Below are 57,671 nucleotides of genomic sequence, written 5' to 3'. Positions count from 1 at the left end.
GAGCAATATGCGTACTTACGAGCAGGCTAGCTGAAAGTGTTAGTTGGTAGTAATCAGCCTTATTTGTTTCCGTATATTGGGTATTGGCAGCTAATCAATCTGTCTGACAAATACGTGATATCGGACAGCATGCAATACATCAAAAAAGGTTATGTAAATAGAAACTATATTTTGTTAAACGGCGAGCGCCATAGATTTAGCCTGGAGGTTATGGGCGTTAATGGAACGTCGCTGATTAACGAAGTAAAAGTCGGAAATAATGCCCGTAAAATAATTAGCACGATTAAGCTTAATTATAAAAAGGCACCTCATTTCAATGAGGTATTTCCAATGATTGAAGCACTATTACAAAATCAAGAAAAAAACTTAGCCAGATATTTGGGGCATTCAATTCAAGAGATCGCAAAATACCTTGGAATGAATACCAAGTTTGTCTATTTAAGTGATTTGCAAGGTGAGACAACCTTAAAGGCGCAAGATAGAACCATTGATATTTGTAAAAGGGCAAATGCTGAGAAATACGTTAATGCCATAGGTGGCCAAAGCCTTTATGACAAAGAGTCATTTAAAAAAGAAGGTATGGAATTATCTTTTTTAGAAGTGGCGGATGTTGAATATAAGCAATTTTATAATGACTTTGTCCCTCATTTATCAATCATCGATGTTTTGATGTTCAACTCTAAAGCTGAGGCGAATAAACTGCTAGGTCAGTTTGTTCTTAAATGAATGAGTTCTCAGGAAATAAAATTTGAAATCAAAGAATTATCCATTCTGGAAATCAGTGATTTTTTCAAAGTGCATGATAATGACTACTTCGAGAAACTCAGTGATCGAGTAAATATTAATGAATACAGCGAAAAATTACTAGAAAGCTCCATTCAGTTTACTCTATGGGATAACGTCAACTTGATCGGTCTTTCGCCTTGTTACTTCAATAATGCTGAAGAGAAAATTGGATATATTTCTTCTTTAACGATTAAAGAAGGATTTAGAGGTCGAAAATTAGGATCAAAGTTAATTACCAGGATTAGTGAATACGCAAAAGAGCATGATTTCAATGTAGTGATGGTCAAAATTCATTACTTGAATGAAATGAGTCATAAATTTTATAAAAAAAATGGGTTCACTGACTTCATTGCAGATAAAGAAAATGCCTTTCGATTATTAAGACTTGAAGTAGAGTGATTCAAGTTTTTCATCACACATTATTTTTAAAGCTCCACCTTTAAAGACTATAAAAAACAATATTTTAGGAATACATCCAATGAAAGTATCAGATTATGTGATTCAGTTTTTAGCAGACAATCATATCGATAAAGTCTTTAGCTATATCGGAAAAAACGCGCATTTATGTGATTCTATCGATAAGCATCCAGACATAGAGAATGTCTTTACGATTCATGAGCAGGGGGCAGGATTTGCCGCTGATGCATATGCACGTGTTACGGGAAAAAGTGGAGTGGCAACGGTTACAAGTGGCCCAGGTGCGACTAATTTGCTGACTTGTATAGCAGATTGCTATTTCGATTCAGTGCCCACCCTATTTATCATTGGGGATGTTCCCCCGAGTGAATGTAAAGGCGATAGAAATATCCGCCAGTTCGGATTTCAGGAAACCGATATGGTCGTTCTTTCTGAATCAATAACAAAATATGCCATTCAGATCACTGATTTAAAAGATATGAGATATGAGTTAGAAAAAGCATATTTTATTTCACAGGAAGGTCGAAAAGGTCCTGTGTTAGTCAGTATTCCAGAGAATTTACAGTTCTTAACTGACTTTAACCCAGAAGAGATTGAATCATTTTTTGGTAGCGATGAGCATAAAGAGCTACTAGAGAAAAATGCGGTTAATGCTAAATTAGCGGCTGATATAGAAAAGACAGTTAAGTTAATCAGTCAAGCAGAAAGACCGGTCGTTTTAGTAGGTGGTGGAGTCCGACTTGCTGGTGCAGAAGCTGAATTAATGAAGTTTCTTGAAGCGACTCAAATTCCGATGGTTTACTCCTTAATGGGTAAAGATTCTATTAGTAGTGAGTACAAATATAATTTGGGTTTCTTGGGTAATTTCGGAACACGTCACGCAAACTTAACAATCGCAAATTCTGATTTATTAATAGTGCTTGGATCTCGTTTAGATAACTTGCAAACAGGTAGAAAAATTGAAACGTTTGCGCGCGAAGCTCAGAAGGTTCAAGTCGATATAGATGCTAATGAATTAGGTATCAGGGTCGATATGGATTTATTGATAAAGGAAGATGTGCGTGAATTCCTCTATCAATTGAATCTCAGAAAGTATTCAAATGAAATCGACTTTTGGCATGAGAAGGTCCTAAGCTACAAAGCTCAATACCCAGCAGAATACAATAATGATAAAACTGATAGATTGGGTAACCAGATCGTTTACCAAATTTCTAAACATTTAGAAGATGATGATTGTATTTGTGTCGATGTAGGCGAGCACCAAATGCTGGTTGCGCAATCACTTAAACCTAAAGCAAAGCAACGTGTTTTGTTCTCTGGTGGTTTTGGCTCGATGGGGTTTGCACTTCCTGCGGCAATTGGCGCAACACTGGCGACAGGAAAAAGAGCGGTTGTCATTACTGGTGATGGTGGTTTCCAAATGAATATTCAGGAATTGGAAATCATAAAAAGACGAAAACTACCAATTAAGATATTCGTGATTAATAACGAAAGTTTACACATGGTTAAACTTCGTCAGGATGCTTATCTAGAAGGAAACTCTGTAGGTTCAATTAATGATTATAGTGTACCTAATTTTAAGAAAATCGGTAAGGCTTATGGCATCAAAAGTCATCAAGTGACTGACATGGAAAAAATTAAAAAGAGAATCGATAAAAGTTTACAAACTGATGAATGTGAAATAATCGATATTCGTGTGCAGGCGGACATTACAACCGTTGAGCCGAGATTAGACTTTAATCGTTCTTTTGAAGATATGAGGCCGTATTTATCCGAAGAAGAAATGAGTGATCAAATGGTCATAGAGCCAAGCAAAGTTAGCTAGTGAAAAACAAAAGGTGAATTTGTCGATATAATCGTCTATTCGCCTTAGGAAAAAATAGTGAGCGATCTAAAAACAAAAGGGCTAAAGGCATTTATCTGGGATTTACTTGGAAATCTGGGTACACATGCGTCTAGCCTGATCGTCACTATATTCCTTGCACGGCTACTGGAGCCAAGTGACTTCGGCTTGATTGCCATCATTATGGTTATTGTTTCCGTTGCAACCATCTTTTCAGATGTGGGTTTGGGTGGAGCTTTAATTCAGCGATCAAAACTACTACCCATACATTATTCATCCGTTTTCTTTTTCAATATTACAGCGGGATTTTTACTTACCTTACTGACGTATTTATCTGCTGGTCAGATAGCTACATTCTATAACAATCCAGAACTGCTACCTTTGATACAGGTGATGTCATCGCTGTTTATTATTAGTGCTTTCCATGCCGTGCAAAGCGTTATTTTAAGAAAAGAACTGAATTACGAATTACTCACAAAAGTTAACTTGATAGCTTCAGTACTGAGTGGTGTTATCGGTGTTCTGCTCGCGTTTTGGGGAGCAGGGGTATGGAGTTTAGTCGCTCAACTAATATCAAGAGAAGTGTTAATCAATATCCTCATTTGGAGTAGAAGTAGCTGGGTTCCTACTTTAGCTTTCTCTTTCAAAGCATTAAAGCAGCTGTGGGGGTATGGAATGAATATGTTCCTCGCAGGGCTTTTGGATACCATCTATGAGAGAGCAGATTACCTGATTATAGGAAAGCTGTTTGCTCCTGCAACCTTAGGTTTCTTTCATCAGGCGAAGCAGTTGAATATGCTAGTGGTAAAGTACTCTGCGGGTAGTTTGATGTCAGTGCTATTTCCTGTTTTGAGTAAAATTCAAAATGATCTGGAACAATTCAGAAGAGTCGTTATTAAATCTACCGGAATAATCAGCTTTGTTACTTTTCTGATTTTAGGTGGCTTGTTCTTGGTGGCAGATGAGTTAATTGTTTTGTTATTGGGCGCCAAATGGGAAGCATCTATCTTCTATTTTAAAATACTGGCTCTCAGTGGTTTTGCCTATCCTATCAGCGCACTCATGGTGAATGTACTTAGTAGTCGCGGTAAATCCAGAGCTTTTCTAAAGCTGGAAATTTATAAAAAAATAATTCAATCAATCACATTCTATGTGTTGTTTGCTTTTGGTATTAAGGCGTTTCTATATAGCTTAATCGTTACTTCAGCTTTGGGAACCTCACTGAATATTTATTTTGCTGCACGCGAATTAGGTTTGTCATTCTTATCTATTGTCCGACCTATTTTGATTCAAACGTTTATCGTTTTTCCTGCTGTTGCTATTACACTGTTCATCAGTTCGCAGTTAGCACTCTCAGACTTTCCTAGTATGCTATTGAAAGGAATAATTTTTGTTGCTTTATATCTGTTATTCAACGGAGTTTTAAAAGTTAAGGCTTTCAAAGATGTTCTAGAACAATTTGATTCTTTACTCACTATATTTAACATTAGAAAAAAAGAAAAACTCACATGATAAATAAAACAGAAAAAGAGATTAGTCAAAACTGGCAAGGGGATGGCATCAAGGTCAGCATTACCTGTGTTGCCTTTAATCATGAGTACTGTATCAGCGAAGCACTGGATAGTTTTCTAATGCAGGAGACAGATTTCCCCTTCGAAATTATCATTAATGATGATGCTTCCACGGATAGAACGGCAGAGATTTTAAAAGAGTATGAAACTGCATTCCCCAACATTGTAAAACCTGTGTATCAAACAGAAAATCAGTTTTCACAGGGCGTAAATACCATGGCAATTCTGTTTCCCAAAATTAAGGGAGAGTATGTTGCATTCTGTGATGGCGATGATTACTGGATAGATAAAGATAAACTAATGATTCAAGTAGAAGAAATGGAAAAGCACCCTGATGTAGATATGTGTTTCCACTCTACTTATAAATTAATCGATAATGTCAGAGAAGACGTTGCCTCTAGACATGCCGATAAAACAAAAGTATTTACACCTCAGGAAGTCATTCTAGGTGGTGGCGTTTTCTGTCCCACAGCATCATTGTTATTTACCAATCGTTTAATTTCTTCTTTACCAAACTGGTTTGAAACGGCAATCCCGGGTGATTTTGTTTCTCAAATAATGGGTGCAGCCAGAGGTGGGGCATTATATTTAGACCGCAGTATGGCGGTATATAGAGTAGGGGTTGAAAGCAGCTGGACAGTTTCTGAAACACTTAAAAGTTCAAAGCGCAGACAGAGTGTTTTGAATAGATTTAAAGAGCAATTAGATTTTATCAATCAATATTTAGACTTCAAGTTTAAGGATGAAATTGGGAAAGTCATACACGATGCTAATCTTGACTTTATTAAAACAAGGACTATCGACGTATCAGTAAGAGAAAGCGTGTATCAACAAAATAAAGAGTCTTTTTCAGTTAAGACAAAAGCATTGTGGTACTTATTGTTTAGAAATCAGCAGTTGCTCAATTCCTTGAAGTTTCTGGTTACACTAAAAGATAAAGTTTTCTTACGGGCTTAATTAAAATCGAAATACTCTTTACAAAAAAAGCGACCATAAAGAGTCGCTTTTTTTATTGCTTGATATATTTTTTATTCGTGTAATTTAAGTCTTTTGCCAATAGTGTAAGACAAGATCAATATTGTTATTTACTCTGTAATGCATAAAAACGTCATAAGTCATGTTGAAGAAAAATACATAATTACTGTAGCTAATCATTTAAACTAACAGGCTTAAAGGACTAGAATAAAAGGATTCTTAATGGATATTGTTTATATTCGTGATTTACGTTTGGATGCTGTGATAGGTATTTATGATTGGGAAAGACGAATACAGCAACAAATTAATGTGAATATCGAAATGGGCTGGGATAATCGCAATGCGGCTCAATCTGATGATATTAAAGACACATTAAACTATAAAGAAGCCGCAAAACTAGTGAAAGACCTTGTTGATAAAAGTGAATTTCAACTAGTAGAGGCGCTTGCAGAACACATTGCTGAATTATTGTTGGATAAAATGAATATTCCCTGGATAAAAGTATCTCTTGGTAAACCCATGGCAGTCACAGATTCTGCAGAAGTGGGTGTTATAATAGAAAGAACTCGAACAACAGGTTAATTCCTTTTGTGTCAGTTAAATTTTTTTAAATGTTAGACCTGATTAAGGTAATGTAAATGGTTGCTGTATATATCGATATTGGGAGCAATATTGATCGAGAAAAGAATATCCAGTCCTGTGTCGATGAATTACAAAGAAAATTTCCTGATATGGTATTTTCCAAGGCGTACGAGAGCGCATCCTTTGGTTTTAAAGGCGATGCTTTTATCAATATATCTGCCGGATTCGAAACAGATTTAAGCTACGCTGATTTAAAAGATTTTCTAAAAAGTATAGAGAATCAACACGCTCGGAAAAGAAGTAAAACCAAATTCATATCCCGTACTTTAGATGTTGATGTACTTCTCTATGGTGATGAAATTTTACGCCCAGATAACGATGTCCCGCGTGCTGAAATACTCAAATTCCCTTTTGTGTTATTCCCTTTGGCAGAGATAGCGGCTGAAACCGTGCATCCAGAACAAAAGAAAACCATTGCTCAACTAGCAAAAGAGTCAGATTTAGATAAAAATAGTCTCACTGAAGTGCCTGATTTTCCAAAACTCAAGATTCAATAAAACCCTCAACAGAAAAGCTGATTCATCATGTCCAAAACAAATCGTAAAAAGACACTCGCCGTTAATGTAGACAATATTCTTATTGGTGGAGATGCGCCAGTAGTAGTGCAGTCAATGACGAATACGGATACAGCTGATGTCGTCCGAACGGTTAAACAGGTTGCTGAATTAGCCAAAGCAGGTTCTGAACTTGTGCGTATTACGGTAAATACCATGGAAGCCGCTGAAGCCGTTCCGGAAATCAGAGAGCGTCTAGACAAAATGGGTTGTGATGTTCCATTGATTGGTGATTTTCATTTTAATGGACACAAACTGCTAAGTGCGGTGCCTGAATGTGCCAAAGCCTTAGCTAAGTACCGTATCAATCCCGGAAATGTGGGTAAAGGTAAACGCGGCGATGAGCAATTCGCACAGATGATTGAGTTCGCGGTTAAATACGATAAAGCGGTGCGTATTGGTGTGAACTGGGGATCATTAGATCAGAAATTATTAGCAAGAATGCTGGACGAAAATCATCAGCTAGATAAACCAAAAGAGCTTTCAGAAGTACAGCATGATGCCTTGATAGAATCAGCATTGAGCAGTGCCGCCAAAGCCGAAGAATATGGTTTACCCGCTAACAAAATTGTTATTTCATGCAAGCTCAGTAGCGCGCAAGAACTTATCAAAGTGTACGAAGAGCTTTCTGACAAGTGTGAATATCCGTTGCACTTGGGCTTAACAGAAGCGGGAATGGGTAGCAAAGGTATTGTCGCATCTACCGCAGCGCTATCTATATTATTACAACAAGGCATAGGGGATACGATACGTATTTCACTAACACCAAAACCGGGTGAAGCGCGCGAAAAAGAGGTGATTGTCGGTCAGCAAATTTTACAGTCACTTGGTCTGCGCTCATTCACGCCTCAAGTTGTTGCGTGCCCGGGTTGTGGTCGCACAACAAGCGATTATTTTCAGCATTTAGCGCAGGATATTCAAACCTATCTACTCGATCAAATGCCAATCTGGAGAGACCAATACCCGGGGGTTGAAGAAATGTCAGTCGCAGTCATGGGGTGTGTGGTTAACGGTCCAGGTGAGAGTAAACAGGCAAATATAGGCATCAGTTTACCCGGTAGTGGTGAAAAGCCAGTCGCTCCCGTTTATGAAGATGGAGAGAAAACGGTGACTTTGAAAGGCGATAGCATTGCAGAGGAATTTCAGCAGATAGTTGAAACCTATGTTCAAAGTCATTACTCCTGATTGCTTCATACTGTTCAAATCAAAGCCTTTAATTCAATTACTTTTAATTCATAGAAAAATATCGTGCTAAATAATATTCGTGTTGTGCTCGTACGCACTTTTCATCCTGGTAATATCGGCTCAGCGGCGCGTGCGATGAAGACAATGGGCTTAAGTGAGCTTTACTTAGTTGCCCCAAAAGATTTCGAAACGCAACAAGCCAGAGATGAAGCGACAAAGATGTCGACAAGTGCTGACGATATTGTGCAAAGCGCAACACAAGTCGATAATTTATTTGATGCAATAAAAGACTGCACGGTTGTTGTTGCGAGTACGGCAAGAACACGCGGTTATGATCTGCCCGTTTTGAATCCTGAAGAAACGGCAGAAAAGCTCTATACAGCCTCAGCCACGAATAAGGTGGCTTTAGTCTTTGGTCCGGAAAGAATGGGACTGGTCAATGAGGATCTTTCCCTGTGTAAATATCGTGCGACTATTCCGACGAATCCTGATTACAGCTCTTTGAATATTGCGGCTGCTGTTCAGACTTTTTGTTACGAAATTTTCAAGCAACACCTGGCTGTTTCAGGGGATGGGGCGCTAAATTCAGACGATAGAAATAAAGCGCCAAAACAATACCCTAATACGCAACAGATGGATTTGTTTTACACGCATCTCGATGAAACATTAACTGAAACGGGATTCATTTTTAAGAAGCACCCCGGTGAAATAATGCAGAAGTTACAGACCTTGTTTAATCGTGCTGAGATGGATGAGACAGAATTGAATATCATGCGTGGCATTCTTGCTTCTATTCAAAAAGAACTTAAAGACTAAAAGCGTTATTCAATAACAAAGTAATATCATTAGAAAAAAGTGCTCCAAAGTAGGGGGGTGACTTGATAATTTCCCAATTACGCTAATAAATAAAACCTTGAATAGACAGCTCTAAATCCTTTAATTAAACTAGCTACCTTGACCATTTAAAGCGCTAGGGGGTTCAGATGAGCTCGGGTTTGATTCGTTCCGTAACCACAGATGATGCAGCTGCAATCTGTGAAATTTATAACTACTATATCGAGAACACCTGTATCTCTTTTGAATACGACCCTGTCTCTGTTGAAGAGATGACTCGTCGCATTAGCACTACTACCGAGTCTTATCCGTGGATAGTCTATGAGCAGCAAGGCAAGATCATTGGCTATGCCTATGCCAATAAATACGCTGTGAGAGAAGCCTATAAGGGCACTTTAGAGGTGACGATTTATACGGAAAATGGAAACGGTGAAAAGGGTCTTGGCACAAAGCTCTATCAGCACCTGTTTGATCTCATCGATAACACCACTTCAGCGCATACCTTGATGTCAATTATCGCTTTGCCAAACGAAGCTAGCGTGAAACTTCATGAAAAATTAGGTTTTGAAAAGGCGGGCCGCTTTAAAGAAGTAGGTTTTAAATTTGATCAATGGGTCGATGTTGGCCATTGGCAGAAGATGCTCTAGTTCATATAACTACATAAACATCCAGTTCTGCACTAGCTCTATTTACCTTGAAAAAAGCCCTCAAAGTAGGGGGGTGACTTAGTAACGTTTAAAGCTAAACCGAAAACGAAAACGTTATTAAAGTGGCGTGATTAATAATTAATTGTGCCGTGTTTCTCGTCGAGCTAGCTACTCATTTATCAGCTTACGAATAACCTCAACCGCACGATCTACTTCGACAGCATGTGGAAGATATTCTCTGATCTTTCCTGTTTTATCCAAAACGAAAATATAGGCTGTGTGATCAACAAGGTAGCTAGCCGCAGTTGTGCCCTCTGCTTTTCGATATTTAACATCATACCGCGCAGCGATTTCATCAATTTTTTCTTTAGTACCCGTTATTCCCACTATTTGAGGGTGAAAGTACTTTGTATAGTCCGCTAGTTTTTGCAGTGTATCGCGATCTGGGTCTACGCTGATAAGTATCCCTTGAACATGTTTAAGCTCATCTTCGTTGAGCTTTTTAAATGCTGCCCCTACCCGAGATAGCGAGGTTGGGCAAACGTCTGGGCAAAATGTATAACCAAAATACAGAAGAGTAACCTTGCCCTTGTAGTCGCTTAAGCTGACATCACCGTTAATACTTTGTAGCGTGAAATCACCGCCAGGTGGATCGATGTATTCACCAGATTTTGGCTTTGGTGCTTCAAAAAAGCTATTCCCAATAACTAAGCCTAATACAAGCGCGATAATAGAAAGTGGGATAAGGGCTTTTGACATAATTGTGTTTCTCTGGATTTAGTTGATTTAAAATCAGTAGCTTAGAAGAGGTGAATTAATTAACGGCTATTTTCTTCACTTCTGTTTTTACTGTTTTACTCGAACCGTCTTTAAAGGTCAGCTTAATATCGACCATTTCGCCGGGTTGAAGGTCTTTTTTCAAGCCAATCAACATAATGTGGTAACCACCTGGTTTCAGTGCTGCAGATCCATTTGCCTCAACGGATATTTTTTCAACCTGTCCCATTTTCATCATGCCATCAATCATTTTGTGTTCATGTAGCTCCGCATGTTCACTGGCAGTGGTATCTGCAGATACTAGATCTTGTAATGAAGGCGATGAATTTTCCATCGTCATAAACATTGCCGTTACTTTTTGACCGGGAGGCATGGCTCTTATGTAAGGGTCAACAATTGTTATTGAATCTGCAGCTGACATCTCGGCTTTTGCTTCTGTCTTTTTCTCTGACTTTGTCTCTGTTTTAACCTCTTTTTTGGTCTCTACCTCTGCTTCAGGTTTGCTGTTGTCACAGGCATTGAGAACAAAAGAACACAAAAGAATTAACGTCAATTGATAGGTTCTAGACATAAGAAATACCGATATAAGTTTATAAATGAACACGTAGTATATAACTGTGAATACGCATTTTCATAGGGTAGTTATGATTAAAAATTGTAGAGAGAAGTCAGCACGATCCATAAAATATTTTAAGGCTGCGGAAGTCTAAGAAATCCTTATATTTCTTAGCTATTTAGGAGTAAGTTAGTCTTAAGTTACAACTCGGTCACGAGTTTTTTGCTGTAGAATAATGGTGTAAAATACGCCTATCATAAATAATAAAATCGTAAAGAGGTAAAACTATGCCATCGTTTGATGTGGTTTCAGAAGTTGATATGCATGAGTTAAGAAATGCCGTCGATCAAGCCAATAAAGAAGTCAGTACTCGTTATGATTTCAAAGGGTGTGATTGCTCATTTGAATTAAACGATGAAGTCATTACATTAAAGGCTGAAGGTGAGTTCCAGATAAAACAGATGCGTGATGTATTGCGCTCGAAAATGGTCGCTAGAAAAGTAGATACCAGTGCTCTGGATATTCAGGATATCGAAGGTCAGTTAAAAAATACGCGCCAGAGAATTTTACTTAAACAAGGTTTAGATGGTGATGCTGGCCGTAAAGTGAGCAAATTGATTAAGGCTGGTAAATTTAAGGTCACCACTCAAATGCAGGACAAGCAAATGCGAGTTACCGGCAAAAAGCGCGATGACTTGCAACAGGTAATGGCAATGCTACGTGGTGAAGACATAGGTGTGCCTGTGCAATTTACAAACTTTAGAGACTAAGTCTGCAGCAGTATTAATCAGGGTTGATTAATGCTGATAACTGAGACTTGTTAAAGAGAATCCTGCCCAGATAGCGTGCGCCATCTTTACTGAGATGGCCACCATCAAAAGAAATTAACTTCATGTTATCAGTGAAAACAGGGCAACTTGCTTCTCGCCCACATACCCAAAAATGTACATCTACAAATGTCTGTACATCCAGTACCTTGGCCATTGCTGTATTAATGGCTTGTTGATGAATGTCTACTGCTAATCTCAAGTTCTGCTGTTGGTTCTTAGATAGGTCATGCAGTTGTTCTTTGTTAGGCTTTAAAAAGCTACGTCTACCGATTACATACAGTTTTTGTTCTGGAGAAAGTCCAAGGTTACTGATGGTTCTGGGTAAGGCCTTTACTGCCCACATTCTCCAGAGTGCTGAAAATATAATGATATCGGCTTCTGTTATTTGTGCTTTCGCACTTTCCAGGCTATCTGATTGATTACAGAGGCTTACATCATTTTCATGAATTTCTTTATAAGCTGATTTCCCAAGATATATCTGGCAACGGGTGGGAATATAGCGCGTTCTTATCTGACTGTTTTTTAATAGCTTGTTTTCAGCAATGGCGTTTAGAAAGTCCTGAGCGTGACTATCGCCGATTATCAGAATTCTGGTTCTTGAGTCTTTAGTATCGAAAGGCTTTTTCATTAAGCGCAGAAAGCGTTTTCTTACGTATTCACCATTCTCTTTGTGATTCGTTTGTTCGCTACTGTGCCCACTTTCTTCAAGCGCAATAACATTGGTATCAGAGCTAGTATCAGCCCAAACAGTATTAGCAAGAATAAAACTAAATACTGCTAAGAAAAGGCATGCTGCAAGTTTATTAATGGTTTTCATTCTCTGTGTTTTTTCGGTGTCTTTCATCTTCAAATCGTTACGTTGCTATGACATTTGATTGTCGAACAAGTGCAATTTGATTAAGTACGATGTTGATTAAATGCCATGCTGAATATTATAACGTGGCGGCATAGTAAAAGACGAAAGCATAGAAGCTTTAGAATGTTTGTAATCATTTGAAAGGCACGAACAAAAAAACGCCTCAAAGTAGGGGGGTGACCTAAGTAATATAAATAATAAGAGCGTGTCATAAAAAAAGGCGTTCAAATGAACGCCTTTTTTGAGTTGCTTATTTATTCATTAATTAAGCGAATAATTAATGGATAGAGTCGCTAACTAAAACATTTACTTTCTTTTTGGTACGTAAATATCCGTACAAGTACCTTCAGCAACTTCTGCAGCGAAGTTGAATGTTTCAGAAAGTGTTGGATGCGGATGAATAGTTAAACCAATATCTTCAGCATCAGCACCCATTTCAAGTGCCAATACAGCTTCAGCGATTAACTCACCAGCGTTTGTTCCAACGATACCTGCGCCGATGATCTGGCCAGTACCTTTATCAAACATTACCTTAGTCATACCTTCGCTACGGCCGTTACTTAATGAACGTCCACTTGCAGCCCATGGGAATGCACCTTTGGTGATTTCAATACCTTCTGCTTTACACTCTTCTTCTGTTTTACCCATCCATGCAATTTCAGGATTAGTGTAAGCAACAGATGGAATGGCACGAGCATCAAAGAATGCTTTGTGACCCGCAATAACTTCAGCGGCTGTTTTGCCTTCATGTGTTGCTTTATGAGCCAGCATTGGTTGCCCAACGATGTCACCAATCGCAAAGATGTGAGGCACATTAGTGCGCATTTGGTTATCAGTAGCGATAAAGCCATGATCATCCACTGCAACACCTGCTTTATCAGCGTCAATCAATTTACCGTTTGGTGAACGACCGATTGAAACAAGTACGCGATCGAATGTATCAGACTCAGGTACGTTCTTAGCTGTCTTTTCATCAAGTGCTTCAAACTTACATAACATACCAGCATCAGTTGGCTCAATAGAAGCAAGTTTAGTATTCGTGAAAATGTTTTCGTATTGCTTGGCAATGCGACGCTCTAATGGCTTAACAAGATCGCGATCAGTACCAGGCATTAGGCCCGGAGATAGTTCTACGATGGTTACTTGAGAGCCAAGTGCATCATAAACAGTTGCCATCTCTAAACCAATGATTCCGCCACCAACAACTAATAAACGCTCGGGTATATCTTCGAGTTCTAAAGCGCCTGTAGAGTCCATTACGCGTGGGTCATCCCATGGAATAAATGGCAATTTAGTTACACGAGAACCTGCTGCAATAATACAATTATCAAAAGTAACTTCGGTTTTAGTTCCGTCTTCTGCTACTACTTCAATCGCTTTATCAGTAGTGAATTTACCATAACCATGTACTACGGTAACTTTACGCATTTTAGCAAGTGTTTTTAATCCACCGGTAAGTTTAGAGACGATTTCATCTTTATTCTCACGTACTTTGTCGATTTCAATCTTTGGTTTTCCAAAGCTAACGCCGTGCTTTCCTGCTTCTTCTGCTTCACTAATAACTGAAGCAGTGTGTAATAATGCCTTTGAAGGAATACAGCCTACGTTTAAACAGACTCCTCCAATAATTTCATATTTCTCGATCATTATTACTTCAAGACCAAGGTCTGCTGCGCGAAAGGCTGCTGTGTAACCACCTGGGCCTGAGCCTAGGACTACTAGGGGTGCGTGCATATTAATACTTCCTTCTATTGTTTGCGGTAAACTTTATAATTAAAAAAGTCAATCATATAATCAATTATTATTTAGCCGTATACTTTAAACCATCATGCGACGAATGTCAGATAACATTTTACTTAAATGTGAAGTAAATCGTGCGCCATCTGCTCCGTCAATCACTCGATGATCATAAGAGAGTGATAATGGCAACATTAGGCGCGGTTTGAACTCAGTACCATCCCATTGTGGTTGCATGGATGACTTAGAAACACCGAGCACAGCAACTTCAGGTGCATTGACGATAGGCGTAAATTTAGTTCCGCCGATACCACCTAAACTAGAGATCGTAAAACAACCACCTTGCATATCAGAAGGTTTCAATTTCTTGTCGCGTGCCAATTGCGCATATTGACGAATTTCTTGTGATATTTCTACCAGTGACTTTTGATCAACCTCCCGAATAACAGGAACAACAAGCCCATCTGGCGTATCAACTGCCACACCAATATTGAAGTATTTTTTAAGAATCAGGTTTTCGCCAGTATTATCCAAAGAACTATTGAAACGAGGGTAGAGCTTAAGCGTTGTAACAACCGCTCTAATAATGAAAGCTAACGGCGTGATTTTAATGCCATCTTTTTCCATCTCCTTGCCCATTTGCTTACGGAAAGCTTCCATTTCTGTAATGTCGGCTTCATCGAACTGTGTAACATGAGGAACAGTCACCCAGCTACGATGTAAAAACTCACCAGTAAGCTTGTTTATCTTACTCAGAGATTGTGTTTCTATCTCGCCAAATTTTGAGTAATCAATTTCAGGCATAGGTGCTACGCCTAATGATGAACCAGCTGATTTGGTCGTTAAAGCCTTCTTAACAAAACCTTTTACATCGTCTTTATTAATACGTCCTTTACGACTTGTACCTGAAACCTCGCCTAAATCTACGCCAAGTTCACGTGCGAATTTACGCACAGACGGACTGGCATAAGCTTTGCTGAAGCGTTTTTCATCCAGGTGTACTGTTGGTGATAATTTATCAACGGAAGATTTACTTGGCTTAGCCTCAGCGGGAGCAGTAACATTGAGTTTCACTGCATCTTCTTTGGGTTCAGGGGCCGCTTCTGGTTTGGCGTCGCTTCCCCCACTATTAACTTCCATCATTAATAGTACAGAGCCTTCTGAGACTTTATCGCCAATATTTACTTTAACCTTTAGGACTTTACCCGAAGCGCTGCTGGGGATTTCCATAGAGGCTTTATCTGATTCAACCGTGATAAGTGAATCTTCTGCTTCTACCATATCTCCTTCTGTAACAAGTACTTCGATAACCTCAACTTCATCAAAATCACCAATATCTGGTACTACGATCTCTTCAATGCTGGTTGTTCCGGCTGAAGATGTCGAAGCTGCAGCGGGCTTTTCGCTTTTCGACTCAGGTGTTGCTGGTGCTTCGGTTGTCACTGGTTCAGAAGGTTTCTCAGGCGTATCTGTTGCCGAAGAGTCTTTTGATGAAGGTTCTGCTTTTTCAGAATCATCCACTTCTAACATCAACAGCACAGTGCCTTCGGAGATATTGTCTCCGAGTCCAACTTTTAACTTAAGAACTTTACCTGACGCGCTACTCGGGATTTCCATAGAGGCTTTGTCTGATTCAACCGTTACGATTGAATCTTCAGCTTCAATGAAGTCTCCCTCTGCGACCAATACTTCGATAACTTCAACGGCATCAAAATCGCCGATATCGGGTACTACGATTTCTTTAATACTCATGATCGTGGCCTCCCTTAAGCTTGTAGTGGGTTAAGTTTATCGGTATCAATACCGTACTTTTCAAGCGCATCAGCGACTTTCACCGCAGGTAATGTGCCATCATCAGCTAACGCTTTAAGCGCTGTAACTGTTATCTGGTAACGATCAACTTCGAAATGCTTACGTAGTTCAACACGCGTATCGCTTCGACCAAAACCGTCTGTACCTAAAACGGTATATGCACTTGGTATCCACTTTCTTACCTGTTCAGGATACTGCTTGATATAATCAGTCGCCGCTACTGCAGGACCACGATGACCCGTTAATTGCTTGGTGATATAAGGCACTTTCGCATCTTCTAATGGATGTAATCTATTCCAACGCTCAACTTCGTGTGCTTCACGAGCGAGTTCATTAAAGCTGGTGCAACTCCAGATGTCAGAATCCACACCCCAGTCTTCGAGTAATAAATCGGCTGCCGCAATGACTTCAAGCAAGATAGTTCCTGAGCCCATTAACTGGACTTTGTTCTTTTTCTTGCCACCATTTTTCAGCAAGTACATGCCTTTAACGATGCCTTTTTCTGCGCCTTTCGGTAAAGCAGGTTGTTTATAAGATTCATTCATTGCAGTGATGTAGTAGTAAACATCTTCCTGCTTGTTGTACATGCGATTCATACCGTCATGAATAATGACTGCCATTTCATAGGCGAAAGTAGGGTCATAACTGATACAGTTTGGAATCAATCCGGCTTGTACCATGCCATGTCCATCCTGATGTTGTAAGCCTTCGCCAGCGAGTGTTGTTCTACCTGCCGTTGCCCCAATAAGGAATCCGCGTGAGCGTGAATCACCAGCAGACCATGCAAGGTCGCCAATACGTTGGAAGCCGAACATAGAGTAGTAAATATAGAACGGAACCATATTAACGCTGTGCGTACTGTATGCCGTAGCAGCTGCGATCCATGATGAGAACGCGCCAGCTTCGGTGATACCTTCTTCAAGGATCTGACCGGTTTTGTCTTCCTTATAGAACATCACTTGTTCTATATCCTGCGGATCATATAGCTGACCGACAGATGAGAATATGCCGAGCTGTCTGAACATGCCTTCCATACCGAAGGTGCGCGCCTCATCAGGAACGATTGGTACCACGTATTTACCCATCTTCTTGTCACGGGTAATCATCGTTAATATACGCACAAATGCCATGGTAGTAGACATTTCGCGATCACCTGATCCATCAAGTAATGGCTGGAAGATATCGATAGGTGGAACTTCAAGTGGAGCCGCTGTACTTTTGCGCACAGGTAATGAGCCACCGAGTTGTTTGCGACGATCTAACAGGTATTTTTTCTCCGGACTGTCATCATCCAGTTGATAGTATTGTGCTGCAGCTGCATCTTCATCGCTTAAAGGAATATTGAAACGGTCCTTGAAAGCGATCATTTCATCTTCTGTTAATTTCTTTTGTGAGTGAGTACGATTCTGACCTTCACCTGCAGCACCCATACCGTAACCTTTTACCGTATGCGCAAGAATAACCGTAGGGCCGTCTTTGTGATTCACTGCAGAATCATAAGCGGTATAGACTTTATGTGGATCATGACCACCACGATTCAAACGCCAGATATCATCATCGGTCATGTTTTGAACCATTGCGCTCAACTCAGGGTAAGCACCAAAGAAGTTTTCACGAACGTAAGCACCATCTTTCGCTTTGTAGTTCTGGAATTCACCATCAACAACTTCAAGCATGCGCTTTTTCAAGATGCCGTCTTTATCTTTAGCCAGTAATGGATCCCAGTAGCTTCCCCATAATACTTTGATAACGTTCCAGCCTGCGCCACGGAAGACTGCTTCCAATTCCTGAACAATTTTACCGTTACCGCGAACAGGGCCATCAAGGCGTTGTAAGTTACAGTTAACAACCCACGTCAGATTCTCTAATTTTTCACGACCTGCCAACGAGATAGCACCCAGTGTTTCGGGTTCATCGGTTTCACCATCACCTAAAAATGCCCACACGCGTCTGTCTTTAGTATCAGCTAATTTACGGTGTTGCAGATACTTCATGAAACGCGCCTGGTAGATCGACTTAATTGGACCGAGTCCCATCGAAACAGTAGGGAACTGCCAGTAATCAGGCATTAACCATGGGTGAGGGTAAGAAGATAAGCCTTTGCCGCCAGCTTCTTGTCTGAAAGTATCGAGTGTTGCTTCGTCGAAGCGTCCTTCTAAATAAGAACGCGCGTAAATGCCAGGGGAAGCATGTCCCTGAAAATAGATTAAGTCGCCACCATGATCCGGAGTAGGTGCGCGCCAAAAATAATTGAAACCCACATCGTATAAAGTTGCGGATGAGGCAAAAGATGCTATATGTCCGCCAAGTTCACTCGCTTTGCGGTTTGCTCTTACAACCATTGCCGCAGCATTCCAGCGTATAAAGGAACGAATACGACTTTCCAGTCCAGCATCACCCGGGCAGGTTTTTTCTAAATGAGGAGGAATAGTATTTATATAAGCAGTACTTGCACTATAAGGGAGGTTTGCACCGTTAGTACGTGCAGTATCGATTAACTTTTCGATAATGAAGTGAGCGCGTTCAACGCCTTCGGCCTCAATTATCGCTTCGATAGATTCTGTCCAATCCAGCGTTTCCTGTGGATCAACATCATTTATATGGTCGTTACTCATTATTTCATCTCAGTGATTTTATTGTGCCACAAAGTGTAGCTTCTATTTATTTTTTGTCAATCCAAAATAAATCGGTTTAAATTTCAATCTGTTACAGAGATAGAATAATATATTAATCGTCTGGTGTTATTTTTAGGGCGATTGTTGTAAGCTCGCCTGATGGAAATAAATCTAAAAACACCACTGCTTAATACAAGTACATCAGAAACAGAAGAGACTGAAAATATTGAAGAATGTCTTCATCCACTAGGAGGAAGATTTCGCGGCTTTTTACCCGTAGTGATTGATATGGAAACGGGTGGTTTTAATCACCACACCGATGCTCTATTAGAAGTAGCTGCCGTTACACTCAGATTTGATGAACATGGCATGCTTGCACCACACCGTACTTATGGTTGGCATGTCAGCCCTTTTGAAGGTTCTAACCTTGAGCCAGCTTCTTTAGAAGTAAATGGTATAGACCCAAATCTACCGTTTCGTCAGGCTATTGCCGTCGATGAAAAGAAGTGTCTGGATGAGCTTTTTCTGATTGTTAGAAAAGAAATGAAGGCGAACAATTGCAAGCGTGCCATTTTAGTAGGCCACAACGCGGCGTTTGATCTTAATTTCTTGAATGCAGCGGTACAGCGAATTGCTAAAAAACGTAATCCGTTTCACCCGTTCAGTACGTTTGATACGGTGACATTAGCGGCAATGGCCTATAAACAGACGGTTTTAGCTCGCTCTGTTAAAGCAGCTGGATTTCCGTGGGATGCTAATGAAGCTCATTCGGCTGTGTATGATACTGAAAAGACAGCAGATTTATTTTGTAATATCATAAATCAATGGGAAGACAAAATAGGAACCAAGAAACTAGATGGTGCAGAAGACTAGCGTCTAAGGTCTACAAACGAGAATAACAAATATAAGAAATAACCACGCAAAAGCCAAAATGAAACTCAATGAAAAAAGACAGCGCTGTAACTAATCAATTCCTGTGCAAGCTTTCTGATCTTGAAGATCTATCCTGTAAAGGTTTTACCGTTGATGTAAAACAAAACTCATCACGAATATTTATAATAAGAAAAGGCGATGACGTTTTTGGCTATCTAAATGTATGTCCGCATGCCTTGGCTCCTTTGGAATGGAACCCCGATGATTTTCTTGATGAAAATAAAGAACATATAATTTGTTCTATGCACGCAGCGAAATTCACCATAGAAGAGGGAGTCTGTATAGAAGGGCCTTGCATAGGTGCCAGCCTAACTTCCGTTAACCTTGTGATTAAAGATGGTGTTATTTATCTTAGTTAACTCATTGAAATATAAATACTAAAAAAAGTCCCTTAAAGTAGGGGGGTGTCATTGATATTAGATTCGATTATTTTTCACGTTTCTTCATCTTAATAGTTCAATGAACTTTCAGGCCCTTGATTCTCTCTTAATTTAAAGTTTTTAACCTTTCGTTTATTGTTTACAAAAAGGAATAGCCAAGAGCATGTTGCAAATTAACGTTGTTTTAAATCAAAGTGTTTTTCGATATACAGCTGTCCTTGGTTTTATACTCTCACTACTGTTTGCATTTCCGGCTTACGCTAAAAAGCCAAACCAGTGTTTTGAAATTCAGAAATCATGTCCCGCATTTCAATCTTTTCGTAAGAAAACCAACCCTGGAAATGTGACTGTCACAGAAGGGAATAGCTATTCGATCATTCAAAAAAGTAAGAAAGGTACTCACTATCGGGTCAGAATAGAAGGTATCGATAGACAGGAACGCTGGATTGATAGCCGCTGTGGAATAAAAACAGATCAATGCGGTATTTCGAACAATAACAAAAATGCTCTAAAAACAATCGCATCAAAACCTGGCAAGACAAAAGCAAAATCAGGTCAGTACTTATTGGCATTGAGTTGGATGCCAACCTTCTGTGAGTCGAGATCTAGGAAAAAAGAATGCCGCAGTCTGGGTGAAAATAGATACGACGCAACGCATCTTTCGTTGCATGGCTTATGGCCTCAGCCACGTGCAAATGCTTATTGCGGTGTGAGTGATACCGACAAAGGTATCGATCGAAATAAACGCTGGCATCTTTTAGAGCCACTCAAACTCTCTCATGAAACGGTTAAAAAACTCGCATTTGTGATGCCCGGTTATGCGTCAAATCTACATCGTCATGAATGGATAAAACACGGTACTTGCTATGGCACTGACGCTGATACTTACTATCAGCATTCGATCGCTCTAACGCAAAAAATTAATGAGTCTGCTGTCGGTCGTTTATTATCTAAAAATATCGGTAGAAAGGTTTCCTTAAAGCAGATTCGTCAATCCTTTGATAATTCTTTTGGCAAAGGTGCGGGCAAAAAAGTCGATTTACGCTGTGACCGCAAAGGTCGAATCAGTGAATTATGGATAAACTTTACCGGTGTGGTTACGGATAAATCTGCAGATGATTTAGATGTTTCTAGATTAATGAAATCTGCCATTGATGCAGGCTCTACCTGTTTTAAAGGTTATGTAGACAGGGCAGGTTAGAGCTTGTTTAAGATATCTCACGCACATTTAGTAAGATAGCCTTAATCATTTAATCTCAAGCGTTTTAATCAAGATCCTAGCCAAGGGCTTTTACGATCTCGGTCTCATCAAACGGCCGCTTAAATACAGCATGCAAAGGTAAAATATCGTTCAGTTTGTCCACGTATTGACGTTCGTTTTTATCCACAAAAACTAAGACCTTGGTATCCGGAGCATAGCGTTGTAAGGAGTACAGCATGACATCAAGATTGCTGATATTGACACCTGCATAATTATTTCCATAACCGTAAAAGAATTCAGCGGCGATAAAATCAGGTGGTGTATTTTTTATTTTAGCCATCAACTTACGCATCGATTTAAAACACAGCTCTTCAATACCTAGCGTTTGATATAACGCAGTTAAGTGAGGGTGTGTTGGAGATTCAATCACACTGTAAATCGTTCGTTGAGGCATGCAGTTATTGTTGTCTCAATTAAATCATTTGTATATATCTCGAATAGCTAAAGCGATGGCTGGGTTCATCTTTTATAAAAACGAACAAATAAAAAAATGCCCCTAAGTAGGGGGGTGACTAAAAAGTCTTTTATTGATATAAGTCACGTTCAAAAACGAGAATCATTTGCATTTAAGTATTTGCTTATTTACACTTTAAATATCCCGTTTATTAGTGAAATCCAGTTTGAGCTAAACATGTTAAAAACCAGCCCTTTAATTAATCAACAAGAGTCTTCTCACGTTTATGTAAAGAAGATTGTGTCTGACTGTAAAACACAGGTTCGTCTTCTTGGGTTGGGTATTGGCATTGGTTCTAACCTACAGATATTACGTAATCGCGGTGGTGATATGGTACTGGCAAATAACAATAGCCGTATTAGTCTCGGTAGATCAATCGCAGAAAAAATTCTTGTTTCTAAGGAACATTAATTAGCGCCAGCTTTGGTAAAAAAAATGGCAAAAAAATGTTGTGGTAATGGTTGTGATCAAGAGCAAGTCTCTTGTGATAATCTGAAAGTCGCATTGGTAGGAAATCCCAATGCGGGTAAAACTACCTTATTCAATAAACTCACAGGTGCACGACAAAGTACGGGCAACTGGCCAGGGGTAACGGTTGAGCGCAAGCAGGGTTATTTCAAATATAACGGTGAAAGTATTCGCGTTATCGATTTACCCGGAACCTATTCACTGGATTATTCCGATGCCTCTGAAGATGAAGTCATTGCACGAAAGTTCTGCCTTGATTGTCCCGAACATATCTTCGTTAATATTCTTGATGCAAGCACTCTGGAAAGAGGCTTATACCTAACCCTGCAATTGCGTGAATTGGGTATCCCGACACTGGTCTATCTGAACATGATGGATGTGGCGAATAAACGTGGGATGACAATCAACGTTGAAGAATTAGCTCATCAACTAAAGTGCCCAATCATCCCGATATCTTTGAAAGGTAGTCAGACCTCAGCGCAGATACAAAAGCAACTGATTAAAACCAGTCAGGCTAACAAAAACCCTGAAGATTTTACCCTGCAATACGATGAGAATGTCGAGATTGCCTTGGCTGAATTACAACGCAAACATGAGTGTAATCGCCCACAAGCACTAAAAATATTACAGGAAAATCAGTCTGAATTGACAGCGAAGATGATCGCTGAGATTGAAACAAAAACAGGTGAAGAACTTGATTTTCTGCTGGCAGAAGTACGCTTCGAAAAAGCCACAGAATTAGCCAAAAAAGTCGTTACAGAACAAGGAAAAGTCAGCCGTACACGATCTGACAAAATTGATAAATACGTACTGGGTAACTGGCTCGGTGTGCCAATATTTTTAGCGATGATGTATTTGCTATTCACCTTCAGTATCAATCTTGGTGGAGCCTTCATCGATGTTTTCGACCTTACCGCACAAGCATTCTTTGTGGATGGCTTGGGCAGTTTGATGGCAAACATTGGCTTACCCCAATGGTTAATTACTATTGTGGCCAATGGCGTTGGTGGTGGTGTTCAGGTTGTTGCTACATTTATTCCTATTATCGGCGCTTTGTTTTTATTCCTTACGGTTCTTGAAGAGTCCGGTTATATGTCGCGTGCGGCATTTGTCATGGATCACTTTATGCGCAAACTGGGCATTTCTGGTAAAGCCTTTGTACCGTTGATTGTCGGATTCGGCTGTAACGTTCCCGGTATTATGGCGACACGTACTCTGGACGATGCGCGCGAACGCATCATCACCGTAATGATGTCTCCTTTTATGTCGTGCGGTGCGCGTCTTGCGGTGTATGCCTTATTCGCTGCGGCTTTCTTCCCCGTAGGCGGGCAGAATATTGTTTTCTTGTTGTATTTGATTGGTATCTTATTTGCCATTATGACGGGTTTCATTCTGCGTAAAACCCTATTGAAAGGCGAAGCGGAAGACTTCTTTATGGAGCTTCCCAATTACCAGATTCCTAGTGTAAATAGTGTTTTGATCAATAGCTGGGGCAAGCTCAAAGGGTTTATTTTTGGTGCGGGAAAAATCATCATCATCGTCGTAACCTGTATCAATGTAGCAAATTCATTGGGTACAGATTTGACCTTTGGTAATGAAAATTCCGAAAAGTCAGTGCTCAGTGCCACAGCCAGAACGGTGACACCCATCTTCAAACCGATGGGAATCGAAGAAGATAACTGGCCTGCAACCGTGGGAATTATTACTGGCCTGTTAGCTAAAGAAGTGGTGGTCGGAACTCTCGATGCGCTTTATTCTCAAATCGATAAGCCACAAATGGCAGATGCAAATAAGGTTGTAGATGGAAATACAGACGAAAATAAAGAAGACGCTTTTGATTTATCCAGCAGTTTAAAAGCCGCATTTTTAACGGTTCCAGAAAACTTAACAGGTGTCGCAGATAGCCTGCTGGATCCATTGGGCTTATCCATCGTCGATGATATTTCGGATAGCGAGAAAGCAGCCGCGACTCAAGAGGTTGATATTTCAACCTTTGGCGCAATGCACAAACGCTTCGATGGAAAAATTGGCGCCTTCGCCTATCTATTATTTATTCTGCTTTATTTTCCCTGTGTTGCAGCGACAGGTGCCATGATTCGTGAAACCTCAAAAGGTTGGGGAATGCTGGGTATCGCATGGACCACAGGTCTAGCCTACGCATCAGCAGTGATTTTCTATCAACTAGCAACGATCTCACAGCATCCAGCTCAATCAATTATCTGGGTGGTGTGTTTGTTAGCGATACTGACGGCAACAATTTACGCGTTTAAGGTCGTAGGTAACAAAGAGCCGGATAACCACAAGCCATTGAACTCCTCGGTGAGTTAACCATGAAACTCGGTGAAATCAGAAACTACATACAACAACGTCAGCAATCTTCGTTAAACGATGTCGCGATTCATTTCGATATCAGCAAAGAAGCTGCGAAGCTTGCGCTCGAATACTGGATTAAAAAAGGAAAGATCGCAGAGCAGGGCGCATCGTGCGGAAGTAGCTGTAATGGCTGTGGTGATGCAGATGAAAGTTATCAATGGGTAACAAATGAGAAGATCGTTCGCTGGTTGTAGCTATTTCTATTTTATAATTTTAAATGCACCCCCCTACTTATAGCGGCTTTTTTATATGACTTAAAAAAGCCGCTATAAGTAGGGGGGTGGCTATCGATGCTTTAAAGCACCGATAGCATTAAGCCTTTGGCTATTGCTCTCAGACAGGCTTCAAAGCTTTTGCAGCTTTGCTTAATCCAAGATACAAACTGACACACATCGCCAAAAGTACAAAGGTAAACGGCAAACCGGTTGAAACGGCCATGGCCTGCAATGCGCCTAGTGCTTCTTTACCACCCACTAATAATAGTGTGATCGCAACAAGCCCTTCGAAAGTACACCAGAAGATGCGTTGTCCTGCGGGTGCGTCGTCTTTACCGCCGGCAGTAATGGTGTCGATAACCAAAGATCCAGAATCGGAAGAGGTCACAAAGAATACCAGTACCAAGACAATACCGAGCAGTGAAAGTACGCTGCTAAACGGAAAGCCTTTAACCATTTCAAACAGTTTTAATTCTTGCGCGACTTTTGCCACAGGTGCAGAAGCGTCTGCGATAACTTGTGATATTGCTGCACCACCAAATGCACTCATCCATAAAACACACAGAAGAGTTGGCACAATGATTACTGCAAGTACAAATTCTCTAACCGTTCTGCCACGTGATACGCGAGCGATAAACATACCAACAAAAGGAGACCATGAAATCCACCACGCCCAGTAGAACGAAGTCCAGCCTTGAGAGAAGTTAGTATCTGCACGACCAAATGGCGTAGACAACGGGATTAATTGTTTAAGATATTCAAATCCGCCGGAAAAGAAGGACTTAAAAATATCGGCTGTCGGCCCAACGATAATGATGAAAAGTAACAGTAAAAGCGCTAGCCCCATATTAATTTCAGAAAGGATTTTGACACCGCCGTCCAAACCACGCAGTACCGAAATTAAGGCTATCGAGGTAATCACCGTTACCAGAACAAGAGCAGCGACGCCGCCAGTACCCCAGCCAAACAAGAAGTTGAAACCGGCAAGTGCCTGTGTGGTGCCAAAGCCTAATGAAGTGGTTAAGCCAAATAAGGTTGCAAATACGGCGGATATATCAATCAGATGACCCGGCCAGCCCCAGACTCTTTCTCCCAGTAATGGATAGAACGCAGAGCGTAAGGTCAGTGGTAAATTATGATTGAATGAGAAAAATGCCAGCGCTAATGCCACTGTGGCGTAAATCGCCCATGGGTGTAAACCCCAATGGAAAATGGTAGCCGCCATCGCTAAACTACGGGATGCATCAGCATCACCAGCTGCGCCGCCTAACGGAGCCCAGTCGGTTCTGACACCACCTTCACCTAATGTGACACCGCCCATGGAAGAGCTGAAATGAGACATCGGTTCGGATACCCCAAAGAACATCAAGCCAATACCCATGCCTGCGGCAAACAACATCGCAAACCAGCCTATATAGCCGTAATCTGGGGTAGCCTCTTGACCGCCTAACCTGACTTTACCCAGTGGCGATAACGCGAGGAAGAAGGCAAATATGACAAAAATATTTGCAGCACTTAAAAAGAACCAATCGAATGTACTGGTTACTGCTGGCCGCAACCACTTGAAAAATGTTGCGGCTTGTTCTTGAAACATCAAGGTTAGTAGTACGAATGCGACTACTGAAAGTCCTGAAATGATGAAAACGGGATTGTGAATATCCATTCCAAATGGTGTTACATTATCTTGTCCTATCTCATAATCAGTTTTAATTTTGGGCACGAGTTCCTCCGTAAATTGAATTAGGGTGGAGCCAAGTTATAGCGTTTTTTGAAAGTTGCTAAGGACACGACTCCGGCATCTATTTACCCACCAAAAAGCGATGGATTGTAAATAGTAAGCTTCAGGGTAACGCGTGCAGCCCGATAAAAGTAGGGGGAGGACCTACCTATTTTTATCTATTGATTATTAAGTTTTACCTATTACTCCGGAAAAACGGATTAGTTGAGTCAGGACACATTTTCGATTGACGTTAAAATCATGTGCATAAATGACTTCGCGGAAGAGCGCGGAGAAAAGAGTAGATATTCATTTTCTCCTTCCTGCATGATGATTACGGATAAATGTTCCATTGCGGTACGGGTCACAGAAAATGTATTGAAAGCAGGGGGTTGTAAGTCGATAGGGCAAACACGTTCTAATGCAGTTTTTACATTTTTGCCGCTTAGTTTTAGCATCACCCAGCTGTCTGATTGATCACTGAGATACGCTGCGTCTTTGGTTTTCTCCCGAATATGAGGGACCGCATTGCTGCTTGTATCATTAGCTTCATTAGCAGCTTTATTTTCAAAAAGCACAAAACACTGTTCTTGCTGTAGTCTTAAAATGCGTGTGTTATCAACGGTTGATGCCGTGAATTTACCAATCTCGGGTAAATTCACATCATAAGCGGCTTTGATGTTTTTTGCTAAAGCGTCTTTTTGATCGTCAGGCATCGCCATCGACACTAGAGAGTGCCCGAGTAATTCAGATACTTTGATTCCATCAGAGGCGCTTCCAAAGTTTTGATCAAACCCATTTAGAGGTGTTTGCGCAGTAAGTTTAAAATTAGACACGTAGACGTTCTCCATCTGGATCAACAAAGTGGGCAGAGACAATTTCAACATCGACGTCTTTGCCTAGAAGTGGATTACTCGCGGTCACGATTTCGCCCATGCGTTGATGTCCGCTTTTTATAAATCCGATGCCAATCGAATGGCCAAGAGAAGGAGAGAAGGCGACCGAACTCATCCAGCCTTCATCGTTCTCAGTGATGGCGCTTTTTCCTTTCTGGATGAAATGAGCACCTGCTGAAAGTTTCTCGCTTTTATCGACGGGTACAAACCCAACCAATCTATTGGCATCTTCTTTAATAAGATTCGGACGTTCAGACATCATATTACCGATGCTGTCTTTCTTCTTCGATACCATACGACCCATGCCAAGATTATGCGCGGTGGTTTGACCCGTAAGTTCATTACCCGCAGCGTGTCCTTTTTCGATACGCATTACGCTGAGTGCTTCGGTGCCATAAATGACAGCATCAAATTCTTCGCCAGCCTGCATCAATGTTTTCATCATGCTGTAACCGTAACGGGTAGGGACTGCGATTTCATAAGCGAGCTCGCCGGAGAATGAAATGCGGAATAAACGCGCCGCTGTTCCACCACACACTGTAATGTCGCCACACGCCATAAATGGAAACGCTTCATTACTGATATCAAATTCGGGATCAACAATTTTCTGTAACAGCTTGCGAGCATTAGGACCTGCCACAGAATATTGCGCATATTGTTCAGTGGCTGAGATCACGTGTACATCTAAATCTGGCCATAAGCACTGTCGGCAAAATTCCAGATGTCTGGATACGCCAACCGCATTGGCTGTGGTGGTGGTCATCAGATAATGATGTTCACCAAGACGCGCGGTAGTGCCGTCGTCCATGGCGAAGCCATCTTCTCTTAACATTAAACCGTAACGCACCATACCGACTTTGAGGGTAGAGAAGGTATTGCAGTAAACGCGATTTAAAAATTCTCCCGCATCACGACCCTGAATATCGATTTTACCTAAAGTACTCACATCGCAGATGCCCACAGAGTTTCGTGTTTGGGTAACTTCACGATCGACACTTTCGCGCCAGTGAGTTTCTCCATCTTTAGGAAACCATTGCGCGCGCATCCAAGCGCCGACTTCAACAAATTCTGCACCTTGTTCTTTGGCCCATCGATGACTGGGTGTGAGACGTGTCGGACGGAATTCTTTACCCCGGGATCGACCCGCATACGCCGCGATAGATACGGGTGTATAGGGCGGGCGGAATATTGTGGTGCCCACTTCAGGAATTGTTTTGCCTTCATTATCCGCCATTACAGCCATCGCAGGAATATTGGAGGTTTTGCCCTGATCTGTTGCCATGCCCAAAGTGGTGTAGCGTTTTACGTGCTCGACTGCGGTAAAGCCTTCTTGCTGTGCGAGTCTGATATCTTTGGTGGTAACGTCATTTTGAAAGTCTAACCAACTACGTGATTTGGTGTCTGTCTTTACAAACCAGAAAGCGGAGTTCGCGATAGACTCGGATTCTGCCTTAGGGCACCCCCCCACTTTGGAGGCATTTCCTAATTCTTTGGATAATGATTTGGCTAATTCGTGTCCGCTACTTAAAGCAGATGACAAGTCTAAATCACCGTTTGCGGCTCCAGCAATATGCATTTCTGGAGGGAGTCCTCCACTACCATCTCCACTCGGCACAAAAGCGAGAATATCTTTATTCCATTGCGGTCTACCACGATGATGACAACTCAATTGTACATTCGGGTTCCAGCCACCAGAAACGGCTAGGCAATCGGTATCGTAAGTTTTACCATTGGATAACTGGATGGATTGCAGTGCATGACGACCTTGGGTATCGATCACTTGAGCACCCATTTCGATGTTTGCACCAGAAATTTCAGCAACCGGTTGAATGTCGCGGCTATCGATTACTGCCTGGATATTTATTCCCTTTGCTGCGAGATCTTGCGCAGTTCGCCATCCATCATCATTATTGGTAAATATACTGACGTTTTGCCCTGCGGCAACATCGTATCGATTGGCATAGGTTCTTACTGCGCCCGCTTGCATGATGCCGGGACGATCATTATTGGGGAACGCAATCGGCCTTTCGGTAGATCCTGCACTTAAGATGGCGCGCTTGGAATAGATTTTCCAAAGCACTTGTCGAGGCTTGGTTTTATAGACAGGGTCTGTGGATGCCAGATGATCTGTTTTACGCTCAAGCGCGCTATATATGCCGTGATCGTAAGCACCGAGGACAGTGGTTCGTTTCATTAAACGTACATTATCCATCGAGGCTAATTCAGCCAAGGTTGTCTTCGCCCACTCTGCGCCATGCATTCCATTGACCTGATAGGTTTCGTTATTTAAACGACCACCCATGACAAAGTCTTCATCAGCCAGAATCACTCTGCTTCCTGCCTGACCAGCCGCTAATGCCGCAGCTAAACCACTAGGGCCTGCGCCGATGATTAAAATATCGCAGTGCAAAAAGCCTTTGTCGTATTTATCGGGATCTTCTTGTCCTGATAGTTCACCCAAACCGGCTGATTGGCGAATGATTGGCTCGTAGAGTTTTTCCCAAAATGCCTTTGGCCACATAAAGGTTTTGTAATAGAAACCAGCAGTAAGGAAGGGAGATAAGAAATCATTGATCGCCATTAAATCGTGCTTTAACGAACCACGATGGTTTTGGCTTCGCGCTTCTAACCCTTCAAAAAGTTCAGCGACGGTTGCGCGCACATTCGGTTCCTGATACGCACCTGTACGTAAATGCATCAATGCATTTGGCTCTTCCGAGCCTGCCGTGAAAATACCGCGGGGACGGTGGTATTTAAATGAACGAGCGACGAGTTTTTGATTATTAGCGAGTAATGCAGAAGCGAGTGTATCGCCCTGATAACCTTCAAACTGTTCACCATTGAAATTGAAATGGATGGTTTTATCACGATCAATGAAGCCGCTACTTTTGTCTTTATTTAATCTGTTTTTTTGGCTCATTTCTTACCGCCTTGAGAAGCTCGCGCGGTTTTATTAGCTAACGCAACATCTTTAGCTAATTCAACATTATAAATTTCATGGGTGATGGTATTGCGAGTCACAACTAACCATGATCGGTCACCTTGTTCGTGATACCAAAGTTCTTTGTGTTCGCCCGCATTGTTTTGTCTTAGGTGAACATAGTCGTGGTATTGCTGGAGTGCTTCTGCCGTTTTTGCGTCATTGGCATCTTCACCTTCGATTCTTTCTCCAACCCAGGCTGGTCGATTCATTAAACATGCATCACCCAGATAAACGAATTCAGATGCGTCTCGAGGGCCGAGAAGAGGGTGGTTGATAATCATAGGAGGGCACCTCTTGAATCAATAAGTAATGTCACCCCCCCACTTACAGCGAGTTTTTTAGATGAGCTTAGTGAGTTAATTGAGTTGTAATTTAGGATATTCATAATTAATGCGTATTCGGTTGCGCGCCTCGTCCGTTTTCATCAATAACATTACCGGTTTGGAATCTATCCAGACGGAAACCTTTGGCAACTTCATGGGGTGTATCGGTTGCAAGTAAATGGGCGTAACAAAAACCACTCGCGGGTGTCGCTTTGAAACCGCCGTAACACCAGCCACCGTTAAAATACAATCCCTTGATATGGGTGCGATCAATAAATGGCGAGCCGTCCATCGACATATCCATCACTCCGCCCCAGTTTCGTAACAGTTTTGCGCGACCAATTGCAGGTAAAATTGCCATGCCGATTTCACAAACATCTTCGACGACTGGCAGGTTGCCGCGTTGTGCGTAGGAGTTATACATATCGAGATCTCCTCCAAACACCAGACCGCCTTTGTCCGATTGGGAAATATAGAAATGTCCCGCGCCGAAAGTTATTACGCCATCTATAATCGGTTTTAATCCTTCACTGACAAATGCTTGTAATACATGACTTTCAATCGGTAAATTCATACCTGCTTGTGACATTACACGGCTAGAAGAACCCGCCACACAGGACGCTACTTTTTTAGCGCCGATGTCACCTTTGTTGGTTTTAACTCCAGTGCATTTTCCATCTTTAATCAGGAAGCCCGTGACTTCACAATTCTGGATAATATCGACGCCACGGCTATCAGCACCACGCGCATAACCCCAGGCCACCGCATCGTGTCGTACTGTGCCACCACGTTTTTGCAAGAGGCCGCCTTTGATAGGGAAACGTGCGTTGTCAAAATCGAGGAAAGGGTAGAGCTCACGCACACCCTCCTGATCCAGTAATTGCGCATCAGCACCCGACATAATCATCGAATTGCCTCGACGAACATACGCATCATTTTGTGAATCGCTATGGGATAGATTAAGAACACCGCGTTGCGAGACCATCGCGTTGTAGTTTAAATCTTGCTCGAGTCCTTCCCAGAGCTTCATCGATAATTCATAGAAAGGTTGGTTTTCCGGGTGTAAATAGTTGGAGCGAATAATGGTGGTATTACGTCCCACATTACCGCCACCAATCCAGCCTTTTTCCAAAACAGCCACATTGGTGATGTTGTAACGGCTTGCCAGATAATGTGCCGTGGCTAAACCATGACCGCCGCCACCAATGATAATAATATCGTATTCTTTTTTTGGTTCAGGCGTGCGCCAAACTGGCTTCCAACCTTTGTGGCCGGTGAGGGCTTCTTTGATAACTTTAAAACCCGAATATCGAAAACCCGTATATCGAAAACCAGAATTACGCATATTTAATTCTCTAGCAGTTAATACAATTAATGTTCATCAATAGTGGCAGGTTTATTGATACCTTGGTTTCTTAAAATAGACGTAATGTGTTTTAATTAAGACCTTTTCACGAAAGATATGACGGACTAAAATGGCTTAAAACTCCCAGATTTCCCCTAAAAATGCGGTCAATAGCCGTGCTATTACCCTTATTTTTATGAAAAATCTGGAAATTTACGCTCATTTTCCTCTCGCCATACTTTCGCTCAAAGGTCTTGGGTCAATGTCAGAAAAAAAGTTTAAATTATTCAGAGTGGGTTTTTTACTGATCGACGATTTTGCCTTGATGGCTTTCTCTTCGGCGATTGAACCATTGCGTGCGGCAAATACATTGCTTAAGCGGGCAAAGCAACAGGCGTTTTACAAAATTGATCTGTTTTCTATCGATGATGTTTCAACAAAAAGTTCGATGGATATTCAGGTAAATGCAACCGCAAAACTGGAAGATGCAGAGAATGTGGATATTCTGTTTGTGGTCGGTGGTGGTGAATTCAATGTCTTGAAGAAACCAGAGATTTATAAATTACTGAGAAAGTTAAGCAAGCAGGGAATGATCCTAGGCGGTGTTTCAGGTGGCCCAGTAACATTGGCTTTAGCGGGGGTTATGAATAACCGTCGGATGACCGCGCATTGGGAATACACCACCGCATTGCAGGAATTAATGCCAGACATACTTCTTGAAAACTCATTGTATGTTATCGATCGTGACCGCTATACCTGCGCCGGTGGTGTTGCGCCAGTAGATATGATGAATGCGATTCTCACCAAACATCATGGTGCAACATTTGCGCAAGAAGTCAGCGATTGGTTTATCCATACCGAAGTCAGACCTTCGGCAGGGCCGCAACGTTCAAGTTTGGCAGAACGATATCCATCAGCCACACAACCGGTAATTCTTGCGATTGAAGCGATGCAAAACCACATTGCTGACCCTCTGGATTTGGAACAGTTAGCGCGACTCTCAGAAATCAGTCCGCGTCAGTTAAACCGCTTATTCAAAGATAAACTGGGGCATAAAACCATGGATTTTTATCGGCAGCTACGCCTGCAAACCGCCAAAAATCTGCTTCAGCAATCTCCAATGAAAATTATAGAAATTGCTCAGGCGACAGGTTTTATTAGTGCCGCACATTTTTCATCATCGTTTAATAAACAATATGCACAGACCCCTTCGTCATTGCGAATGAAAGCTTAAAAGGTACATTTTTCTTTGAGCAGAACGTTAAAAAATTGACTTGGGCTTTTCTGTTTTAGGCGTATCCTTATACAATAATTTTAAACGATGATCTGCGAATGAGTCCTCAATTACCTATCCTGATACAAGCCGCGCGCTTTCTTGAAAATATGAGTTACGAGCAGTTGCCAAAAGACGTGGTCGAATTGGCGAAACGTGCCGTGCTTGATTACATCGGGGTTGCCATTCCTGGCAGCAGTCAGGCTGTTACCCAAAATTTAATGCACTGGGCAAGTGTTAGGAGCTGGGGCAAATCCGCTTCTATCATTGGTAGTGATCTCAAAATGGATATTGAACATGCTGCATTGATCAATGCGGCGGCAGGACATGCGCTTGATTTTGACGATACCAGCTGGGCAACGATCGGACATCCAACGACAGTCATACTAGCAGCATTGTTGGCGGTTGCAGAGGAGCGGGGTAGCTCAGGGAAAGAACTACTTCTTGCCTATATTGCTGGTGTAGAGGTCGCGCACAAAGTGGCCGATTTGATGATGCCGGAGGCATCTGAACGCGGTTGGCATACGACTGGGATTTTTTACACATTTGGAACAGCCGCAGCAACGTGCCAGTTAATGGGCTTAGATGAAGAAATGACTGTCCGTGCTTTAGCGCTTTCGCTGTCACGAGCCAGTGGCATACGTAGTAATTTTGGTACTCAATCAAAACCTTATCATGCGGGAATGGCAGCCAAAGCAGGTTTGGAAGCGGTCAGTCTGGCGCAGTCGGGCGTAACATCCTCCCCGATGGCACTTGAAGGACAGGATGGTTTTATACAATGCTTTGCTGGTGATACCTTAGCGAGTAAGGCGAGAAATGCTTCTAAGCCCATTATGTTTGGAGAGGGATGGGATATTTCTACCCGAGGCTACGCGTTCAAAAAATACCCAAATTGCAGTGGGAATCATCCTGCCTGTGATGTGTTGCTCGAATTACTCGAAGACAATCAGCTCGAAAACAAAAACATAGATTGGGAAGATATCAAATCCATTCATTGCGGTGTGAGCTTACTTGGCCCTAAAGAGTTGGTGTCTCATCAACCCAAGACACCCGTTGAAGCTCGATTTTCTTTAGAGTTCTCTGTTGCTGCTGCTTTGATCTATGGTCAAATTACATTGAGTGAATTTACCGAAGAGAAAATTCAAGATCCTAGAGTCCAGTCATTGATGCAATGTATCACCATGGAGGTTGACGAAGATCTTGCCAAGCTCGGATTTATTGGCACTGCACCAATAAAGATCTGGATCAACAAAAAAGATGGGGAACAGTTATTTCTAGAGAACGATCTGGCTAGAGGTAATCATGAAAAGCCGTTTACGGATGAAGAGTTTATCGAGAAATTCAGTAAATGCGTTCAGGGCAGAGTGGGGGAAACCCAACTCAATAAGTTGATCGACATGCTCTTTAATCTAGAACAGCTTGGGTCGATTACTGATCTATTCAAACTCTTAGAGCTGAATCAAAAAGGCTAACAACATTCAATTCCAGCAATAAAAAAAGCCTCTAAAGTAGGGGGGTGACCTTAAGAATTATGAATGAGTATTTATTCCGGGTAGGGATTCGCGTCAATTTCATTTAAAAGCCTGTTGAGTTCATCCTGCCAATCACTTTTTAACTTTTGCGCCAGTTTAGATAATGGTCTGAAGTTTGACGATAACACCGCGTATTCATAGCGAAGGTTTTCCTTCAACGGTCTGAAAACGACTTTTCCGTGTGAACTATTCATTTTCATTTCTGTTACCGCGGTTAAAGGATCGGTTATCGCAACACATTGGCCCGCACTGACAAACTGTAATGCGGGTAAAAATGTCTGACTATCTACAATTTGATTAAACGAGAGTCCTTGTTCATCAAATAGACGATTCACGCGTTCGGTGTTGATGTGTTGTTTCATCAGCCCGCCCATGGGGAGATTATCCAGATCAGAAATGCTGATTATTTTTTTGCGTGTCAGAATATGATCCTGAGGCAGGGCAACAAAGCAGTCTGCGGAAAACTTTTCTATGGAGTATTGGCCTGCTTCACCATTCAGATTTGCAGCATCAGCAAAACCAAAATCTATACTTTGAGTGGCTGCTAATTCATGAACCTGGTTTGAAGAATGGGCGAATAAGGTGACTTTAATGTGTGGGTTGTCTCCAATACTACGACTGATAAAGCGTGGGAAAAGGTAGGTTGCAGGTCCGGGCATGGCGGCGATCCTCAAACTTCCCATCTCTGCGTTCTGCATACTATGCAGGGTGCGTTCAATCGTTGAAACACGTTTCAAAATAGCCTGTGCTTCTTCCATAAAGTAAAAGGCTTCGGGAACAGCAACCAGTTGCCTTCCTTGTCGTTCAAATAATTTAAAGCCAATGGAGTCTTCAAGGTTTCTTATCGATAAACTTATCGCCGGTTGCGTCCTGTGGAGCAAAACGGCAGTTTTAGAAATAGAGCCAGTTTTCATGACTTCGGTAAACACTTTTAGCTGGGTTAGGTTCATATAATCATCGTAAGAAATTAATAGTAAGTATTTTCATATAAGTAAAACTTCATAAAAAGCAATATAAACAAATTAGTATTTATATTGCAAGCGACTACACTCTTATCATCGCAAACCTGAATTACGGTGGTTAAGCGTGATTTTTTTAATTTAACAGGAGTATAACGATGTCCATGAGTTCCAAGTTAGCAAGTGCGTTGCTTGCCACAATAGTTACAGCCGGACCAGCAATAGCGGCTGATCCCACATTCTTTCGTATAGGTACAGGTGGTGCTGGTGGCACTTACTTCCCTATCGGTGGAACCATTGCCAATGGTATTTCTGCTCCTCCTGGCTCACGCCCTTGTGAGAAAGGTGGTCAGTGTGGTGTTCCTGGTTTAATCGCTATCGCACAATCTACAACAGCTTCTGTATTCAATAATGCAGCTGTGGAAAACGGTGAGTTAGAAGCAGGTCTTGCTGCAGCTGATGTCACACGCGCCATGTTCAAAGGTGAAGGTAAATTTGAAGGTAAACCACACCCGAAGTTACGTATTGTGGCAAATCTGTATCCGGAAGATTTACATTTAGTTATGCCAAAAGGCAAAACGATTAAAGATTTGGGTGATTTAAAGGGTAAACGTGTCGGTATTGCTCAAGCAGGTTCTGGTACCCAGGTTGCAGTATTGCAGATGCTAGATAAGTGGGGCGTCAATCGCGATAATATGGAAGAGGCTGAGTTAAATAACTCACAATCTGCAGAACGTTTGGCTGACGGACAGATCGATGCGTACTTTTATGCGGCTGGTTGGCCGGTTGCTGCAATGATACAACTTGCTTCTACAAAGGGTATGAGCTTGCATTCATTTACTGATGAAGATTTAGCTAAAATCAATGAAGCTGTTCCAGCTTATATCCCTTCAATGATTCCAGGAGGGGTTTATGAGGGGGTAGATAAGGATGTTAAGACGCCAGCTGTAAGTGCCCTATTGGTTGTTTCTTCAGATTTATCAGAAGATATGGTTTACAAACTAACGTCTGCGTTATGGAACGATAATACGCGTAAACTGTTAGACAATGGTCATGCCAAGGGTAAACAAATCACGTTGGAAACAGCACTCGATGGTATCAGTGCGCTTGGTGTTCCTTTACATCCTGGTGCAGAAAAGTTCTATAAAGAAAAAGGCAAACTCTAAGCCTATTCGTTTTTTCAGTTAAAAAAATGATGTTGAAAAGTGACCAGGTATCTCGATAAATTCGAGATACCCCGGTTTACCCTACCCAATAACAATTGACCAAGTTGCAGCATTAATATGAATCAAAATACCAAACAAAATACAGATGACCTCACAGCAGAAGAGCTTGAAGCGATTGAGCGTAAATATGATGAGAGTAGCGCAACGCGTGCTGTAACCAATAGGGCAGGTTCTATTTTACGTGTAGTTGCATTAGTATTTGCTGCTTATCACTATATTACTGCTGGTTTTGGTTTGCCTGCAGATCACTGGCACATGGGCTGGCATTTGTCTGGCTTGTTTATACTGACCTATGCATTTTTCCCGGTTTTTAATACAAAGGGTTTATTCAAGCTAAAGTCCACACCTTTCAGAATCGGGAATATTCCTATTTATGATCTGATACTGATGATACTTGGGGTGTCAGCTGCGCTTTATCTTGGGTTTGCATGGCGTGGAGTGCCGTTTTTAGGGATAGAAGAACAAACGTTCAGAATGGGCAATCCAAATAAGTTCGATTTGTTCTTTGGTGTGATTATTATTTTGTTGGTGCTTGATATTGCGCGTCGTACGCTGGGTTGGGTGCTGCCATTTATCATTGCAGTGTTTATATCTTATGCTTTATTGGGGCCTTATTTCCCCGGTTTACTGCAACATCCAGGGGTTAAATTTAATACGTTTGTATCTTCCATGTATTTCCCGCAAGAGGGTATTTTTGGTGTCACACTCTGGGTTGTATCAACCATCGTGTTTCACTTTGTTTTATTTGGGGTTATTGCACAACGTACCGGATTAGGTCAGTTGTTTATCGATAACGCCACGATTCTCGCAGGACGATATACAGGTGGCCCTGCAAAAGTGTCTGTTATTTCTTCTGCTTTCTTTGGCACGATATCAGGTTCATCGGTTGCCAATACGGTTTCTACAGGGGCACTGACTATTCCTAATATGAAGCGTTTGGGTTATCCCGGACATTTCGCCGGTGGGGTAGAGGCTGCTGCATCTGCAGGTGGTCAAATCACACCACCTATTATGGGTGCAGCTGCATTTATTATGGCTGAGTTTTTAGAACTGCCGTATACCACAATTATTATTGCCGCTATTTTTCCTGCATTTTTACATTATGTCGGTGTATTTACCGTTGTCCATTTGATGGCGCGTAAGCTCGATCTCAAGGGCTTAACTAAAGAACAATTGCCTTTGTTAAAAGAAGTCTGGAGCAAGGGCTGGGCAAATATCATTCCGCTTATTGGTTTATTAGCTGTTTTATTTGCCGGGTATACCCCATTTATGTCAGCTTTCTGTGGAATTTCGTTGGCTATCGTTACAGGTATGTCGCGCATAAAACAACCGATAACAATGGTATATGCCGCGGCGTTCATCGCTTTTGTTGTCTGGAAGTTTTCCAATGAAGGCTTTAGCGGAACAATGTCTCTGATTTTAATCGCGGGTGCTCTAGTCGGAACACTGAATCCTGTAGAGCGTACAAAACTCCCTGAAATGTCGGAGTCTGTGCAACTGGGCGTTAAATATGCCTTAGCTGTAGGTGCTGCATCTGCTGCTGTGGGTATCGTAGTAGGTGTTATTAACACTACGGGTATCGGTTTTCGTATCGGGTTTATGGTAACGCAGGGGGCTGGTGCTTTAGCGTCTGATTTCCACTCAATAGTCAGTCTTGGTTCGCTAAACCTGTTTTCTGTAGAAGATTTACAGCTCTTTATCTCACTTGTTTTCATTGCGATTGCTTGTATTTTAATGGGAGCAGGTATCCCGACTACCGCGTTGTATATCATGCTGGTTTCTGTAGCTCAGCCTGCATTGGCACAGTTAGGTATACCGCCAATAGCGAGTCATCTATTTGTTCTTTATTACGGGGTAGTCGCTGAGATAACCCCACCGGTCTGTACCTCCGCTTATGCCGCAGCAGCCATTGCAAACTCTAATCCTTTCCGAACCGGTATTTCGGCATTCACACTCGGATTGGGTAAAATCATTGCGCCCATGGCTTTTGTCTACGCACCTGTATTATTGATTGTTTCCTCTGCTGGTTTTGATTTGTGGACATTTACATACTCTGCCGTGAGTTGTGTGATGGGGGTCATCTGTTTGTCTGCAGCTGTGGTTGGGTTCTGGTTAGCACCAATGGGAGTGATTGCACGTATTCTGGCTGCTATTGCCGGGTTGGTGTTTGTGGCGCCATCTTTAAGCGCGGATCTTGCTGCGCTCATTATCGTTTCTCCTGTGATCATCACGCAGGTTTTAAGTAAGCGAAGCGCAGTGTTGGTTTGATGATTGCCATGAATAAAGAACCTGTCACTATTATCGGCGCTGGCATAGTTGGTATCTGCTGTGCGCTATCGCTTGCAAAACGCGGAGTACCCGTTCGACTGATTGATCGCGATCAACCAGGTCAGGGAACATCTTTTGGGAATGCCGGAGTTATTTCGCCTTGGTCAATCATACCGATGGCATTACCTGGTCTGTGGAAAAAAATACCGAGTTTACTGTTAAGTCGTGATCGACCTTTGTCTGTGAGCCCTGAATTCTGGCCTCAAATGATTTCATGGGGGAGTAAGTTATTATTAAATTCGAATGAAGAGTCAGTGCGTAAAACAGCCGATACCATGTCTTATTTGTGCGGCCCTTCAATCGAATTATTCCGTGAACACCTAATGGGAACGGGTCACGAAAATCTCATCGTGGATAGTTATTACGTGCATGTATTTCGGGATGCGAACAAGGTAAGTCTGGATAATCTTGATTACCGTATTCGTCTCGAAAAAGGCGGAGATCTTGAATTAATTACCGATAATGAGTTGAGACGTTTTGAACCAGCGTTGTCCCCTAAGTACAAAGCAGCCGTTATCATCAAGGGTCAGGCCAGGACTTTATCCCCTGGTAAGTTGAGTGAAGTATTGGTTGAAAAAGCAAAATCTTTAGGGGTTGAGGTTATTAATCTAGATGTGTCTTCGATCCGAAAACAGGCCGATGGTTGGGAAATTGAAGGAAATGGCAGTCACTTAACGAGCAGTAGGGTAATACTTGCAGCGGGTGTCTGGTCTAAAAAATTATTGGAGCCGTTAGGCGTGAAGGTGCCATTGGCTACCGAGCGTGGTTATCATATCGAAATATCTGATCCTCAAGTCGAGTTGAATAATTCGATTATGGATATGGAGGCAAAGATTGTTGCTAGCACAATGATGAATGGTTTACGTCTGGCTGGAGCCGCAGAATTTGCTCATCCTGATAAACCTGCCGATCAAAGTAGAGAAGGTTTATTAACCACTCAAGCTAAGACGATGTTTCCTGATTTGAATGTTGGTAAAACAAATTTCTGGATGGGGCGTCGTCCATCATTTCCTGATAGTTTACCTATGTTGGGTGAAATTGAGGGACAGAAAGACTTTTATGCGGCATTCGGACACTCCCATTTTGGGTTAATGATGGCACCTAAAACGGGCGAAGTCTTAGCAGATATTTTAACCGGTAAAAAACCTGATTTTGATATGAAAGCATTTTCTCTCAGACGTTTTAAAATGACTAACGGGGCAAGTACATGATTTTAAAAGGTGGGCCTAACTATTACGGAGTAACAATAGGGGTGCTGTGTCTGGAATCTTACTTTCCTAAACCTCCCGGTCATATTAAAAATCAAGAAGGCTTAGGTTTTCCTGTGCTCTATGAAACCATTCGTGGCGCAACTATTGCAAAACTAATTGAACAACCTAGTGCTGAATATATTGCCCCATTTATTGAGGCAGCAAAGCGTTTAGAAAAAGAAGGCGTGGGTGCAATTACAGGTAGTTGTGGGTTTCTAGCCTTGTTTCAGAAAGAACTTGCTGATGCCGTAAATATTCCCGTATTTGCATCAAGTCTAATACAAGTGCCGCTTGCTTATCACATGTTAGGAAACAACAAAATTGTAGGCGTACTGACTGCCAATGCTTCAAAATTGACCAAAAAACATTTCGCCGCAGTAGGGGCGGGAGATATTCCTGTTGCTATTCAAGGTTTAGAAGATTCAACAGAATTTCGTGAAGTCATACTGGAAGGAAAACGTGATGATATGAATATCACGCTTATTGAAGAAGAGGTAATGCAGGCAGTCAAAAAGTTACAAAAAAGTTCTCCAAATATGGGTGCCTTGGTTCTAGAGTGCACCGATTTGCCACCATTCTCAGCTCAGATACAACAGCAATTAAACATCCCTGTTTTTGATTTAACGACACTTACAAAAATGGTGCATGATGTGGTTTTACGCAAACCTTATTCAGGGTCGATGAAAACAGTGTGAATCTATCTGATTAATTTATATGCTCTTTTAATCTGGCTTATCAGTAACTATCCTTCAAAAATAATAGATATACCACTAGGGAAAAATAAAAAGACTGATTTTCTGACAACACGTTTTATCTCTACTACGATTGATTTATTAAATGAAATTGTAGAGATTAGTTGCCACCTGATTTGATCAATTTTCTTTTATGTTTTTTAGCGTATTTTTGTGGCATATATTAAAGAGGATTCATGATGATTAAACCTATCTTAAGTAAACTTGTAAGCGCTTCCGTGCTTTGTGCAATAGCGATGAGTAGCCAGGTTGCTCAAGCTGACGCGATTGATGATATTAAGAAAAGCGGTGTTTTAAAAGTAGCAGTAAAAGCCGACTACAAACCTTATGGTTTCCGTGATCCTTCTGGTGCAATCATAGGAATCGAGCCTGAATTAGCAAAAGATGTTGCTGATCGTTTAGGTGTAAAGGTTGAATATGTACCGGTCGTAAGCTCAAATAGAATGCAATTTTTGGAGCAGGGTAAGGTTGATTTAATGATTGCGACAATGACTGATAAGCCAGATCGTCGTAAGGTTGTTTCAATCGTAGACCCTAATTATTACTCATCAGGTACGAATATTTTAGCCCCAGCGAAATACGGCTTCAAGAAATGGGAAGATCTAAAGGGTAAACCAGTTTGTGGTATTCAAGGTGCTTTCTATAACAAGAAAACCGGTAAAGAATATGGTGCTCAAATCGTAGCCTTTAAAGGAACGGCTGAAGCGTATGCTGCATTAAAAGGCGGTAACTGTGTAGCATTTGTGTACGATGATTCGGCAATTGTTGCTAAAACCAAGGATCCTGCTTGGGAAGGTTATGAAATGCCATTGAAAACTATTGATGATGCACCATGGGGTTTAGCGGTTAAATTAGGCGAGACTAAATTCCATGAGTTAATGAGTGATCAAATCAAGAGCTGGCATAAGTCTGGTCGTATTCTTGAGCTTGAGAAAAAATGGGGTGTAGAAAACACGCCTTTTGCATTAAAAATGCATGAAGAGTACAAATAAGCTTTAGTCCTTTGCTAAAGTTTATCCTAATGGGTGGAATTTGATTTCAAGTTTCACCCATTTCTATTTGTTTTAATATCCAATACTGAGATTCATGCATGGAATCATTTTTTGAATGGTTTAAATTACTCTATGATAATACGGGTATAAACCTACCTTTTTTATACGATAGTTACGATCGGGACCGCATGTGGAATGGGTTCCTGATGACAATTAAGTTATCCGTTGTCGCCTTATTTTTCTCCATAATTATTGGGATAATAGGCGCATGGTTACAAAACTCACCGCTGAAATGGACACGCCGAATTGTTAATGGCTATATCCAGATATTTAGAAATACACCTCCCTTGGTGCAACTTTATTTCTTCTATTTCGCGATAGGCGCTCTGTTGCCAAAAGTCTCTAATGGTTATGGTGGCGAAGTCCCCATTTTAGGTGGATTTGCCTGGGCCGCTATTTCGCTGTCATTCTTTGCTGGTGCATTTAATGTAGAAATATTCCGTTCGGGAATGGAAGCTGTTCCAAAATCTACAACTGAAGCCGCTGAAGCATTGGGCTTTTCTCGTCTTCAGATTTATAAAGATATTACGCTGCCTTTGGCATTTCGCGTGGTATTACCAGCGTTAAATAATAACCTGGTTAATCTGGTTAAAACGACGACCTTGGCGTACGCGATTGCGGTGCCGGAAATGCTCTACGAGTCCAATCAAATCTGGTCAGATAATGTCAATGTCACCGAGATGATGATCTTCTTATTACTCGCATACTTCTTCCTGGTAGGTATTTTAGTCTGGGGTATGAATCGTTGGGAAAGATCGCTTAAAATTCCGGGGTTTGGCACATGAATCAGTCTTATTACAATGGCTTTAATAGCCGCAAAAGAAAGCAGGAATATAAAACCGATCTGCCAGTCATGATCACTCCTGAGGTTAAAGAACCCGGTTCAATTCTGTCGAGTCTAAGCGCTTATATTTTCAAGCCTTGGCATGGCTTTGTGATCCTGTTCTTTTGTATGGTTTCATCAAGTATTGCCTTTGGTGTCGATGACAATGCCAAGTCTTCGATTGCAGAAGTATTGTGGCGCTGGATGCCGTTGTTACTGAAAGGTTTTATCTTCAATATCGTGATCTCTATTTGTGCGATGGCAATTGGAACGGCTGCAGGCGCAGCACTCGGCTTAGGTCAAATTTCATTGAATAAATGGGTGCGCAGGGTTTCGTGGTTTATCACTCAATTTTTCCGTAATTCACCGTGGTTGGTTTTACTCTTTTTCGCGATGTTCTTACTACCGTTTGAAATAAACATTGGCGGATTAGCTATACCGTTACCTGACTGGGTAAAAGCCATCATTGGCTTATCATTACCCGTTATGGCGAATGTTTCAGAGATCGTTCGCGGTGCCGTTGTATCGCTACCGAGTGGTCAATGGGAAGCTGCAGAAAGTCTGGCATATACACGCAGACAAACGCTGTGGTTAATCATCTTGCCGCAATGTGTAAAACGCATGTTACCGCCATGGATGAACCTCTACGCGATACTTACGATGGCAACCGTATTGGCATCTATCGTTGGTGTATCAGAGGTAATGACGCTTACGGGACAAGCATTGGCAGCAGAAGGTGGTAGAACGGATTTACTCGCGCCATTCTATTCATTTGTACTGTTGATTTTCTTTATGTATTGCTACCCGATTGCACGCTGGACAGTGCGTTTAGAAAAGAAATTCTCAGTGATAGGTTAAGGAGCGTTTTCTTAAGAAAATACTCTTTAAGAAAAAGTAATAAACACACTGTTGTTCTTCAGAACAACAGTGTGATTAAAAGTCAAAGGAATAATATATATGAACTGGGATGACAGCATGCCAATGGTTTCGATTAAGGATGTGCACAAAGCATTCGGTGATCTTGAAGTTTTGAAAGGTGTCTCGATGGACATAAAAAAAGGTGAAGTGGTGTGTATTATTGGACCATCTGGTTCTGGTAAATCGACACTGATTCGCTGTATCAATGCGCTTAACGATATCCAGCAGGGATCAATTTTAGTTGAAGGGCAAGAAGTCAATGATCCTAATCTCGACAAGCTAGAGCTTCGAAAAAAAGTGGGAATGGTGTTTCAACAATACAACCTTTTTCCGCATAAAACCGCGCTTGAAAATGTCATGATGGCGCCCATTCGCGTATTGAAACAAAGTAAAGCTGAAGTAGAAAAAACGGCAAGAGCACTGATTAAAAAAGTACGTCTTGAAGGCAAAGAGGATAGCTATCCGGGTGAGCTCTCTGGTGGTCAGCAGCAACGTGTTGCTATCGCGCGATCACTGGCAATGAATCCTGATGTAATGCTGTTTGATGAAGTCACCGCGGCACTCGACCCTGAAACGGTTAATGAAGTTTTACAAACGATAAAAGACCTGGCGGAAGAGGGCATGACTTGTATTCTGGTAACCCATGAAATGAATTTCGCGAGAGAAGTGGCTGATCATATCTACTTTACGGACAGAGGTGTCATCGTCGAGCATGGCTCACCCACTAACTTTTTCGATGAAGCGAAAGATCCACGTACCAAAGAGTTTTTGAGTCAGATTCTTTAGTTAGGCACCCCCCTACTTATAAGGGGTTTTTTTATTAATCAATAGAAAAGCCTCTTTATATCCTCAACTATTTCCCTTAAATTTACGATTCTGCAAAGGTCGCGATAACTCTTATCGAATTCAGAATCATTCTATCTTTATTCTATCTTCTTACGGGCTTCATCCCACTAGCGGATAACGTCTCACTAATTTAAATGGCTCATGGTAGTTGGTTTGGTGAAACAAACAGATTTGGTCGACGTGGAAGGGCTTTCCTAAAAAAGATCTGAATAATTGTTTGAGACATTTACGAACAATCTTGATGTCTTTTTTCTTCAATTGATTACTCAGCGTCATGTGAAAATTAAACTCATCCATCACAAACGGATAACCCCATTTGTCTAACAGCTCGGTTTGATGGGGGGTTAAATTATCGGGATCTCTTCGTGCTCTCTCAATCTCTGTGTTGGGTGCGCGGAAATCTTCGAATGTGGTGACGCAATCAGACGCTAGAGCAGTTAATTTTTTACACGGTTTAATCGGGGTCAATGCTAAAAGCTTATCCATTTTTTTGATTTTTAGTGGTTTGCATTTAAATGGACGATAGTTTTTGCTGAATTCATCCAGAGCTGATTCTAGCTCTTCAATATTTTTGCCCGATTGCAGTCTGAATGGTGCTTTAAGTGTTGCGTGAAAACCGTACTTTTTAGGATTTGTCGAAAATTTAGCTAATTCATCCAGGTCACGGTGGTAAACAGTTTTTTCAAAGTCTTCAATATGTCTGCCGGTGCATACATCGTACCCAAGCCACAAAGTTGCTAAGCGATAAACAGGATGATCCGTTGGCAGAGTGAAATAAATCGCATAGCGCTCCTGACTTTGTATGTCGCTTTCAGGTATCTGAGTAGATGAGCTAGGGTTATTCATTCTCGTTGATGTGTCCATAATAAAAAGTGGTTAGCAGTGATCTCTATTAAACCATCGTTACGATAGGTTTTAAATGACCTGAACCTGATTCTCCATCTATTTTTGAATTATCTGTTTTGAAAAAGCGGTGAGCCGTACTGATTAATCTTCCTAATAAAAGACTAGCTAGCATACGCATGTAGTGAGTTCAGTAGTGGAAGGTAGTGATCAAAATCTGCATTTGAATTTTCTGACGTTTTCCCACAATCATCAAATCGACTAAGTTGAACGGCTTCCTTGAAATACGGCTTGTTTTCAAACGCTTTGATTTGTTGCGTGTTTTGGTAGCGTCCGCCTTGTAGCTTTAAACTCTGTTTAGAAGTTGGGGAGAGGTCGTTATAGTAGTGACTATCAATGGTGCATAAATACCTTTTGGCCTCAACGTGATAGCGAACCGGCTGAAACACTTCGGGGCCAAAGAATTGACTTAAAATGATCGCGCCATGTACTTCGTGCACATCATCTCTGTCTTCAAGTGTCAGGTCAGTATCAAAAATTAAATGGCCAATGTCATGTAATAGACAGGCAGCAATCTGTGCATCGGTTGCAAAGTTTTGCTCAGCAAGTTTGGCAACTTGCACAGCATGTTGAAGCTGCGATAGCGCTTCGTTATATTTGTTTTGATTATCAGGCGTGTAGAACGCTTGTAATTCTGAGATTTTTCGCATTCTAAGCATCCTCTGTCTAAAAAGCAGAAGATAGTAGACGCTGAACATGACAAGAGTATTACAGATTTATGATTTTTCTATAAATTTAAATATGCGCCGTCTAGATTCAATCCTTACTTCGTTTTACTGTTTAAAAAAACTCCAAACATAAGAGAGTGTCTATAGATATAAGCTGAACTATAAGTTTTTTCATGGTCTGCATAAAATACTATGAATACTTGTGAGACTGTTTTGTATATAAGATATTATGGTGAATAATATATAGTGAACATCCGCTGGTGTGCACACTACTCACTAGTACTCACCTTTATAGAAGTTAAGAAATGACCAAGCTAATAAAAAAAATACGATCCTCCTGTTTACGATCATTTCTTATTATTATTTCCTTTTCGGTGTTTTCGCAATCTCATGCGGATCATGAAATTGTACTGTCTTATGCCAAAGAGTCGGCCTATCAATTAATGGCTAAACGCATACTTACGGAGGCTTATCATCAGATTGGTTTCAGTCTTAGCCTTGAAAAGTTACCTGCAATACGCTCGGGTTATTATGTCGAAGATGGTTCTGCGGATGGTTTATTAGCAAGAAGTCTCGGTATTAAAGCACAGCATCCAGATCTTATAATGATTTCTGTGCCAGTGGCTTATGACGTGATTTCTGTTTATGCCAAAAAGGATATAAAAGTAGAAGGATGGGAAAGTCTTTTACCTTATAATATTGGTTATGTTGCAGGCTCCAAAACGATTGAACAAAAAACACAAGGGATGAAATTTGAAGGGGTCAGATCTGAAACGCAAGGTTTAATCAAACTGGATCTGGGAAGGAGTGATGTGTTTATCGGATTAACCGGTGCTCAGTGTGTTATCAATAAACTGAATTTGTCAGATATTAAATCCTTAGATCCACCCTTGGAGACTGTGATTTTATTTCATTTTTTAAATAAAGAGCACAGTGAACTCGCTAAAAAATTAGAGCTGATTCTAAGAAATATGAAATCATCAGGACGAATCGAGGAGTTACAGAAACAATCTGTTTTAGAGTTTATGAATCAATGTTAATGTCTGTTTAATAATATAGTTAGAGTTTACTCTGGTAGAAGTTAATCAGCTAAGTATCGTTTTCATAATAGTTATTGAGGCAGCACTTATTATAAATTATGAATTTACACATTAATTCTAAACAAACAGGTTTTTATGCATAAGCTGCAACAGCTTTTCATCGCTGCTATTTTCGCTATTTCTACAATGGCGTCTATTTCAATTGCATCTCAACATGTTCACCCAAGCGTTTCTCAAGCAGAGCCCCAAGTGCAAAACGATAGTACTCCTGTTAACGATAGTACTCCTGATAACGATAGCCTAGATAGCGGTAACAAAATTGTTATTTCTCAGCCAGACCTTGATAGCTCATTATTTATAGAAACAGCCAGACGCATCCTTAAAGTCGCTTATTCGCGAATTGGAAAAGAAGTCGAATTTGAATTGTTCCCCCCAGAACGATCTTTAGTATTTGCTAACTCTGGGGTGACAGGTGGTGAGTTAGTGAGAATGACTGGGCTTCAAAGTGAATATCATAATTTGATAAAGATACCGATTTCGATTGTTTCAAATGAGATTTATGCGTATACCAAAAAACAGGATTTTGTCGTAGAAGGATGGGAAAGCCTTAAACCATACAAAATTGATTTTATTTTTGGTAATAAATTTGCAGAACAAAAAAGCAAGGGATTCAACTCAGCAAGAGTGAAAACGAGCTACCAGGGTTTAAGGAAATTAAGTGCCGACAGGAGTGATTTTTTTATTGGGGTATATGGCGTGAGATGTATCGCAAATAAATTCAAGTTTAACGATATAAAGGCATTAACTCCCATTTTAGATAACTTTCAGATGTACCATTATTTGCATAAACGTAACGAGTCTATTGCCGAACAACTAAAGTTAGAGCTGCTAAAAATGCAAAGAAGTGGTGAGATGGAATCAATACAAAAGGAAGCCAAAAAGGCGTTTCTGAGCCAGTGCCAATAAATTGCCAATCCGAAAATCATAAAGAATAAATCTCTTTTTCCCTCATTCACATTTCTTCTCTAATTCACTCTTCCTTCGCTTCCTTACAACTATCCAGTCGAAAGCGTTCAGCTTTATGATCACATTAAAAACAAAGGTAATGTGCGTTTAATAAACAAACGTAAAATAGCCTTCAAAGTAGGGGGGTGCCTTTAGTTAGTACATGCTGAGAAGTATTTCGACGCTAAGATTGCTTAAGCCCTCATTAGGGTTGTTTTGCTATAATCGGCAAAAAATAATAAAAAATGGCTTAAATGCATAAGCTTAAAAGAGCATAGGACTCGCTAACAATGAACGAAGAATACCAATACAAAGAAAGGCAAATAGAAAAAGATTCATCCAAAGAATTTCGTTTTGGCGAAGGCAAAATCAGCGGGGTTTTATCTCTGGTTTTAGGTGTTTTAAGTTTATTGGCGGTATTTGCGTATTTATACCCTTCATATCTCACCACAACCGATTTGCGTAAAACCTATGATGCGGGGCAATTACAAATAGTGCTCAAATACGGGATGTATTTTTCATTATTGTTTGGTGCGTTGACGCTGATATTGAATAAAGCCCGCTATAAATATTTTGGTCTGGCTGGCATTACACTGACCTTGATAGGCTTTGCTTTAGGCGGGTACAAAATACCTGTCGGGGCGGTTGAGCCTAAAGAGTTATCGTTAGGTGTCGATTGGTTAATACTCGCATTTTTAGGGTCAACTATCATTTTTATGGTGCTGGAAAAACTGTTCCCTAAATACCGTGATCAGATCATCATGCGTCCCGAATGGGATGTTGATCTGTTTTATTTTTGCTTTAATCATTTGGCTATCTCCGCAATCCTGATTTTTGGCAACTACCACGCCAGTCATTTTGATTGGGCATTAAGCCCATCGTTACAAGAATCTATTCAATCCATGCCGATTACGCTGCAAGTGATTTTAATTGTCTTGAGTGCTGATTTTGTCTTGTATTGGGAGCATCGGGCGTATCACGAAATTAAGCTGCTGTGGCCAGTACATGCGGTGCATCATTCGATTGAAAACATCGATTGGCTGGCAGGGTCACGCGGTCATTTCATTCAAGTATTTTCCGAACGCGCCATGGTGATGATTCCATTGTATTTATTAGGTGCCGATGAAACGGCGTTAAATGCTTATGTGGTATTTGCCGCCTTGCAAGCCATCCTGATTCACACGAATTTATCGATACCGTTTGGGCCATTGAAATACGTGTTCGTGACGCCACAATTTCATCATTGGCATCATAGTTCGGAAAAGCCCGCGATTGATACGAACTACTCAGCGCATACCGTTCTTTATGATCGATTATTTGGCACCTATCACTTGCCCGGAGAACATTGGCCGGCGGAATACGGCACCACTAAACGCATACCCAGAACGGTGATGGGACAGGTATTGCATCCTTTCTTTCCGAATAAGAATACGTCCGTGAAACAAATGAAAGACAAGTCTTAAAACATACTTCCATAGAACATGCTCTGAAGGTCATGTTCTAAAAAAGTCATACAATAAAACCTCAAACATAAAGCCAAACCCAAACCCAAACCCAAACATAAAAAAGCCCCCCAAAGTAGGGGGGTGACTTTGACCTATGTATGTTTTTCCAACATTACCCTTAACTATGATGATTATTTTCAAAACAAATCATTCACATAGGCTACAATCAAACCAACTGATCTAAGAAAAAAATTATACGTGTTACAAATAGATAATCTGCATAAAAGTTTCGGGTCCCTGGAAGTTATCAAGGGTGTTTCAATCGATGCTGCCAAAGGGGACGTAATATCCGTTCTAGGTCGCAGTGGTTCAGGTAAAAGTACCTTTCTACGCTGCATCAACTTTTTAGAAACCCCCACAGAAGGGACAATCAGTCTCAACGGTGAAGCTATTACGGTTAGCCCGAATAAAAAGGGTGACTCGGTCGCGAGCGACAAAGCACAAATTCGTCGTTTGCGCACAAAAATGCCGATGGTGTTCCAGCAGTTTAATCTCTGGTCTCACATGACTGTTCTAGACAATGTCACGATTGCATTAAAAACGGCCCTAAAACTTCCTAAAAAAGAAGCCAAACAACGCGCCGAAAAATACCTCGCACAAGTCGATATGATGGATCGACTGGATTATTACCCAGGCCAGTTATCTGGTGGTCAAATGCAGCGTGTGGCGATTGCCAGAGCGTTAGCGATGGAACCGGATATTTTATTATTTGATGAACCAACATCTGCACTCGATCCCGAGCTGGTTGAAGAAGTGCTGAATGTCATCAAGAAATTAGCCGAACAAGGGCTAACGATGCTGGTGGTTACGCATGAGATGGCATTTGCCAGAGATGTGTCTAACCGCGTTATTTTCTTCGATGATGGCGTTATTGTCGAAGACGGTCCCCCACAAGAAGTATTTACCAATCCTAAATCACCCCAATTTACGCAGTTTATTTCAAAGGAGTATTAGGTATTACTCAATATAACGATTTTTAACAGCCTGTTATATAAAGCGTTACACAGGAATTTGATACTTATAGAGTTTTTATTAAGCAAAATCTGAGATTCCTCAAAACAAACGCTCGTTTTTTGTCTAAGATAGACGAGTGTATTGATTAAATACATCAATTAAACCAATAGAAAAGGATTTACCTTATGAAAAAACGTTTAACTATTAGCTCATTGTTATTGAGTGTTTCTTTGCTTTTTACTGCATCGGCATTCTCAGAAACGCTACGCATCGGTGTTGAAGGCGCTTATCCTCCATTTAGTAAAGTAGATAAAGATGGAAAGCTTAGCGGTTTTGATATCGATATGGCTAACGCACTTTGTAAAGAAATGGGTGTTGAGTGTAAGCTAATCAAACAAGATTGGGATGGCATTATCCCAGCACTTATCGCTAAAAAGTACGATGCGATCGTGGCTTCTATGTCTATTACAGAAGAGCGTAAAGAGAAAGTTGATTTCACTAATCATTACTACAAATCACCTGCGCGTTTCATCCACAAAAAAGGTGCTGACCATGTGATCTCTGCTGAAGGCCTAAAAGGCAAGAGCGTAGGTGTTCAACGCGGTACTGTTTCTGACAAGTTTATCACTGGTACATTTGGCGAAGGCGTTGATATCAAACGTTACGGCACACAGGAAGAAGCGTACCTAGACTTAAATGCAGGTCGTTTAGACTTTGTATTCGCTGATGCATTCGTACTGCTTGAGTTCATCAACTCTGATAACGGAAAAGACTATGAGTTTATCGGTGATAGCTACACAGATCCGAAATACTTCGGTGAAGGTATCGGTATTGCAATACGCAAAGGTGATACAGAGCTAGCGAATAAATTCAATACAGCATTAGAAAACTTACGTAAGTCTCCTTACGATAAAGTTCGTGAAAAATACTTCGATTTCGACGTGTTTGGCGAATAAGATCTCTACCAGCCTCTCCTCGTAAATCGAGGAGAGGTTTTTTAGTTAACCTTCCTAACAGATTTATCCTATGACAGAAATATTTGGTGGCTACCTTCCCATGATCCTAAAGGGCATGGTTGTAACAGTCGAAGTAGCCCTGCTGTCATTAATTCTCTCACTTGCTTTAGGCATTCTTGCCGCATCCGCCAGACTCTATGGTGGTCCTATCGCGAAAGCTATTGCCGGCACCTACACCACTGTCATCCGTGGTATTCCAGACCTTGTTTTAATGATGCTGATTTTCTTCGGTGGTCAGGTTCTGGTAAATAAAGTGGGTGATAAATTCGGCTGGGGTTATATAGATATCGACCCATTTATCGCCGGCATTCTTACCATTGGTTTTATTTTTGGTGCCTATATGGGCGAAACCTTCCGTGGTGCGATTATGGCGGTTTCCAAAGGTGAAATTGAAGCAGGTCATGCATACGGTATGACAAGTTTTCAGGTATTTACCCACATTACTTTCCCGGGAATGATTCGTCATGCGATTCCAGGGTTTTTCAATAACTGGCTGGTATTGGTCAAAACAACGGCGCTAGTGTCTGTTATTGGCCTCGAAGACATGGTCTTCAACGCGAAAGTTGCAGGCGATACATTACGCCAGCCATTTACGTTTTACGTATTAGTGGGTGTTCTATTCCTGCTGATTACAGCGATCAGTGATCTCGCCATGAAATGGTTAGAACGCCGCTACAAAATAGGAGGTCATTGAAATGGATTTTTCGATTATCTTCGACAACCTACCGCTCTTATTTAAAGGCTTAGGTCTTACTTTACAATTACTCATTATATCTTTAATCGCCGGGTTTGTTATTTCCATACCCTTGTCGATTATGGCTGCCTCAAAAACGAAGTGGGCAAGAATACCGGCTAAAAGCTTTATCTATGTATTCAGAGGCACCCCCCTACTTATACAGATATTTATTATCTATTATGGTTTATCGCAATTTGAATGGTTACGCGAGAGTCTATTGTGGGGCTTCTTCAAAGAAGCTTATTGGTGTGCGATTCTCGCATTTGCACTGAATACTGCTGCTTACACGGCAGAAATTTTCCGTGGCGCGATTGTACAAACACCTAAAGGTGAAATAGAAGCAGCAGTGGCTTACGGTATGTCCCGATGGGACCAATATCGCCATGTTATTCTGCCGAGTGCGTTAAGGCGTTCTATTCCCATGTACGGCAATGAAGTGATCTTTATGTTGCACGCGACGGTACTTGCTGGTGTGATTACACTGGTGGATTTGTTCGGCGCGGCGAAAATACTGAACTCGCGATACTATGCGCCGTTTGAATCTTTCATAAGTGCAGGTCTTTTCTATCTGGTGATTACATTCACCATCGTGTTTATCTTCAAGCTTATAGAAGGGCACTTCCTTAAGCACTTGAAACGTTAATCGTTTAGATATTACATTAGCCGCTACTGCAAACTTCCCGGGATGAAGACAACGCCTTTTTATACGGTAGAAAAATTATAAAAACCTCATTATTTTCGTACATTTACGTGTAGAACGTTTTTAATATCCTATACTAGTACCGACGAAAATTATTTAGAGATTTTTATAGGTTTTGTTAATTTTTGTATAATCCATTTACAATTTTTAGCCAGACCTAATTTTGTTTTTAGTCGTTACATACATAAAAATTTCAAAGTTAAAATTATTATCTAATAGGAGAAATAATAATGAAAAAAACACTGATTAAACTACTTTCAGTAAGTGCACTAACTCTAGCTGTCGCTGGCGTAAATGCGGCAGATACAAAAGACTATGTATTGAATACAGCGTCAACAGGTGGAACATACCACCCGGTTGGAACGGCTATTTCTACGTTATCTAAAGTTAAATTATTACCTAAAGAAGGTTTCAGCCTTACAGCAGTTAACTCGGCAGGTTCTGGCGCTAACGTTCAGGCATTAGGTGCTGGCACTGCAGATTTCGCCATCCTTCAGGGGCTTTACGGTTCTTACGCGGCAACGGGTACAGGTCCGGTAACGGCAAAACAAACCAATATGCGTTCGGTTACCATGCTTTGGCAAAATGTTGAGCAGTTCATCGTAAGTAAAGATGATGCAAAAACCGGCACTATGGCTGATATGGTTGCATTAAAAGGCAAGTCGATGGGCTTTGGTAAGCAAAACTCAGGAACGCTAGGTTCTAATAAAGTATTGATGCAGGGTCTTGGTGTTGATATCGAGAAAGACTACACGCTGGTTTACTCAGGTTACGGCCCGACAGCAGATGCATTAGCGAATGGTCAAGTATCTGGTGTTGGTATCCCTTCAGGAACGCCAACGGGTGCAATCACTAAGTTGATGGCTGCAAACACAGGTAAATTCACCCTGCTAAATACAACCCCTGAAGAAATGAAAAAGATGGATGGCGGACGTGAATTATGGACTCCGTTCACAATCAAAGCAGGTACTTACCCAGGACAAGATAAGGATGTAACAACGATCGCACAGCCTAACTTCCTGGCAGTTAATGCAAGCGTTGATGAGAATCACGTTTACCTATTAACTAAAGCGCTGTATGAAAACCTACCATTCTTGCAAGCGATTCATAAAGCGACTAAAGCGATGAATAAAGATGCGGCAATGGCTGGTCTACCTGTACCACTTCACCCGGGTGCAGTTAAGTACTACAAAGAAATCGGTTTGACAGTTCCAGATCGTTTAATCGCTAAGTAATTTCTTAGTTCGATTAGTTAAACTAGTTAAATAAAAAAGGCGGTCGTTAGTAATAACGACCGCCTTTTTTATGTTTAGTGATAGCGTTTTATTTTTATCTTGATTAGCTAGATGCCTACCTAATTACTTACCAACCTAATTACTTACCAACAAAGAAACCATTCTGCACAGGCATCAATACTTTATTCGATACGCCTAACTCAGTCGCAGCATGTATTGGCCAGTAAGGATCTAACAGGCTTTGACGAGCCATTAGCGCGATATCTGCCTGACCGCTGGCAATTAACGCTTCTGCCTGTTTCGCGTCTGTAATTGCACCCACTGCCATCGTCATGATGTTTGCCTGTTCACGAATTTTTCCAGCCAAAGCTGGTTGGTTAGCCGTACGTTCACCCATCGACGCTCTGGCTTCCGGGGTTGCACCACCACCTGAACAATCGACAATATCGACACCACGGTCTTTCAGCCATTTAGCCATTTGAATATTATCTTCAACGGTTAGCCCGCCTTCGATCCAGTCAGCTGCAGATAAGCGAACAGCCAGGGGTAGATTTTCTGGCCATACAGCTCGTACAGCATCGACGGTTTCCAGCATCATTTTTGCACGACCTTTGATATCTCCGCCGTAGGCATCATCACGCGTATTTACTAACGGTGTGAAAAAACTGTGCAATAGATAGCCATGTGCGCCGTGAATTTCCAGTAACTGATATCCGGCGGTTAATGCGCGTTTGGCGGATTCTGCGAAAGCGTTCTGGATATGTTTGATTTCATCCAGACTCATTTGATGCGGTGCTCTCATCAAACGCGTGCCATCCTGATCGAATGCCTGATCTGTGGGTGCGATCATCTCCCAGCCACCTTCATCAACGCTTAAATGCGCACCACCATCCCACGGAACAGCTGCAGAGCCTTTACGGCCAGAATGACCAATCTGAACGCCAATCACAGCGCCATGATCTTTCACAAAGCTATTGATGCGCGTTAGCGGTTCTATTTGCTCATCGCTCCACAAACCCGCACATTTAGGTGTGATTCGTCCATCCGGTGTTACTGCTGTCGCTTCTGACATGATGAAACCTGCGCCACCGACAGCACGAGAACCGAGTTGCACCAAGTGCCAATCATTAGCCATGCCATGATTCGACGAATATTGACACATGGGTGAAACACCAATGCGGTTACGAAAAGTAATATCTTTGATTTTGAGTTCAGAAAAAAGCGCTGACATCGGATTGATCCTTAAAATGCAATTAACAAGAAGTAAGGATAGTACAAAAGACACCCCCCCACTTACATGAGTTTTTTATTTCAAGGTGCTATTTAATTCTTCCAGATAGCTTTCTAAAATCAGATTGGTTCTTGCACCTTTGCGAACAATCGCGGAATAGTGAGTGATGAAGTTATTTTGTTCGGGCTGAATCGCTACCATCAAATCATCCTTAACCCAGCGTTCGGCAAAGTGAGTCGGCAAGAAACCGATGTAATGTCCTGTTAGTATTAAGAAAGCGATACCTTCGCGATCTGTCGATGTCGCCGTTGCTCTGAGTTTTTTCTGTTGTTGTTTGATTTCTGCGGCTTGTGGGTAGGCGGGTAACACAGCATCAAATTCAGCGAGTTGCTCCGAACTCAACTTGGTATTATCTTTTGAAAATAGGGGGTGTTCCTTGCTGCAATAGAGTAATGATTTTTCTTTATAAAGCGGTATGTAATTCAACCCCGAAAGCGCGCGCAAATCTGGCACAACACCGATGTGAAGTTGTCCATCAATGACCGCCGTTTCAATATCTTTTGGCGGAATCATGCGGATATTGACGATGATTTCAGGTCCACGATTTTTTAACTTGGTCAATGCCCGACTGATGTACATTTGCGGGATCGTCGCTAAATTATCCGTAATGCCGATATTGAACTCGCCTTTTAATTCTCTGTTGATGGCATTCACTTGCGATTTGAACGTCTCAAGACTACCCAATAATTGCAACGCCGCTTGATACACTGTTTCGCCTTCATTGGTCACCGAAAAGCCAGCGCGACCACGGTGACAGAGTCGCATATCGAGTAATGATTCTAATTCAGATATAGCCAGACTGATTGCAGGTCGACTGATATTCAATTCAATTTCTGCAGAAGCAAAGCCGCCGGATTCGATAACGGTTTTATAAATCCGTAACAAGCGAATATGGGTGTCGCCAATCTTGTGGGGGAGTAACGTTTTTTTAGCGTTTTGGCTTGTCATCTGATGGGAGTGGGATAGAAAGGTTTTAAGAAAATTCTGTTAGTTAAGTAAAAGCTTAAACTAAGTTTAATATGTTTTGATTTAATAACCTAATAATAAGTCCATAATAGCGTACTCACATTTGATAGGGACAATTGCTGGGTATGCAAAGCCATACAGCAATACGAGGTAGATATGCAAAGTAAGAGTGAAGTACTAGCCAGTTGTAATCTTTCACAAGAGCAACTAGACAGCTATTGGATGCCTTATACGGCGAACAGAGAATTTAAGAAAAATCCTCGTATGATTGTTTCTGCCGAAGGTAAATATTATACCGATGCAGAAGGACGTCAGGTATTTGATGGACTATCAGGATTATGGACGTGTGGAGCAGGGCATAGTCGTCCTGAAATCACCGAAGCGGTGAGTAAGCAAATCGCACAACTGGATTATTCACCCGCGTTTCAATTTGGTCATCCAAAAGCGTTTGAATTAGCACATCGCATCACTGATTTTATGCCTGATGGGATGGATCGTGTGTTTTTCACAAACTCAGGATCAGAATCTGTAGAAACTGCGTTAAAAGTAGCTCGTGCCTATTGGCGTAAAAAAGGTCATGGAACTAAGAATCGATTTATTGGCCGAGTGAAAGGCTATCACGGTGTGAACTGGGGTGGAATCAGTGTCGGCGGAATAGGTCCGAACAAAGCTATGTTTGGTCCGGCGTTAGAAACCAGTCATATTCAG

Annotated in this window: 53 protein-coding genes and 1 pseudogene (2 of these 54 only partly in view); 37 read left to right on the top strand and 17 right to left on the bottom strand. The window is 41.4% G+C overall.

The features are described from left to right. The 11 genes from EV695_RS15050 to EV695_RS15000 form a co-directional block, all read left to right on the top strand. Nucleotides 1-34: the end of a DegT/DnrJ/EryC1/StrS family aminotransferase gene (locus tag EV695_RS15050; RefSeq protein ID WP_131906793.1), read on the top strand. It extends 1,061 nt beyond the left edge of the window; only the last 34 of its 1,095 coding nucleotides appear in the window; the start codon falls outside the window, past its left edge; the stop codon is at nt 32-34. 2 nt (nt 35-36) lie between these two features. Continuing rightward, entirely contained in the window at nt 37-726 is a 690-nt protein-coding gene (locus tag EV695_RS15045) for a WbqC family protein (protein WP_131906792.1), read from the top strand. Further along, nucleotides 727-1,185 (top strand): GNAT family N-acetyltransferase, encoded by a 459-nt coding sequence (locus tag EV695_RS15040; RefSeq protein ID WP_131906791.1) that lies wholly within the window; start codon nt 727-729, stop codon nt 1,183-1,185. A 79-nt stretch (nt 1,186-1,264) separates the two neighbouring features. After that, nucleotides 1,265-3,028, top strand: coding sequence for a thiamine pyrophosphate-binding protein (locus EV695_RS15035; protein WP_131906790.1), 1,764 nt, complete (start codon nt 1,265-1,267; stop codon nt 3,026-3,028). A 57-nt stretch (nt 3,029-3,085) separates the two neighbouring features. Next, nucleotides 3,086-4,558 carry a lipopolysaccharide biosynthesis protein gene (locus tag EV695_RS15030; protein ID WP_165874725.1) on the top strand — a complete coding sequence of 491 codons (1,473 nt, stop codon included), beginning with the start codon at nt 3,086-3,088 and terminating at the stop codon, nt 4,556-4,558. Next, nucleotides 4,555-5,574, top strand: a complete 1,020-nt coding sequence (locus EV695_RS15025; protein ID WP_131906788.1) for a glycosyltransferase family 2 protein — start codon at nt 4,555-4,557, stop codon at nt 5,572-5,574. Before EV695_RS15030 ends, EV695_RS15025 begins: the two co-directional genes overlap by 4 nt. A 240-nt stretch (nt 5,575-5,814) precedes the next feature. After that, nucleotides 5,815-6,174, top strand: a complete 360-nt coding sequence (folB, locus tag EV695_RS15020; RefSeq protein WP_131906787.1) for a dihydroneopterin aldolase — start codon at nt 5,815-5,817, stop codon at nt 6,172-6,174. A gap of 56 nt (nt 6,175-6,230) precedes the next feature. Next, nucleotides 6,231-6,731 (top strand): 2-amino-4-hydroxy-6-hydroxymethyldihydropteridine diphosphokinase, encoded by a 501-nt coding sequence (gene folK, locus EV695_RS15015; protein ID WP_131906786.1) that lies wholly within the window; start codon nt 6,231-6,233, stop codon nt 6,729-6,731. Nucleotides 6,732-6,758: 27 nt separating this feature from the next. Next, a complete protein-coding gene (ispG, locus tag EV695_RS15010) occupies nt 6,759-7,973 on the top strand; it encodes a flavodoxin-dependent (E)-4-hydroxy-3-methylbut-2-enyl-diphosphate synthase (protein ID WP_131906785.1) in 1,215 nt (404 codons plus the stop codon). A 63-nt stretch (nt 7,974-8,036) separates the two neighbouring features. Further along, entirely contained in the window at nt 8,037-8,789 is a 753-nt protein-coding gene (locus EV695_RS15005) for an RNA methyltransferase (RefSeq protein ID WP_207907105.1), read from the top strand. Between the two features lie 167 nt (nt 8,790-8,956). Next, nucleotides 8,957-9,454 (top strand): GNAT family N-acetyltransferase, encoded by a 498-nt coding sequence (locus EV695_RS15000; RefSeq protein WP_207907104.1) that lies wholly within the window; start codon nt 8,957-8,959, stop codon nt 9,452-9,454. Between the two features lie 168 nt (nt 9,455-9,622). On the opposite strand, the gene EV695_RS14995 is transcribed toward EV695_RS15000, so the two are convergent. Beyond that, the gene (locus EV695_RS14995) at nt 9,623-10,213 is read right to left on the bottom strand and encodes an SCO family protein (RefSeq protein WP_131906783.1); all 591 of its coding nucleotides are present in this window, start codon (nt 10,211-10,213) and stop codon (nt 9,623-9,625) included. A 55-nt stretch (nt 10,214-10,268) separates the two neighbouring features. Continuing rightward, the gene (locus tag EV695_RS14990) at nt 10,269-10,802 is read right to left on the bottom strand and encodes a copper chaperone PCu(A)C (protein ID WP_131906782.1); all 534 of its coding nucleotides are present in this window, start codon (nt 10,800-10,802) and stop codon (nt 10,269-10,271) included. 272 nt (nt 10,803-11,074) lie between these two features. Between EV695_RS14990 and EV695_RS14985 the strand changes: the two genes are divergently transcribed. Further along, on the top strand, nt 11,075-11,557 hold the full coding sequence (locus EV695_RS14985; RefSeq protein WP_131906781.1) for a YajQ family cyclic di-GMP-binding protein: 483 nt from the start codon (nt 11,075-11,077) through the stop codon (nt 11,555-11,557). A gap of 13 nt (nt 11,558-11,570) precedes the next feature. Here EV695_RS14985 and EV695_RS14980 read toward each other — a convergent pair whose 3' ends face one another. From EV695_RS14980 to aceE, 4 genes and pseudogenes are all read right to left on the bottom strand, one after another. Beyond that, the gene (locus EV695_RS14980) at nt 11,571-12,461 is read right to left on the bottom strand and encodes an SGNH hydrolase domain-containing protein (protein ID WP_131906780.1); all 891 of its coding nucleotides are present in this window, start codon (nt 12,459-12,461) and stop codon (nt 11,571-11,573) included. A gap of 318 nt (nt 12,462-12,779) precedes the next feature. Further along, nucleotides 12,780-14,210: pseudogene (lpdA, locus tag EV695_RS14975) on the bottom strand (dihydrolipoyl dehydrogenase); the annotation flags it as partial. Between the two features lie 81 nt (nt 14,211-14,291). Further along, on the bottom strand, nt 14,292-15,962 hold the full coding sequence (gene aceF, locus EV695_RS14970; protein ID WP_207907103.1) for a dihydrolipoyllysine-residue acetyltransferase: 1,671 nt from the start codon (nt 15,960-15,962) through the stop codon (nt 14,292-14,294). 14 nt (nt 15,963-15,976) lie between these two features. Beyond that, entirely contained in the window at nt 15,977-18,637 is a 2,661-nt protein-coding gene (aceE, locus tag EV695_RS14965) for a pyruvate dehydrogenase (acetyl-transferring), homodimeric type (protein WP_131906777.1), read from the bottom strand. 159 nt (nt 18,638-18,796) lie between these two features. Between aceE and rnt the strand changes: the two genes are divergently transcribed. From rnt to EV695_RS14950, 3 genes are all read left to right on the top strand, one after another. After that, a complete protein-coding gene (gene rnt / locus EV695_RS14960; protein ID WP_131906776.1) occupies nt 18,797-19,510 on the top strand; it encodes a ribonuclease T in 714 nt (237 codons plus the stop codon). A 68-nt stretch (nt 19,511-19,578) separates the two neighbouring features. After that, complete coding sequence (locus EV695_RS14955; RefSeq protein ID WP_131906775.1) at nt 19,579-19,929, top strand: Rieske (2Fe-2S) protein; 351 nt, start codon at nt 19,579-19,581, stop codon at nt 19,927-19,929. Nucleotides 19,930-20,113: 184 nt separating this feature from the next. After that, nucleotides 20,114-21,151 (top strand): ribonuclease T2 family protein, encoded by a 1,038-nt coding sequence (locus tag EV695_RS14950; protein ID WP_131906774.1) that lies wholly within the window; start codon nt 20,114-20,116, stop codon nt 21,149-21,151. A gap of 76 nt (nt 21,152-21,227) precedes the next feature. On the opposite strand, the gene EV695_RS14945 is transcribed toward EV695_RS14950, so the two are convergent. Then, a complete protein-coding gene (locus EV695_RS14945) occupies nt 21,228-21,605 on the bottom strand; it encodes a hypothetical protein (RefSeq protein WP_131906773.1) in 378 nt (125 codons plus the stop codon). A 237-nt stretch (nt 21,606-21,842) separates the two neighbouring features. On the opposite strand from EV695_RS14945, the gene EV695_RS14940 reads away from it, so the two are divergent. Genes EV695_RS14940 through EV695_RS14930 form a run of 3 tightly spaced genes read left to right on the top strand, consistent with a single transcriptional unit; the run spans nt 21,843 to nt 24,700 of the window. Next, nucleotides 21,843-22,076 (top strand): FeoA family protein, encoded by a 234-nt coding sequence (locus tag EV695_RS14940; protein ID WP_131906772.1) that lies wholly within the window; start codon nt 21,843-21,845, stop codon nt 22,074-22,076. A 24-nt stretch (nt 22,077-22,100) separates the two neighbouring features. Then, nucleotides 22,101-24,461 carry a Fe(2+) transporter permease subunit FeoB gene (feoB, locus tag EV695_RS14935; RefSeq protein WP_131906771.1) on the top strand — a complete coding sequence of 787 codons (2,361 nt, stop codon included), beginning with the start codon at nt 22,101-22,103 and terminating at the stop codon, nt 24,459-24,461. Between the two features lie 2 nt (nt 24,462-24,463). After that, nucleotides 24,464-24,700, top strand: coding sequence for a FeoC-like transcriptional regulator (locus tag EV695_RS14930; RefSeq protein ID WP_131906770.1), 237 nt, complete (start codon nt 24,464-24,466; stop codon nt 24,698-24,700). Between the two features lie 139 nt (nt 24,701-24,839). Here the strand turns inward: EV695_RS14930 and EV695_RS14925 are convergent, their stop codons facing one another. From EV695_RS14925 to EV695_RS14905, 5 genes are all read right to left on the bottom strand, one after another. Then, nucleotides 24,840-26,441 carry a BCCT family transporter gene (locus EV695_RS14925; RefSeq protein WP_243651655.1) on the bottom strand — a complete coding sequence of 534 codons (1,602 nt, stop codon included), beginning with the start codon at nt 26,439-26,441 and terminating at the stop codon, nt 24,840-24,842. 227 nt (nt 26,442-26,668) lie between these two features. After that, a complete protein-coding gene (locus EV695_RS14920) occupies nt 26,669-27,274 on the bottom strand; it encodes a sarcosine oxidase subunit gamma (RefSeq protein ID WP_165874724.1) in 606 nt (201 codons plus the stop codon). Further along, nucleotides 27,267-30,254, bottom strand: coding sequence for a sarcosine oxidase subunit alpha family protein (locus tag EV695_RS14915; protein ID WP_131906768.1), 2,988 nt, complete (start codon nt 30,252-30,254; stop codon nt 27,267-27,269). The genes EV695_RS14920 and EV695_RS14915 overlap by 8 nt, the downstream gene beginning before the upstream one ends. Beyond that, complete coding sequence (locus EV695_RS14910; RefSeq protein WP_131906767.1) at nt 30,251-30,598, bottom strand: sarcosine oxidase subunit delta; 348 nt, start codon at nt 30,596-30,598, stop codon at nt 30,251-30,253. The genes EV695_RS14915 and EV695_RS14910 overlap by 4 nt, the downstream gene beginning before the upstream one ends. Nucleotides 30,599-30,704: 106 nt before the next feature. After that, on the bottom strand, nt 30,705-31,985 hold the full coding sequence (locus EV695_RS14905) for a sarcosine oxidase subunit beta family protein (protein ID WP_131906766.1): 1,281 nt from the start codon (nt 31,983-31,985) through the stop codon (nt 30,705-30,707). 262 nt (nt 31,986-32,247) lie between these two features. On the opposite strand from EV695_RS14905, the gene EV695_RS14900 reads away from it, so the two are divergent. Both EV695_RS14900 and EV695_RS14895 read left to right on the top strand, forming a co-directional pair. Beyond that, a complete protein-coding gene (locus tag EV695_RS14900; RefSeq protein ID WP_165874723.1) occupies nt 32,248-33,219 on the top strand; it encodes a GlxA family transcriptional regulator in 972 nt (323 codons plus the stop codon). A 98-nt stretch (nt 33,220-33,317) separates the two neighbouring features. Further along, on the top strand, nt 33,318-34,730 hold the full coding sequence (locus EV695_RS14895; protein WP_131906764.1) for an MmgE/PrpD family protein: 1,413 nt from the start codon (nt 33,318-33,320) through the stop codon (nt 34,728-34,730). A 71-nt stretch (nt 34,731-34,801) separates the two neighbouring features. Here the strand turns inward: EV695_RS14895 and EV695_RS14890 are convergent, their stop codons facing one another. After that, nucleotides 34,802-35,740, bottom strand: a complete 939-nt coding sequence (locus tag EV695_RS14890; RefSeq protein WP_131906763.1) for a LysR family transcriptional regulator — start codon at nt 35,738-35,740, stop codon at nt 34,802-34,804. Nucleotides 35,741-35,913: 173 nt separating this feature from the next. Between EV695_RS14890 and EV695_RS14885 the strand changes: the two genes are divergently transcribed. From EV695_RS14885 to EV695_RS14850, 8 genes are all read left to right on the top strand, one after another. Beyond that, a complete protein-coding gene (locus EV695_RS14885; protein ID WP_207907102.1) occupies nt 35,914-36,915 on the top strand; it encodes a TAXI family TRAP transporter solute-binding subunit in 1,002 nt (333 codons plus the stop codon). A gap of 117 nt (nt 36,916-37,032) precedes the next feature. Beyond that, entirely contained in the window at nt 37,033-39,243 is a 2,211-nt protein-coding gene (locus EV695_RS14880) for a TRAP transporter permease (RefSeq protein ID WP_131906761.1), read from the top strand. A gap of 8 nt (nt 39,244-39,251) precedes the next feature. Continuing rightward, a complete protein-coding gene (locus EV695_RS14875) occupies nt 39,252-40,514 on the top strand; it encodes an NAD(P)/FAD-dependent oxidoreductase (protein WP_131906760.1) in 1,263 nt (420 codons plus the stop codon). Next, nucleotides 40,511-41,248, top strand: coding sequence for an aspartate/glutamate racemase family protein (locus EV695_RS14870; RefSeq protein ID WP_131906759.1), 738 nt, complete (start codon nt 40,511-40,513; stop codon nt 41,246-41,248). The genes EV695_RS14875 and EV695_RS14870 overlap by 4 nt, the downstream gene beginning before the upstream one ends. 233 nt (nt 41,249-41,481) lie before the next feature. After that, complete coding sequence (locus tag EV695_RS14865; RefSeq protein WP_131906758.1) at nt 41,482-42,297, top strand: transporter substrate-binding domain-containing protein; 816 nt, start codon at nt 41,482-41,484, stop codon at nt 42,295-42,297. Nucleotides 42,298-42,395: 98 nt separating this feature from the next. Next, nucleotides 42,396-43,142, top strand: a complete 747-nt coding sequence (locus tag EV695_RS14860; protein ID WP_131906757.1) for an amino acid ABC transporter permease — start codon at nt 42,396-42,398, stop codon at nt 43,140-43,142. Further along, on the top strand, nt 43,139-44,038 hold the full coding sequence (locus tag EV695_RS14855; protein WP_207907101.1) for an amino acid ABC transporter permease: 900 nt from the start codon (nt 43,139-43,141) through the stop codon (nt 44,036-44,038). Before EV695_RS14860 ends, EV695_RS14855 begins: the two co-directional genes overlap by 4 nt. 99 nt (nt 44,039-44,137) lie before the next feature. After that, nucleotides 44,138-44,884 (top strand): amino acid ABC transporter ATP-binding protein, encoded by a 747-nt coding sequence (locus EV695_RS14850; protein WP_425545136.1) that lies wholly within the window; start codon nt 44,138-44,140, stop codon nt 44,882-44,884. 159 nt (nt 44,885-45,043) lie between these two features. On the opposite strand, the gene EV695_RS14845 is transcribed toward EV695_RS14850, so the two are convergent. Continuing rightward, nucleotides 45,044-45,790, bottom strand: coding sequence for a DUF1045 domain-containing protein (locus EV695_RS14845; protein WP_165874722.1), 747 nt, complete (start codon nt 45,788-45,790; stop codon nt 45,044-45,046). A 161-nt stretch (nt 45,791-45,951) separates the two neighbouring features. After that, nucleotides 45,952-46,497 carry an HD domain-containing protein gene (locus EV695_RS14840; RefSeq protein ID WP_165874721.1) on the bottom strand — a complete coding sequence of 182 codons (546 nt, stop codon included), beginning with the start codon at nt 46,495-46,497 and terminating at the stop codon, nt 45,952-45,954. Between the two features lie 323 nt (nt 46,498-46,820). Between EV695_RS14840 and EV695_RS14835 the strand changes: the two genes are divergently transcribed. The 8 genes from EV695_RS14835 to EV695_RS14800 all read left to right on the top strand — a co-directional run bounded on the left by EV695_RS14835 (nt 46,821) and on the right by EV695_RS14800 (nt 54,706). Then, the gene (locus tag EV695_RS14835; protein WP_131906754.1) at nt 46,821-47,555 is read left to right on the top strand and encodes a substrate-binding periplasmic protein; all 735 of its coding nucleotides are present in this window, start codon (nt 46,821-46,823) and stop codon (nt 47,553-47,555) included. A 135-nt stretch (nt 47,556-47,690) separates the two neighbouring features. Further along, nucleotides 47,691-48,521 (top strand): hypothetical protein, encoded by an 831-nt coding sequence (locus EV695_RS14830; protein WP_131906753.1) that lies wholly within the window; start codon nt 47,691-47,693, stop codon nt 48,519-48,521. Nucleotides 48,522-48,850: 329 nt separating this feature from the next. Beyond that, nucleotides 48,851-50,023, top strand: coding sequence for a sterol desaturase family protein (locus EV695_RS20430; RefSeq protein WP_131906752.1), 1,173 nt, complete (start codon nt 48,851-48,853; stop codon nt 50,021-50,023). A 240-nt stretch (nt 50,024-50,263) separates the two neighbouring features. After that, a complete protein-coding gene (locus tag EV695_RS14820) occupies nt 50,264-51,019 on the top strand; it encodes an ABC transporter ATP-binding protein (protein ID WP_131906751.1) in 756 nt (251 codons plus the stop codon). 185 nt (nt 51,020-51,204) lie between these two features. Beyond that, nucleotides 51,205-51,975 carry an ABC transporter substrate-binding protein gene (locus tag EV695_RS14815; RefSeq protein ID WP_131906750.1) on the top strand — a complete coding sequence of 257 codons (771 nt, stop codon included), beginning with the start codon at nt 51,205-51,207 and terminating at the stop codon, nt 51,973-51,975. Nucleotides 51,976-52,045: 70 nt separating this feature from the next. After that, nucleotides 52,046-52,729: an ABC transporter permease gene (locus EV695_RS14810; protein ID WP_243651652.1), complete on the top strand. Its 684-nt coding sequence runs from the start codon at nt 52,046-52,048 to the stop codon at nt 52,727-52,729. Nucleotide 52,730: 1 nt separating this feature from the next. Further along, nucleotides 52,731-53,414: an ABC transporter permease gene (locus EV695_RS14805; protein WP_131906749.1), complete on the top strand. Its 684-nt coding sequence runs from the start codon at nt 52,731-52,733 to the stop codon at nt 53,412-53,414. A gap of 287 nt (nt 53,415-53,701) precedes the next feature. Next, a complete protein-coding gene (locus EV695_RS14800) occupies nt 53,702-54,706 on the top strand; it encodes a TAXI family TRAP transporter solute-binding subunit (RefSeq protein ID WP_131906748.1) in 1,005 nt (334 codons plus the stop codon). 139 nt (nt 54,707-54,845) lie between these two features. Here EV695_RS14800 and EV695_RS14795 read toward each other — a convergent pair whose 3' ends face one another. Both EV695_RS14795 and EV695_RS14790 read right to left on the bottom strand, forming a co-directional pair. Further along, the gene (locus EV695_RS14795) at nt 54,846-55,937 is read right to left on the bottom strand and encodes an NADH:flavin oxidoreductase/NADH oxidase (protein WP_131906747.1); all 1,092 of its coding nucleotides are present in this window, start codon (nt 55,935-55,937) and stop codon (nt 54,846-54,848) included. Between the two features lie 75 nt (nt 55,938-56,012). Then, complete coding sequence (locus EV695_RS14790) at nt 56,013-56,945, bottom strand: LysR family transcriptional regulator (RefSeq protein WP_131906746.1); 933 nt, start codon at nt 56,943-56,945, stop codon at nt 56,013-56,015. Nucleotides 56,946-57,119: 174 nt separating this feature from the next. On the opposite strand from EV695_RS14790, the gene aptA reads away from it, so the two are divergent. Next, on the top strand, nt 57,120-57,671 hold the start of the coding sequence (gene aptA / locus EV695_RS14785; protein ID WP_131906745.1) for an omega-aminotransferase AptA. 795 nt of this gene lie beyond the right edge of the window; only the first 552 of its 1,347 coding nucleotides appear in the window; its start codon is at nt 57,120-57,122; its stop codon lies beyond the right edge, outside the window.

The sequence above is a fragment of the Cocleimonas flava genome (genome assembly GCF_004339015.1).
GTDB classification, from domain to species: domain Bacteria; phylum Pseudomonadota; class Gammaproteobacteria; order Thiotrichales; family Thiotrichaceae; genus Cocleimonas; species Cocleimonas flava.
The sequence above is the reverse complement of the archived record's forward strand: the minus strand, read 5'-3'. Positions and strand labels throughout refer to the sequence as shown.

Excerpts from the sequence above, each read along its gene's own strand:
- EV695_RS15000 (WP_207907104.1), top strand. The coding sequence starts at position 8,957 with ATGAGCTCGGGTTTGATTCGTTCCGTAACCACAGATGATGCAGCTGCA.
- EV695_RS14810 (WP_243651652.1), top strand. The coding sequence starts at position 52,046 with ATGACAGAAATATTTGGTGGCTACCTTCCCATGATCCTAAAGGGCATG.
- EV695_RS14855 (WP_207907101.1), top strand. The coding sequence starts at position 43,139 with ATGAATCAGTCTTATTACAATGGCTTTAATAGCCGCAAAAGAAAGCAG.
- EV695_RS14865 (WP_131906758.1), top strand. The coding sequence starts at position 41,482 with ATGATGATTAAACCTATCTTAAGTAAACTTGTAAGCGCTTCCGTGCTT.
- EV695_RS14835 (WP_131906754.1), top strand. The coding sequence starts at position 46,821 with ATGACCAAGCTAATAAAAAAAATACGATCCTCCTGTTTACGATCATTT.
- EV695_RS14860 (WP_131906757.1), top strand. The coding sequence starts at position 42,396 with ATGGAATCATTTTTTGAATGGTTTAAATTACTCTATGATAATACGGGT.
- EV695_RS14870 (WP_131906759.1), top strand. The coding sequence starts at position 40,511 with ATGATTTTAAAAGGTGGGCCTAACTATTACGGAGTAACAATAGGGGTG.
- EV695_RS14990 (WP_131906782.1), bottom strand. The coding sequence starts at position 10,802 with ATGTCTAGAACCTATCAATTGACGTTAATTCTTTTGTGTTCTTTTGTT.
- EV695_RS15035 (WP_131906790.1), top strand. The coding sequence starts at position 1,265 with ATGAAAGTATCAGATTATGTGATTCAGTTTTTAGCAGACAATCATATC.
- EV695_RS14905 (WP_131906766.1), bottom strand. The coding sequence starts at position 31,985 with ATGCGTAATTCTGGTTTTCGATATACGGGTTTTCGATATTCGGGTTTT.
- EV695_RS14980 (WP_131906780.1), bottom strand. The coding sequence starts at position 12,461 with ATGAAAGACACCGAAAAAACACAGAGAATGAAAACCATTAATAAACTT.
- EV695_RS14800 (WP_131906748.1), top strand. The coding sequence starts at position 53,702 with ATGAAAAAAACACTGATTAAACTACTTTCAGTAAGTGCACTAACTCTA.
- EV695_RS14930 (WP_131906770.1), top strand. The coding sequence starts at position 24,464 with ATGAAACTCGGTGAAATCAGAAACTACATACAACAACGTCAGCAATCT.
- EV695_RS14950 (WP_131906774.1), top strand. The coding sequence starts at position 20,114 with ATGTTGCAAATTAACGTTGTTTTAAATCAAAGTGTTTTTCGATATACA.
- EV695_RS14795 (WP_131906747.1), bottom strand. The coding sequence starts at position 55,937 with ATGTCAGCGCTTTTTTCTGAACTCAAAATCAAAGATATTACTTTTCGT.
- feoB (WP_131906771.1), top strand. The coding sequence starts at position 22,101 with ATGGCAAAAAAATGTTGTGGTAATGGTTGTGATCAAGAGCAAGTCTCT.
- EV695_RS14845 (WP_165874722.1), bottom strand. The coding sequence starts at position 45,790 with ATGAATAACCCTAGCTCATCTACTCAGATACCTGAAAGCGACATACAA.
- EV695_RS14900 (WP_165874723.1), top strand. The coding sequence starts at position 32,248 with ATGTCAGAAAAAAAGTTTAAATTATTCAGAGTGGGTTTTTTACTGATC.
- EV695_RS14890 (WP_131906763.1), bottom strand. The coding sequence starts at position 35,740 with ATGAACCTAACCCAGCTAAAAGTGTTTACCGAAGTCATGAAAACTGGC.
- folK (WP_131906786.1), top strand. The coding sequence starts at position 6,231 with ATGGTTGCTGTATATATCGATATTGGGAGCAATATTGATCGAGAAAAG.
- EV695_RS14880 (WP_131906761.1), top strand. The coding sequence starts at position 37,033 with ATGAATCAAAATACCAAACAAAATACAGATGACCTCACAGCAGAAGAG.
- EV695_RS14940 (WP_131906772.1), top strand. The coding sequence starts at position 21,843 with ATGTTAAAAACCAGCCCTTTAATTAATCAACAAGAGTCTTCTCACGTT.
- aceE (WP_131906777.1), bottom strand. The coding sequence starts at position 18,637 with ATGAGTAACGACCATATAAATGATGTTGATCCACAGGAAACGCTGGAT.
- EV695_RS14915 (WP_131906768.1), bottom strand. The coding sequence starts at position 30,254 with ATGAGCCAAAAAAACAGATTAAATAAAGACAAAAGTAGCGGCTTCATT.
- EV695_RS15040 (WP_131906791.1), top strand. The coding sequence starts at position 727 with ATGAGTTCTCAGGAAATAAAATTTGAAATCAAAGAATTATCCATTCTG.
- EV695_RS14985 (WP_131906781.1), top strand. The coding sequence starts at position 11,075 with ATGCCATCGTTTGATGTGGTTTCAGAAGTTGATATGCATGAGTTAAGA.
- EV695_RS14945 (WP_131906773.1), bottom strand. The coding sequence starts at position 21,605 with ATGCCTCAACGAACGATTTACAGTGTGATTGAATCTCCAACACACCCT.
- ispG (WP_131906785.1), top strand. The coding sequence starts at position 6,759 with ATGTCCAAAACAAATCGTAAAAAGACACTCGCCGTTAATGTAGACAAT.
- EV695_RS14830 (WP_131906753.1), top strand. The coding sequence starts at position 47,691 with ATGCATAAGCTGCAACAGCTTTTCATCGCTGCTATTTTCGCTATTTCT.
- rnt (WP_131906776.1), top strand. The coding sequence starts at position 18,797 with ATGGAAATAAATCTAAAAACACCACTGCTTAATACAAGTACATCAGAA.
- EV695_RS20430 (WP_131906752.1), top strand. The coding sequence starts at position 48,851 with ATGAACGAAGAATACCAATACAAAGAAAGGCAAATAGAAAAAGATTCA.
- EV695_RS14885 (WP_207907102.1), top strand. The coding sequence starts at position 35,914 with ATGAGTTCCAAGTTAGCAAGTGCGTTGCTTGCCACAATAGTTACAGCC.
- EV695_RS14910 (WP_131906767.1), bottom strand. The coding sequence starts at position 30,598 with ATGATTATCAACCACCCTCTTCTCGGCCCTCGAGACGCATCTGAATTC.
- EV695_RS14995 (WP_131906783.1), bottom strand. The coding sequence starts at position 10,213 with ATGTCAAAAGCCCTTATCCCACTTTCTATTATCGCGCTTGTATTAGGC.
- aceF (WP_207907103.1), bottom strand. The coding sequence starts at position 15,962 with ATGAGTATTAAAGAAATCGTAGTACCCGATATCGGCGATTTTGATGCC.
- EV695_RS14850 (WP_425545136.1), top strand. The coding sequence starts at position 44,138 with ATGAACTGGGATGACAGCATGCCAATGGTTTCGATTAAGGATGTGCAC.
- EV695_RS14955 (WP_131906775.1), top strand. The coding sequence starts at position 19,579 with ATGAAAAAAGACAGCGCTGTAACTAATCAATTCCTGTGCAAGCTTTCT.
- EV695_RS15025 (WP_131906788.1), top strand. The coding sequence starts at position 4,555 with ATGATAAATAAAACAGAAAAAGAGATTAGTCAAAACTGGCAAGGGGAT.
- EV695_RS14790 (WP_131906746.1), bottom strand. The coding sequence starts at position 56,945 with ATGACAAGCCAAAACGCTAAAAAAACGTTACTCCCCCACAAGATTGGC.
- EV695_RS14805 (WP_131906749.1), top strand. The coding sequence starts at position 52,731 with ATGGATTTTTCGATTATCTTCGACAACCTACCGCTCTTATTTAAAGGC.
- EV695_RS14875 (WP_131906760.1), top strand. The coding sequence starts at position 39,252 with ATGAATAAAGAACCTGTCACTATTATCGGCGCTGGCATAGTTGGTATC.
- EV695_RS14840 (WP_165874721.1), bottom strand. The coding sequence starts at position 46,497 with ATGCGAAAAATCTCAGAATTACAAGCGTTCTACACGCCTGATAATCAA.
- folB (WP_131906787.1), top strand. The coding sequence starts at position 5,815 with ATGGATATTGTTTATATTCGTGATTTACGTTTGGATGCTGTGATAGGT.
- EV695_RS14895 (WP_131906764.1), top strand. The coding sequence starts at position 33,318 with ATGAGTCCTCAATTACCTATCCTGATACAAGCCGCGCGCTTTCTTGAA.
- EV695_RS14815 (WP_131906750.1), top strand. The coding sequence starts at position 51,205 with ATGAAAAAACGTTTAACTATTAGCTCATTGTTATTGAGTGTTTCTTTG.